Annotated in this window: 43 protein-coding genes and 13 pseudogenes (1 of these 56 running past the window's edge); 27 read left to right on the forward strand and 29 right to left on the reverse strand. The window is 61.6% G+C overall.

Annotation, left to right across the window (positions count from 1 at the left end; all coding sequences use genetic code 11):
• Together AC0L3L_RS29495 and AC0L3L_RS29500 are read left to right on the forward strand one after the other, a co-directional pair.
• Positions 1 to 234 (forward strand): ABC transporter ATP-binding protein C-terminal domain-containing protein (locus AC0L3L_RS29495; protein ID WP_473640552.1); only part of this gene is annotated, 234 nt, incomplete at its 5' end.
• Positions 221 to 514: pseudogene (locus tag AC0L3L_RS29500) on the forward strand (ABC transporter permease subunit); the annotation flags it as partial. The gene AC0L3L_RS29495 and the pseudogene AC0L3L_RS29500, both read left to right, overlap by 14 nt.
• Before the next feature lie 453 nt (positions 515 to 967).
• Here AC0L3L_RS29500 and AC0L3L_RS29505 read toward each other — a convergent pair.
• Complete coding sequence (locus AC0L3L_RS29505) at positions 968 to 1,303, reverse strand: helix-turn-helix domain-containing protein (RefSeq protein WP_473640554.1); 336 nt, start codon at positions 1,301 to 1,303, stop codon at positions 968 to 970.
• Positions 1,304 to 1,953: 650 nt separating this feature from the next.
• Here AC0L3L_RS29505 and AC0L3L_RS29510 point away from each other — a divergent pair.
• Together AC0L3L_RS29510 and AC0L3L_RS29515 are read left to right on the forward strand one after the other, a co-directional pair.
• Positions 1,954 to 4,113 (forward strand): S46 family peptidase, encoded by a 2,160-nt coding sequence (locus AC0L3L_RS29510; protein WP_473489851.1) that lies wholly within the window; start codon positions 1,954 to 1,956, stop codon positions 4,111 to 4,113.
• A 461-nt stretch (positions 4,114 to 4,574) separates the two neighbouring features.
• A pseudogene (locus AC0L3L_RS29515) lies at positions 4,575 to 4,917 on the forward strand (type 2 periplasmic-binding domain-containing protein); the annotation flags it as partial.
• A 14-nt stretch (positions 4,918 to 4,931) separates the two neighbouring features.
• On the opposite strand, the gene AC0L3L_RS29520 reads toward AC0L3L_RS29515, so the two are convergent.
• From AC0L3L_RS29520 to AC0L3L_RS29550, 7 genes and pseudogenes are all read right to left on the reverse strand, one after another.
• Positions 4,932 to 5,744, reverse strand: a complete 813-nt coding sequence (locus AC0L3L_RS29520) for a TIM barrel protein (protein WP_473640556.1) — start codon at positions 5,742 to 5,744, stop codon at positions 4,932 to 4,934.
• A 430-nt stretch (positions 5,745 to 6,174) separates the two neighbouring features.
• Positions 6,175 to 6,719, reverse strand: a pseudogene (locus tag AC0L3L_RS29525) (transposase); the annotation flags it as partial.
• Positions 6,704 to 6,847: pseudogene (locus tag AC0L3L_RS29530) on the reverse strand (IS6 family transposase); the annotation flags it as partial. The pseudogenes AC0L3L_RS29525 and AC0L3L_RS29530, both read right to left, overlap by 16 nt.
• Positions 6,848 to 7,633: 786 nt before the next feature.
• Positions 7,634 to 8,530, reverse strand: coding sequence for an alpha/beta hydrolase family protein (locus tag AC0L3L_RS29535; RefSeq protein WP_473640558.1), 897 nt, complete (start codon positions 8,528 to 8,530; stop codon positions 7,634 to 7,636).
• Positions 8,531 to 8,634: 104 nt separating this feature from the next.
• Positions 8,635 to 9,033 carry a tautomerase family protein gene (locus AC0L3L_RS29540; RefSeq protein ID WP_473640560.1) on the reverse strand — a complete coding sequence of 133 codons (399 nt, stop codon included), beginning with the start codon at positions 9,031 to 9,033 and terminating at the stop codon, positions 8,635 to 8,637.
• Positions 9,034 to 9,092: 59 nt separating this feature from the next.
• Complete coding sequence (locus tag AC0L3L_RS29545; RefSeq protein ID WP_473482632.1) at positions 9,093 to 10,448, reverse strand: MFS transporter; 1,356 nt, start codon at positions 10,446 to 10,448, stop codon at positions 9,093 to 9,095.
• A gap of 60 nt (positions 10,449 to 10,508) precedes the next feature.
• Entirely contained in the window at positions 10,509 to 11,495 is a 987-nt protein-coding gene (locus AC0L3L_RS29550) for an NAD(P)H-dependent flavin oxidoreductase (protein WP_473640562.1), read from the reverse strand.
• 116 nt (positions 11,496 to 11,611) lie between these two features.
• Between AC0L3L_RS29550 and AC0L3L_RS29555 the strand changes: the two genes are divergently transcribed.
• From AC0L3L_RS29555 to glmM, 8 genes and pseudogenes are all read left to right on the forward strand, one after another.
• A complete protein-coding gene (locus AC0L3L_RS29555) occupies positions 11,612 to 12,538 on the forward strand; it encodes a LysR family transcriptional regulator (protein ID WP_473640563.1) in 927 nt (308 codons plus the stop codon).
• 788 nt (positions 12,539 to 13,326) lie between these two features.
• Positions 13,327 to 13,568, forward strand: a pseudogene (locus AC0L3L_RS29560) (Tn3 family transposase); the annotation flags it as partial.
• A gap of 132 nt (positions 13,569 to 13,700) precedes the next feature.
• Positions 13,701 to 13,811 (forward strand): annotated as a pseudogene (locus AC0L3L_RS29565) (phenazine biosynthesis protein PhzF); the annotation flags it as partial.
• 882 nt (positions 13,812 to 14,693) lie between these two features.
• A complete protein-coding gene (locus AC0L3L_RS29570) occupies positions 14,694 to 16,553 on the forward strand; it encodes an ABC transporter ATP-binding protein (RefSeq protein WP_473640565.1) in 1,860 nt (619 codons plus the stop codon).
• Between the two features lie 1,129 nt (positions 16,554 to 17,682).
• Positions 17,683 to 18,483 (forward strand): YggS family pyridoxal phosphate-dependent enzyme, encoded by an 801-nt coding sequence (locus AC0L3L_RS29575; RefSeq protein WP_473640567.1) that lies wholly within the window; start codon positions 17,683 to 17,685, stop codon positions 18,481 to 18,483.
• Positions 18,484 to 18,498: 15 nt separating this feature from the next.
• Positions 18,499 to 18,627, forward strand: a pseudogene (locus tag AC0L3L_RS29580) (dihydrodipicolinate synthase family protein); the annotation flags it as partial.
• A 70-nt stretch (positions 18,628 to 18,697) separates the two neighbouring features.
• Positions 18,698 to 18,853, forward strand: a pseudogene (locus AC0L3L_RS29585) (hypothetical protein); the annotation flags it as partial.
• A gap of 213 nt (positions 18,854 to 19,066) precedes the next feature.
• Positions 19,067 to 20,419, forward strand: coding sequence for a phosphoglucosamine mutase (gene glmM, locus AC0L3L_RS29590; protein WP_473640605.1), 1,353 nt, complete (start codon positions 19,067 to 19,069; stop codon positions 20,417 to 20,419).
• Between the two features lie 4 nt (positions 20,420 to 20,423).
• Here the strand turns inward: glmM and AC0L3L_RS29595 are convergent.
• Positions 20,424 to 20,964, reverse strand: a pseudogene (locus AC0L3L_RS29595) (IS6 family transposase); the annotation flags it as partial.
• 792 nt (positions 20,965 to 21,756) lie between these two features.
• On the opposite strand from AC0L3L_RS29595, the gene AC0L3L_RS29600 reads away from it, so the two are divergent.
• Positions 21,757 to 22,083 carry an ATP dependent DNA ligase gene (locus tag AC0L3L_RS29600; RefSeq protein ID WP_473640607.1) on the forward strand — a complete coding sequence of 109 codons (327 nt, stop codon included), beginning with the start codon at positions 21,757 to 21,759 and terminating at the stop codon, positions 22,081 to 22,083.
• Positions 22,084 to 22,123: 40 nt separating this feature from the next.
• Here AC0L3L_RS29600 and AC0L3L_RS29605 read toward each other — a convergent pair.
• Positions 22,124 to 22,213: pseudogene (locus tag AC0L3L_RS29605) on the reverse strand (SOS response-associated peptidase); the annotation flags it as partial.
• Between the two features lie 248 nt (positions 22,214 to 22,461).
• Between AC0L3L_RS29605 and AC0L3L_RS29610 the strand changes: the two are divergent.
• Positions 22,462 to 23,108 (forward strand): annotated as a pseudogene (locus tag AC0L3L_RS29610) (IS256 family transposase); the annotation flags it as partial.
• A 261-nt stretch (positions 23,109 to 23,369) separates the two neighbouring features.
• Here the strand turns inward: AC0L3L_RS29610 and AC0L3L_RS29615 are convergent.
• The 4 genes from AC0L3L_RS29615 to AC0L3L_RS29630 all read right to left on the reverse strand — a co-directional run bounded on the left by AC0L3L_RS29615 (position 23,370) and on the right by AC0L3L_RS29630 (position 26,740).
• Positions 23,370 to 23,576 carry a hypothetical protein gene (locus AC0L3L_RS29615; protein ID WP_473640568.1) on the reverse strand — a complete coding sequence of 69 codons (207 nt, stop codon included), beginning with the start codon at positions 23,574 to 23,576 and terminating at the stop codon, positions 23,370 to 23,372.
• Between the two features lie 37 nt (positions 23,577 to 23,613).
• On the reverse strand, positions 23,614 to 24,486 hold the full coding sequence (locus tag AC0L3L_RS29620; RefSeq protein ID WP_473458544.1) for a phosphonopyruvate hydrolase: 873 nt from the start codon (positions 24,484 to 24,486) through the stop codon (positions 23,614 to 23,616).
• On the reverse strand, positions 24,483 to 25,700 hold the full coding sequence (locus AC0L3L_RS29625; protein WP_473640570.1) for a pyridoxal phosphate-dependent aminotransferase: 1,218 nt from the start codon (positions 25,698 to 25,700) through the stop codon (positions 24,483 to 24,485). The genes AC0L3L_RS29620 and AC0L3L_RS29625 overlap by 4 nt, the downstream gene beginning before the upstream one ends.
• 125 nt (positions 25,701 to 25,825) lie before the next feature.
• Positions 25,826 to 26,740 (reverse strand): LysR family transcriptional regulator, encoded by a 915-nt coding sequence (locus tag AC0L3L_RS29630; RefSeq protein WP_473458540.1) that lies wholly within the window; start codon positions 26,738 to 26,740, stop codon positions 25,826 to 25,828.
• A 210-nt stretch (positions 26,741 to 26,950) separates the two neighbouring features.
• Here AC0L3L_RS29630 and AC0L3L_RS29635 point away from each other — a divergent pair, with 210 nt between their 5' ends.
• From AC0L3L_RS29635 to AC0L3L_RS29665, 7 genes are all read left to right on the forward strand, one after another.
• Positions 26,951 to 27,634, forward strand: coding sequence for an ABC transporter substrate-binding protein (locus tag AC0L3L_RS29635; protein ID WP_473640572.1), 684 nt, complete (start codon positions 26,951 to 26,953; stop codon positions 27,632 to 27,634).
• Complete coding sequence (locus AC0L3L_RS29640) at positions 27,559 to 28,515, forward strand: ABC transporter substrate-binding protein (protein WP_473640609.1); 957 nt, start codon at positions 27,559 to 27,561, stop codon at positions 28,513 to 28,515. Before AC0L3L_RS29635 ends, AC0L3L_RS29640 begins: the two co-directional genes overlap by 76 nt.
• Before the next feature lie 23 nt (positions 28,516 to 28,538).
• The gene (locus AC0L3L_RS29645) at positions 28,539 to 29,588 is read left to right on the forward strand and encodes an ABC transporter ATP-binding protein (protein WP_473640574.1); all 1,050 of its coding nucleotides are present in this window, start codon (positions 28,539 to 28,541) and stop codon (positions 29,586 to 29,588) included.
• Positions 29,585 to 30,574: an oligopeptide/dipeptide ABC transporter ATP-binding protein gene (locus AC0L3L_RS29650; protein WP_473640576.1), complete on the forward strand. Its 990-nt coding sequence runs from the start codon at positions 29,585 to 29,587 to the stop codon at positions 30,572 to 30,574. The genes AC0L3L_RS29645 and AC0L3L_RS29650 overlap by 4 nt, the downstream gene beginning before the upstream one ends.
• Positions 30,574 to 31,509 carry an ABC transporter permease gene (locus AC0L3L_RS29655; RefSeq protein ID WP_473640611.1) on the forward strand — a complete coding sequence of 312 codons (936 nt, stop codon included), beginning with the start codon at positions 30,574 to 30,576 and terminating at the stop codon, positions 31,507 to 31,509. The genes AC0L3L_RS29650 and AC0L3L_RS29655 overlap by 1 nt, the downstream gene beginning before the upstream one ends.
• Positions 31,510 to 31,521: 12 nt before the next feature.
• Positions 31,522 to 32,382, forward strand: coding sequence for an ABC transporter permease (locus AC0L3L_RS29660; RefSeq protein WP_065012176.1), 861 nt, complete (start codon positions 31,522 to 31,524; stop codon positions 32,380 to 32,382).
• Between the two features lie 493 nt (positions 32,383 to 32,875).
• Complete coding sequence (locus tag AC0L3L_RS29665) at positions 32,876 to 34,348, forward strand: alkaline phosphatase family protein (protein ID WP_473640578.1); 1,473 nt, start codon at positions 32,876 to 32,878, stop codon at positions 34,346 to 34,348.
• A 251-nt stretch (positions 34,349 to 34,599) separates the two neighbouring features.
• Here the strand turns inward: AC0L3L_RS29665 and AC0L3L_RS29670 are convergent, their stop codons facing one another.
• The 5 genes and pseudogenes from AC0L3L_RS29670 to aepX form a co-directional block, all read right to left on the reverse strand.
• A complete protein-coding gene (locus AC0L3L_RS29670) occupies positions 34,600 to 35,700 on the reverse strand; it encodes a pyridoxal phosphate-dependent aminotransferase (protein WP_473640580.1) in 1,101 nt (366 codons plus the stop codon).
• Between the two features lie 617 nt (positions 35,701 to 36,317).
• Entirely contained in the window at positions 36,318 to 36,932 is a 615-nt protein-coding gene (locus AC0L3L_RS29675) for a CDP-alcohol phosphatidyltransferase family protein (protein WP_473458528.1), read from the reverse strand.
• Positions 36,929 to 37,751, reverse strand: a pseudogene (locus AC0L3L_RS29680) (phosphocholine cytidylyltransferase family protein). The gene AC0L3L_RS29675 and the pseudogene AC0L3L_RS29680 overlap by 4 nt, the downstream one beginning before the upstream one ends.
• A 4-nt stretch (positions 37,752 to 37,755) precedes the next feature.
• A complete protein-coding gene (locus AC0L3L_RS29685; protein ID WP_473518163.1) occupies positions 37,756 to 38,982 on the reverse strand; it encodes an aminotransferase class I/II-fold pyridoxal phosphate-dependent enzyme in 1,227 nt (408 codons plus the stop codon).
• Entirely contained in the window at positions 38,954 to 39,853 is a 900-nt protein-coding gene (gene aepX / locus AC0L3L_RS29690) for a phosphoenolpyruvate mutase (protein ID WP_473640613.1), read from the reverse strand. The genes AC0L3L_RS29685 and aepX overlap by 29 nt, the downstream gene beginning before the upstream one ends.
• Before the next feature lie 1,016 nt (positions 39,854 to 40,869).
• Between aepX and AC0L3L_RS29695 the strand changes: the two genes are divergently transcribed.
• From AC0L3L_RS29695 to AC0L3L_RS29720, 6 genes are read left to right on the forward strand one after another with little or no spacing between them, the layout of a single operon-like run.
• Entirely contained in the window at positions 40,870 to 42,174 is a 1,305-nt protein-coding gene (locus AC0L3L_RS29695; RefSeq protein ID WP_473640582.1) for a Wadjet anti-phage system protein JetA family protein, read from the forward strand.
• Positions 42,162 to 42,476 carry a hypothetical protein gene (locus tag AC0L3L_RS29700; RefSeq protein ID WP_473640584.1) on the forward strand — a complete coding sequence of 105 codons (315 nt, stop codon included), beginning with the start codon at positions 42,162 to 42,164 and terminating at the stop codon, positions 42,474 to 42,476. The genes AC0L3L_RS29695 and AC0L3L_RS29700 overlap by 13 nt, the downstream gene beginning before the upstream one ends.
• Positions 42,466 to 43,113, forward strand: a complete 648-nt coding sequence (locus tag AC0L3L_RS29705) for a DUF4194 domain-containing protein (protein ID WP_065010983.1) — start codon at positions 42,466 to 42,468, stop codon at positions 43,111 to 43,113. Before AC0L3L_RS29700 ends, AC0L3L_RS29705 begins: the two co-directional genes overlap by 11 nt.
• Positions 43,110 to 44,315: an ATP-binding protein gene (locus AC0L3L_RS29710; protein WP_473640585.1), complete on the forward strand. Its 1,206-nt coding sequence runs from the start codon at positions 43,110 to 43,112 to the stop codon at positions 44,313 to 44,315. The genes AC0L3L_RS29705 and AC0L3L_RS29710 overlap by 4 nt, the downstream gene beginning before the upstream one ends.
• Positions 44,254 to 46,542: an SbcC/MukB-like Walker B domain-containing protein gene (locus AC0L3L_RS29715; protein ID WP_473640587.1), complete on the forward strand. Its 2,289-nt coding sequence runs from the start codon at positions 44,254 to 44,256 to the stop codon at positions 46,540 to 46,542. Before AC0L3L_RS29710 ends, AC0L3L_RS29715 begins: the two co-directional genes overlap by 62 nt.
• Entirely contained in the window at positions 46,539 to 47,765 is a 1,227-nt protein-coding gene (locus AC0L3L_RS29720) for a Wadjet anti-phage system protein JetD domain-containing protein (RefSeq protein WP_473640589.1), read from the forward strand. Before AC0L3L_RS29715 ends, AC0L3L_RS29720 begins: the two co-directional genes overlap by 4 nt.
• A 305-nt stretch (positions 47,766 to 48,070) precedes the next feature.
• Here the strand turns inward: AC0L3L_RS29720 and AC0L3L_RS29725 are convergent, their stop codons facing one another.
• From AC0L3L_RS29725 to AC0L3L_RS29770, 10 genes and pseudogenes are all read right to left on the reverse strand, one after another.
• Positions 48,071 to 48,826: a hypothetical protein gene (locus AC0L3L_RS29725; protein WP_473640591.1), complete on the reverse strand. Its 756-nt coding sequence runs from the start codon at positions 48,824 to 48,826 to the stop codon at positions 48,071 to 48,073.
• The gene (locus AC0L3L_RS29730) at positions 48,820 to 49,836 is read right to left on the reverse strand and encodes a hypothetical protein (protein WP_473640593.1); all 1,017 of its coding nucleotides are present in this window, start codon (positions 49,834 to 49,836) and stop codon (positions 48,820 to 48,822) included. The genes AC0L3L_RS29725 and AC0L3L_RS29730 overlap by 7 nt, the downstream gene beginning before the upstream one ends.
• Positions 49,837 to 50,128: 292 nt before the next feature.
• On the reverse strand, positions 50,129 to 51,175 hold the full coding sequence (gene fni, locus AC0L3L_RS29735) for a type 2 isopentenyl-diphosphate Delta-isomerase (RefSeq protein WP_473482514.1): 1,047 nt from the start codon (positions 51,173 to 51,175) through the stop codon (positions 50,129 to 50,131).
• Between the two features lie 84 nt (positions 51,176 to 51,259).
• Positions 51,260 to 52,161, reverse strand: a pseudogene (locus AC0L3L_RS29740) (terpene synthase family protein).
• Positions 52,158 to 53,708, reverse strand: a complete 1,551-nt coding sequence (locus AC0L3L_RS29745) for a hypothetical protein (RefSeq protein ID WP_473640595.1) — start codon at positions 53,706 to 53,708, stop codon at positions 52,158 to 52,160. Before AC0L3L_RS29745 ends, AC0L3L_RS29740 begins: the two are co-directional and overlap by 4 nt.
• A 283-nt stretch (positions 53,709 to 53,991) precedes the next feature.
• Positions 53,992 to 54,990, reverse strand: a complete 999-nt coding sequence (locus AC0L3L_RS29750) for a polyprenyl synthetase family protein (RefSeq protein WP_473482528.1) — start codon at positions 54,988 to 54,990, stop codon at positions 53,992 to 53,994.
• A gap of 148 nt (positions 54,991 to 55,138) precedes the next feature.
• Positions 55,139 to 56,482, reverse strand: coding sequence for a cytochrome P450 (locus tag AC0L3L_RS29755; protein ID WP_473482510.1), 1,344 nt, complete (start codon positions 56,480 to 56,482; stop codon positions 55,139 to 55,141).
• Positions 56,482 to 57,327: an SDR family oxidoreductase gene (locus AC0L3L_RS29760; RefSeq protein WP_065010993.1), complete on the reverse strand. Its 846-nt coding sequence runs from the start codon at positions 57,325 to 57,327 to the stop codon at positions 56,482 to 56,484. Before AC0L3L_RS29760 ends, AC0L3L_RS29755 begins: the two co-directional genes overlap by 1 nt.
• Positions 57,314 to 57,622 carry a ferredoxin gene (locus tag AC0L3L_RS29765; protein ID WP_473482508.1) on the reverse strand — a complete coding sequence of 103 codons (309 nt, stop codon included), beginning with the start codon at positions 57,620 to 57,622 and terminating at the stop codon, positions 57,314 to 57,316. Before AC0L3L_RS29765 ends, AC0L3L_RS29760 begins: the two co-directional genes overlap by 14 nt.
• 1 nt (position 57,623) lies before the next feature.
• Positions 57,624 to 57,671, reverse strand: the 3' portion of a protein-coding gene (locus AC0L3L_RS29770; protein ID WP_473640597.1) for a cytochrome P450. 1,242 nt of this gene lie beyond the right edge of the window; the window shows 48 of its 1,290 coding nt (coding positions 1,243-1,290); its start codon lies off the right edge, out of view; its stop codon occupies positions 57,624 to 57,626.

Here is a 57,671-nt window from a genome sequence, read left to right on the forward strand (position 1 = left end):
GAGATGGCCGGGTTTGTGCGCGCCGCGCGCGACCGACACGGCGTCACCATCATCCTGATCGAGCACGATATCGGCGTGGTCATGGGACTCTCCGACCGGGTCGCGGTGCTCGACTACGGCCGCAAGATCGCAGACGGGACGCCGGCCGAGGTCAGTACCGATCCGGCAGTGATCCGGCCTATATCGGCACCGCCGATGGCGGGAATGGCGAGGACAACTGATGAGCTACTATGATTTCCTCTTCGTCATCGAGGTGCTGGTCGGCGGCCTGCTCTCAGGCGTCATGTATTCGCTTGTCGCCATCGGTTTCGTGCTGATCTACAAGACGTCGGGCGTGCTGAACTTCGCGCAAGGGTCGATGGTGCTGTTCGCAGCGCTCACCTTTGTCAGCCTCGTCGAACGCGGCATCCCCTTCGCGCTTTCGCTGCTCATCACCTTCGCGGTCATGGTCGCGCTGGGCTTCACCATCGAGCGGACTGTGCTCAGGCCGCTGGTCAATCGCTCGCCGATGACGGACCGCGGAAAGCTTTTTGCGAAGAGTGATAAATTGAACAAATAGATTGTTTGGATCGATGCATCCAAATGATGGATACAACTGCTCCCTGCCTGATAACCATTGGACCAGACATTCGCACGCAAAAAGGACGGGCCCCGGATCAAGCTCATTCGATTGCGACCCCAGCGACCGTCATCTCGTTTCGAGATTGACAGCGGCACCTCGCCGGGCATCAGTTCGGGAGCGATTTGAGAGTTTCGACGTAGCGTTCGGAGATGGCGGCGTTCATCGGCGCGTTGATGATCAACGGTGCGACAAGACCGTGGCATCGCAGCCCAGCGATGAAGGTCTGCGTCTGCCATTGGCCGAATGGCGGCGCATGCGTCCTGAAGCGCTCGCCCTTCGCTACCCAGCCGGTGTCTTTGGTCAGCTTGGTATTGGTCGACGTCTCATCGAGGAAGATCAGGCGTGCTAAAACCTTGTTGGCGAAGGCAGCGTCTCCTTGCTGACCGCCAGCTGATGCCGTTCGATCAGCTTCTCGCGGGCAAGCGTCGGACCGAAGTCGATGTGGTGTTCGCGGATCAGCTCTAGCACGAAGTCGCGAACACCATCGACAATGCGATTGTTGGAACGCCGGCCACGCGCCTTGTGCCGGAGAGCCCCAGCGCCATCCGCCTGGAACGTCTTCAACAGCCGCTGGATCTGACGAACTGAAACGCCGAGCAAACTTGTCGCCGCAACGCTCGTCATTCGCCGCTCAACAATCTTCGACAAAACCTCGATACGCCGCAGCTCGCGTTCGCTCATCAGAACCAGTCCCAATCTGCAATCTCCCGCGCTCTCGAATGCGGGCAGATTGGCAAGGCAGGAGCGACATTCCTACTTTGCCAGATCCGGACATTTTAACTTAGCTGCTACAGGTCAAAGTCGCATAATTGGCACAGCGGAACGGGAGCTGAGCAGTTCCTGAACCGCCCGGCGCCTCAAGCGGCGATAATAATTCAGATGTTCGCAGATGGGTCGCTCCACTTCCCGACCGGCGAACACCAGCAAGGATATGCCCAGGATACCGCATGGTCTTCGGCGTATACGGCTAGGTGAAGAAACGCACTCTCACAATTAATGGCCAGCGACGGCCGTTCGGCAGCGGGCTTCGTCGCTGGCGAGGACGAGGGTGTCGGGTCTACGACGAAATGTCGGAGGTCGGACATGGAAGGCAGCTTACCATTTGGGTCGTTGAAAGCTTTATTCATTTGGCACGATTAGTGCAACGGATAATCCGCAAACGTTGCACGGAACCGATACGATGTGAGGGAAGCGTCATTCAGATGTTTGCGTTGACCGTCCCCTTAGTCTTCACCCAGTGGCAGCCGCGCAGGCGCTGGCGTCGCCGGCCAGCCCGATAGCTCATCGATCCAGTCGGCGGAGACAGTAGATAGAGTGGGAGAGACACCAGTATGAACTGCGAATGTGATAGGGTTGCTTGGGTAAGTGCCATCGCCTTGCTGTGGACGGCCACTGCTGCATCGGCGAACGAAGGCATGTGGATGCCGGCCCAGAGTGCAGAAGTCGGCGCGGCCATGCGCGCGGATGGGCTCCAGATCGATCCCGCGCAGCTGAGCCGTCTGGACGCTGCTCCGCTTAACGCGATCGTTTCACTGGGCGGATGCTCCGCCTCATTCGTCAGTCCGCAAGGACTGGTCGCCACCAACCATCACTGCGTGCTGGAATCCATCCAGTACAACAGCAAGGAGAGCCAAGACTATCTCACCAACGGGTTTCTGGCGAAGAGCCTGGGTGAAGAATTGCCTGCGGCGCCCGGCAGCCGCATCTATGTGATCGAGGATATGCGGGATGTGACCGCTGACATGCTCAAGGGCGTCTCGGACAAGCTGAACGGCTTTGCCCGCTATGAGCGGCTCGAAGCGAACCGCAAGGCGCTGATCGCCGCGTGTGAAGAACAGCCCAATCGCCGCTGCGACGTGATGCCCTATTATGGCGGCGCCTCCTACCATCTCCAGCAGAAGCTCGAAATTGAGGACGTGCGCCTCGTCTACGCGCCCGCGCCCGGCATCAGTAACTTCGGCGGCGAAACGGACAATTGGATGTGGCCGCGCCACACAGGCGATTTCGGCTTCTATCGCGCCTATGTCGCTCCTGATGGTTCCTCCCGGCCCTATGCGCGTGACAATGTGCCTTACCGGCCAAAGAGTTGGCTGCCCATAGCCCGTGAAGGCGTCCAAGAAGGCGATTTCGTGATGGTCGCCGGCTTTCCCGGCGCAACCCAGCGGTTCCTCACCGCCGATGAAGTCCGGTTCAACTTCGCCGACTACGAACCACTGTCCCAGCGTTTGCTCTCGGATTATGCCGCTCAGATCAACCAAGCCACGGCAGGCAATCGCGAAGCGCAGATCCGCTACGCCTCCATCCTACAAGGCGTGGAAAACTACAAGAAGAAGCTGGCGGGCGATCTAGCCGGCGCCGACGCGATCGGCCTCGACGCGCGCAAGGCTACCGAGGAGGAAGCTTTTCGCGCCTGGGTCGCTGAGTATCCCGTGCGGCAGACGCGCTTTGACGCAGCAATCCGCGAACTGGACGCGATGGTGGGCGAGAATAGCCGGGCTTCGCTGGCGAGGCTGCGCCAGGCGTTGCTCAATCGCGCGCAACTACTGTCATCGGCACGCACTCTCTATCGCTGGACAAAGGAGCACGAGAAGCCCGATGAAGACCGTGAAAGCGGCTTTCAGGATCGTGACCGTAAAGAAATTTCGGATCAGCTGACGCAGATCGAACGCCGCTATTTGCCAGACATCGATCGAAAGCTTTTCGAGGCCGCACTCGACGAATATCGCCGGCTGGACGCAAAGGATCGCGATACTGCTTTCGAAAGCGCTTTGGGCCAAATTGGCCTTGACCGACTCTATGCAGACACCAAACTCGCAGACACGGCAATGCGGCTCGGCTGGCTTGACAAGCCCGCTGCTGCCTTCGAGGCGTCGGAGGACCCTTTCATTAAGCTGGCGCTCGCTCTTTACCCCGGCGACTTAGCTGCGGAGCACGCTGCGAAGGACCGCGCTGGACGCAGCCAGGCGGCTCGCGCCATCTACATGCACGGCCAGCGTGCCTATCGGCAGGCAATCGGCCGGCCGATGTATCCCGACGCGAATGGCTCGCTGCGCACCACTTGGGGCAAGGTGGCGGGGCGAACACGCGACGGGCAGATCTGGATGCCCTTTACCACGGCGGAGGGACTTCTGGCCAAAGAAACGGGCAAGGGTGAGTTCGATGCTCCAGATGCGGCTATCGCAGCGATCCGAGCCAAGGATTATGGCCCCTATGTCGCGCCGGCGCTGGGCACGCTTCCAGTCGACTTCCTGTCCACCGCCGACATCACCAACGGCAATAGCGGCTCGGCCACGCTGAATGGGCGCGGCGAGTTCGTCGGCCTCGCCTTCGATGGCACGCTTGATGGAGTGATCTCCGATTGGGCATATGCCGCAGACCGCAATCGCAGCATCCATGTCGACAGTCGCTTCATGCTCTGGATCATGGACAAGATTGACGGCGCTGGCCGGTTGCTCAAGGAGATGGGAGTGCTGCCGGCGTCGCGCTCCTGAGCGGGGTAGTCTGGTGGTAGGGAAATGCAATTCGGGGACATTGACGTGAGCTTGCCACAGCGATCGTTGATCGTGCTCGAATCGGCCGGCGCTCCAATGCATGCGCAACATTCAAGGTTCGCCAGCGCCTGAGCCGTTGCCCAATACCGTTTCCCCCTTGGCATAACTTCAAATGACTTAATCTGTGCAGTCGCACCGATGCGCTGAACATCGCACTTTCATCTTTTTTGCGTGTTTCGCAAACTCTGGACAGGGCTGAATTGCGGACGGCTGTTTCGCTAAGTCCACGCACAGCTTGCCGGCGTCTGTCCTCGGGAGAGCTGGCTTGATTTGTCTGAACAGTTTGGCGAGGACCGCGAAATGAAGGCAGCATAGGGAATGGAAGCGCCACGGGCGACGACTCGATAGAAGCGGTTCACCCGTTCGACCATCGAAGTGACGTTCGTTAATCGCACTACTCAGGGTCCGAGCTGAAGCCCTCCATCGAGGAGCGGTTTTTCTTGAGCATGGCCTCAAGAGACGTGTCGAGGTTATCGTGCAGGCGTTTAGCACGATCCGCCGATGGTCTCAGGCACAGATCGTATAGCGACCATGCCCTTCCGGCTGGTTGAGCATTTCAAGACAACCTTCCCGCTGCGGATCATCGAACTTCCGCTGCCGCTTCCCGCATTCACCGAGGCCCTCCAATGGCCCGCCCTTCACAACAGTGATGCGGCAAGCGTCTGGATGCGAGAGATATTGTTACAGGAGGCGTCTCGAATGACTCCTCCGCGGGACGCCAAAAGCCGTCTCAGACACCCCTAATTTACTCCCGCGTCTCACGCCGCCATTCGCGTCAATAGCCCTTGTTGGACTAGATCGATGCTCGCGGCAAGTGCGCCTGCGAGATCGTCCAGCGGGTGGGCTGCGTCGACAAACGGTGCGAATGAGAAGGGGCCCGTATAACCGCCTTCAAGCAGCGCCCGGATCTGGCTGCCATTGTCGGAACCGAATAGGACGCGATCCGGGTAAATCCAGTGGATTGGATCGTTCACTCTTGAAATGTGCACCAGACCGGTCAGTTCGCAGGAGAAGAACGGCTCCCCGGCGAGCGTGTGATGAAACGTGTCGTGCACGAGCCGGAAGACGGACTGGCCATCAATGGCGGCAATGGCCTTAGCCGCTTCGTTCTTCGATCGAAGCGAGCAGGTCTGGAAGCCCAGCGGCTCGATGAGACCGATCAGGCCGCGCGACTGGAGGACCGGCTTGAGCGCCTTCAAGGCGACGCGGAGATCGCCCCGGCGCTCGCCATTGGCAGGCCAGGAGCCATCGTTGACCGGCACCAGCATGAGCGTCTTGGCTCCGCAGGCCGCCGCATAATCGGCGAGCCTGCTCGCCTCGGCCCTGCGGGCAGGAGTCCACTCATTGAAGCGCTGCAAGGCATTGATGGAAATAATCCCAACGCCTGCTTCGGCGGCGGCAGACCGGACGTCCGCCGCCGGCATGCCGCGTGCAATAGCATTGCTGCGCTGTTGGCTGCGGATCTGGACATCGGTCAGGCCCTGGTCACGGGCAAAAGCGAAAAGTGCCCTGACGTCGAGTCCGGACGTCGCCATGTGGTCGAGTGCAAAGCGGGGCGCTGCTTGGCGCATGGCTTGGCTTTCCTTCAATGTTCCGGGAAATCTTTCTTTGACGCTATTGCGACACTTGACTTAAGACAAACGATTAGATCAGATGTTTTTCATCTGAAAAGGAGATGGCTGATGAACAGCGCCGACCTCCGGTTTTTCCAGGCGGTTGTGAGAGCAAACAGCACGGATTGGAGCACAATGGCTGGCCAGGGTGCTCCGCTTGCGCGTGCCATGCGGCCAAACTCATTTCGAGGTCAGCACTGCTGCTCTTAAGACCGAGGTTCAACAATCAAATCGAGATCAGTAAGTGTGACTGTCGTCGAAGGTGACCCGCAGCAGCCGAGTGCCCCATCTGTGGGATGCCTCTCGTTTTGCCAAAACTTGGAGAGTCACACGATCTTCGCATGATGGGGTCGGAACAAGAACTGCTCAAAATCGTACGAGGCATTTATCAACCAAAGGCAGCTACGGTTGATTTGATGATGATTCCTCCACCCAGGCTTCGGCGCATCTGACGCCCCGTGGCGACGCGAAAAACGCTCAGTAGCTGCAGCGCCGGCGGCACGCGCGACCAGATGGTCCTCAAGACTTCTAGACCATGCCGGGTTTTCCGAACGGCGCTCCCGGATACCACGCGCTGTGACCATCGAAGCCAACCTCGTGGAAAGGTCGGCATGCTGCTGGCTGATATGATGAAAGACGCCGGCGATGGTACGGCGGACGCGGGAGTTGAAGCCCTCTACCGAATTGACGTGGGCGGCATCGCGAACATACTCACCACTGGAATGCTTCACGGTCTCCTGCTTGGCAAAGCTTCTCACCAATGGCCATGAATGCTTTCCACTCGTCGCATCAAATGAGCTCTCGACTCGATCTGCGCTTTAATGACGCGTCGCTTGCTCGCGCTGAGAGACCGGTCACGACCGCGGCACGCGCGTCACCGGCCGGAGCGCCGGTCGTGACGTCGGTCGGTCGCTGCACCATGGCCATAACCGGCGCCTATCGATACTGATGCCGCGCTCGGCCATCATTTCCTTCAAATCGCGAAGGCTCAAGCCGTAGGCCAGATACCAGCGAACGCAAAGCAGAATGACGGACTGGTCGAAATGGCGGCCCTTGAACATCTGAACTCTCCGGCGAAACTACCAGAGGCCGTGCCATGCGCCTGGTTACCGAAGACTTTGCAACACAGCCTCGCGCACATCTTCTGCTGAAAACCCGCACGCAGACCCTCGATGGCTCCCTGCGGTCGACCTTCCGGCAAATGGTATCCCGGCATGGCGAACGACAATCACGAGAACGGCGAAATGGTCCGCGCGGCTTGACCGCCCCACAAATCCTGATGCTCCTCTCGTACGGGCGTGAAGCATCTCGAGCATCGCAGGCCCGGCGCGCTCGACGATGGCGACGCCGGCCAGCAATCCTGCGCGCAGTTACGGGGCAGGAGCGGGTTAGCCGCGGAAGGAAGCGGCTTCCATTGCGCATGGGGATATGGAACCAGTCGAGGACATGCTCGCTCGCCTGCGATCATTTCCGCGTGCGACGGGACTTCTTCCCAACTGCCGGTACGAAAGGTAATATCCTGATTGGGTGCTTCTTGGTCGAGAGTACGCCGTTGCAGTTCGCGATCATAGCCGCGCCGTCTTCAGCCAGCGAGCGGCCTACGATCAGCTCGAATTTTTCTTCCGGTCGTCACGGGGCGGATGTACTCGGGAACCACTGCATGAAAATCCAGGCGGCGTCCGGGCTCTTCGAGTATTTCGATACCGCGAGCGAAGAGCCGCGGGCAGGTTCACGCGGGCAGGCATCCTGCATGAAGGATAACTGACAGGCGAGCGTTACCGCTTTCGCTAAGACGCCGCCAATTCCGGCGGCATTGGCGGCCGAGCGAGCGCCGTTCGACGCGCAAATTATTCGCCATTGGACTTTAGAAAGGCGACCGTCGCTAAGATCAGCTTGTCCACGGTCTTGGCACTCTGTTCAACGCCGAAACCATGATCAACGGGTTCAGCCCACAGTTCTTCCGGACCGTCGTGATAAGCCAGCAACGACTTGGCGAGAACGGGTTGGGGAAAGACGATGCTGTCGCGCGTGCCGACCGCGAGGAACAGCGGCCCCTTGTAGCGCGAGATTTCGCCGGCAGGCTGCACCGCGTATAGGCTCTCGAAGAAGCGGCCTTTCAAGGGAATTTCCTTCCCATCTCCGACGCGCTTGGCCGGATAGACTTTATCGCCCGCTGTCACAGCTTCCGCCATCTGCTTCTCGCCAAAAATGGAGATGAACGCTGCCGGAAGATTGATGCCGGGGTTCCAGAGCACGACAGACTTTAAAGGCGTTTTCGTCCGGCCGGCAACTGCTGTCGTGACCGCACCGCCCAGGCTCATTCCCATCAACGAAATACGTTTGCCGTCGACGCTGTCATTCGTCGATAGGAAGTCGAGCGCCGCTTGTGCGTCCGTTATCTCGGTTTCGACGGTCATGTCTTCGAATTTGCCGTCGCTCGCGCCGCTGCCGCGAAAATCGATCCGAAGCGAAGCGATGCCATTCTTTGCGAGCACCGGCGCGGCACGCCCGAACAGGCCTTCCTTCACCGCCTCCGAACTCCATTCGTTGCGGCTGCCGGTGAAACCGTGAAGCATCAGGATGACGGGAGGATTCGCGACATCATCCGGCGTGACCATCGTGCCTACGATTGTCTGGCCTTCGACTTGGAACTTGATGGTGGCCTCCTTGGCTTGCGCCGAAACTAAAAAAGTTGTCATCAGCATTCCCAGTGACGCTGCAACGGTTCGGTGTAGCTGTTTCATAGCTGCTCTCTCCTTGTTGTTTGAATTTGCGCGGCCGGTCAAAGCTGATGGCGCGGCCGTATCGGACTGGCATTAGACATTGACGTGTCTCACCGCCGCGATGCCTAATTTCCGCGAAGTTCGCCGGTTATGAATTGAGCTCGACCAAGGCCGAAGGACCAATCCGCGTCACCATTTTCTACGATACTGACCACAACATCTGCAGGGTCGATCGCACACACATCCAAAAGCCCTGTTGCAACGAAACGATAGAAGGCCTGTTTGTCGTCAGTTGACCGCGCTCGCGAGACCACCTCGATAATGATCAGCCTGTCGCTGCGAAAAAGACCAAGACCGGTATCCTCCGCGCGCACATGCGATCTCTCGTGTTGGATCAGGATTTGATAGCGATCGGCTGGCGGTACATGGAAAGCCCTGACCACCGCCTCATGGATGCAGTCGAGGATCTTGTCCTGCTCCCCAGGCGATCGGCCCTTCAGAAGGTTAATTTTTATCAGCGGCATGGGTCGTCCTCGGAAATAGGAAGAGGGCGGGGACGCGCACTCGGCGTCCCGGTGAAGATTCAGATTGTCCTCGCAGGTAGGCCGGTTGGGGCAGCCTCGGGCTCCCCAGCCAGCGCGCAGGGGAACCAGAGAACATTTACGACTGCGCTCATGATCGCGATCGCAATGGGATAGGCCAGGCCCGCATAGATGTTGCCCGTGTAGGCAACCAGCGACAGGTTGATGAGGGGAACAAAGCCGCCAAACACGCCTGTTCCGATGTGATAGGGCAGCGAGAGCGAGGTGTAGCGCAATTTCGCCGGGAAGAGCTCGACGAGGAAAGCTGCCATAGGGCCATAGACCAATCCGACGAAAACGAGTTGGGCGACGATCAGCGCTGTTACCAAAACGAAGTTCTGGGCAGCGACGGCGGCGGCGATGCCCTGATAGATTGGAACATAGAACACGGCTGCCAGAATGAAACCGGTGACAATCAACTTGCGACGGCCGATCCGGTCGGACAAGGCGCCGAAGAAAACGATGAGGGGCGTTCCGATCACCAAAGCAGCAGCAAGGCAAATGTTCGCTGTCAGGAAGTCAAGCTTCAGCACGCTTTGCAAGAAATACAGTGCGTAGAACTGGCCTGTATACCAAACGCACCCCAGGCCGGCGGTCGCCCCGAACAGTGCAAAGGCTGCATAACGCACGCCATCACCGGTGGCGAAACTCTCACGGATTGGGCTCTTTGCGGTCTTCCCGCCTTTGCGAAGCTCCTCGAAGACCGGGGATTCGCTCAGCTTGAGGCGCAGATAAAGGGACAGCACGATCAAAACCGATGATAGCAGGAACGGAATTCTCCAACCCCATTGCTTGAAGAGTTCTTCGCCGAGCGACAGCCGACACGTAAGCACGACGACAATCGCCAGAAAAAAGCCGACGGTTGCCGTTGTCTGGATAAAGCTCGTGAAGAACCCGCGCCGGTTCGCCGGTGCGTGTTCTGCAACGTAAACGGCGGCGCCGCCGTATTCGCCGCCTATCGCCAATCCCTGGATCAGCCGAAGGACCACAAGAGCGATCGGTGCGAAATATCCCGCGGTCTCAAAGGTTGGCAAGACGCCGACGAGCGCGGTCGCAATGCCCATCAGAAGGAGCGTCATCAAGAACGTGCTCTTGCGTCCGACGCGGTCGCCGATGCTGCCGAACAGCAGGGCTCCCAATGGGCGCACGAGGAAGCCTGTGGCAAAGGTTGCGACGCTGATCAGAACAGCTGCCGTCGGTTCATTGGCAGGGTAGAAGAGCGTTGAGAAGAAAATCGCCAGACTTCCGTAAAGATAGAAGTCGTACCATTCGATGACCGTGCCGGCGCTTGATGCAAGGACGACGGTCCAGATACCTGGTTTGCGGACGGAGTCGCCCCTTTCCTGTAGCTGTTGCATGCTGCAGTTCCCCTTTTATGTTTTGAAAGCAGTCGGCCCTCTCTTCAGGGCCGTGGTAAGTCAGCTCGCGATGCGCTGATCGAATGCGTAGACCCCAAGTCTTTCGCCTGCCTCGCGCACCGTTCGGCGAACGATGTCCTTCGCCGACGGCAGATCGTTGATGAGGCCCACCGCCTCACCGACAGTCACGTTGGCCGTGTCATAGTCGCCGGAGGCCCATGCCGCCTCGACCTTCGACAATTCTTCGGAATGCAGCGTGCGCAGCTCTTCTTCCCGCCCGTGCCACTTGTCGATGAAGCCGTTTTTGAGCAGTCGGCCGGTATAGCCAGCGGGCCAGGCCTTCTGACGGACGATATCGTAGACGGAAGTCCGGATTGTCTCGTCGCCAGAGGCCGCGACTACCTTGTCCTTGGCTGCCGGATGGATGAGCGACTCGCGCGTAGCCCAGAACCTGGTTCCCATCAGGACCCCGTCTGCTCCGAGCATCAGCGAAGCGGCCAGGCCCCTACCGTCGGCAATGCCGCCTGCCGCCACGACAATGACAGAAGGCGAAATCTTTGCCACCAGATCCACGACTGCGGGAACGAAGGGCATGGTTGACCGCGCGACCAGGCCATGGCCGCCGGCCTCGGTCCCCTGAACAATAAGAACGTCGGCGCCAACGTCGATTGCGCGCCGGGCATGTTCGAGTGTGTGGATCATGCAAATCAGCGGAACACCCGCCTGCTTGACCCGTGCCGCGAGCTTCGCCGGATCCGAAAACGAAAGCATCATCGCGGACGGACGCTCCGCAAGTGCGCGGTCAAACAGATCAAGGTCGGCTTCGACTGCCCAGGCGATGAACCCGCAGCCAACGCGTTCATTGGTAATCAGCGACGACTCTGTTTCGTACCATTGACGATCAGCATATCCCCCACCCAACAGGCCCAGACCGCCGGCGTCGGCGACGGCGGACGCAAGCGCGCCACCCGCGGCCGGGGTCATCGGGGCAAGGATGATGGGATGCTCGATTTCGAAAAATTCTGTCAGACGCGTTCGTATCGTCATCAATACTTCTCCCAGCTTGAGGAAGTTCCCGGAAATTTTTCTTTGACGCTATTGCGACACTTGACTTAAGACAAACGATTAGATCAGATGTTTTTCATCTGAAAAGGAGATGGCCGATGAACAGCGCCGACCTCAGGTTTTTCCAGGCGGTGGTGAGAGCAAACAGTATCGGAGGGGCTGCCGGTGTGCTCAACACGGTGCAATCCAACGTCACCGCGAGAATAAAATCGCTTGAGGAGGAAATCGGTGCTCCGCTTTTTCATCGCTCCAGGCGAGGGGTTACACTGACAGCCACTGGCATTCAGCTCGTTCCCTATGCCGAGCGCGTCGGAGAGCTTCTGGACGAAGCCAAGCGCGTCGTCACAGACCGCGGTACGCCGTGCGGTTTACTCAGGATCGGCTCCATGGAGACCACTGCAGCGCTTCGCCTTCCGCCGATCCTGATCCGCTATGCTGCAGAATATCCAGAGGTCGACGTACTGGTGGAGGCTGCCCCGACGGAACAGCTCGTCAGCGAGGTCGTCGGACGCAAACTGGATGGCGCGTTCGTCTCCGGCCCCATCGCTCATCCCGAACTGAAGAGCCTATCGATCGTCGAAGAGGAGCTCGTTGTGATCTCCTCGCCGCGGTTTCGCGAGCTTTCGGATCTGAAGGCCTTGGCCGCATCGCCGGCTCTGAAAGTCCTCGCTTTTCGATCGGGCTGTTCCTATCGCCGGCGCATGGACATGTTCCTGGCGGTGTGTGGGGTAACGCATGTCCGCTGGATGGAACTCGGAACAATGGACGGGATCATCGGCTGCGTCGCCGCCGGGGTAGGGATGGCCATGCTACCTCGGGGGGTCGTTCAGGATGCGGCAGCCGACGGACAGGTCATCATACACCAGCTACCTGACAATCTGCGGTCGGCGCCGACTGTTTTTGTGACGCGGAGAGACGAGTATCTCTCCGCGGCACTTCAGGCTTTCATGGCAGTGGCGTCTGAGGTGCATTCATGGCCCCAGCCGGCAGGACCAGAGCCGGTCCGACAACTGCAGCGGGCTTAAGAAAGGTGGAGCAAAAACAAGGGGTCAGTCAGATCTATCTGACGCATCACCAGCATCTTTGCGATATCGCCCGGCGGGTTTGCCCCGATGCGCGCATACACGAGCTCGCCGTGCCGCTCGAGCCGGAACGCCGAGCTGCGTGACACGTCGAAGCCCAGAGCTGCCCTATCAAGGCCGGCCGGGCCGGCGACTAGCACCCGGCAGCCGGGCAGCGCGCCAAAAGGACCCCGCCCGTCATATGAACTGCATCCCTCATAGTGCGTCGCAACATTTTGATGCTGCACTGCGGAACTTTGCGGTAAAGCGGGAGTTCTCTGTGCTTCTAGCAAGCGAGGGCTCGATGAGGCGCTACAAGATTCTGCCGTCGGAACCAGGGCTGTGGTCTGTGATCGATAGCCTGACAGGGCTTCCCGCCGAGAGATACGGTCGGCCGCTCACCGGGCTGACCCGGTACGAAGCCGAAGAGGCTGCCTTTAACCTCAGCGAGAGCACTCCGCCATGGATGGCCTTGGTCAGACGTCGCAGACCTTAATCAAGGCTGCCGATTCCACGGATGGTCGAACGCGATGCGCCTCCCACTCCATCACACCCGTTCGCGTAACCTCTCACCTCTTCCTTCTGGATGCGTGCGTCATGGCAGGGGGCGCATGTGCTCCCCAGTTCGCCCCTGGCATAAGAGCCGGACCGTCGCGGTGCGCCACCAGATGGTTGGCGACCGTGGCCGGAACCGTCGCCCGTTCTCTTGCCGATGAAGTGCGGCGTGCCCGACACCGAAATGGCGCGCGAGCCTTCTGCCGATCTTGACACGGGCGATCGACTGGAACCTCATCGAGCAGCAGTATGACGAGTTGATCAAATATGCGGCGGCCCTGCAGCACCGCACGGCCGATGCGAAATCGATCCTGCGCCGCTTTGCGCGGGCGAGCGTGCAGCGCCCAAGCTACAGGGCGCTGGCCCAACTCGGCAAGGCAATCAAGACCATTTTTCTCACCGCTATCTCGGCTCGGAAGCCTTCCGGCGCGAAATCCACGAAGTGTCGCTTGGCAGTTAATAGTGAGAACGCAGTCGTTCAGTCAGGTTTGGCAGTTTATTGCGAGAATGGCGTAGCTCGGATTCTTCATTTTAACTGCAATCGCATCAGTGCAGTGGTGCTGAACTCCCTGGCGAGGCGACCGGCATCTTCGTGCTGGAGGAGAATATCGGACCGGTGCGTTGCGCGGTGAGCAAGCACGACGGCCCGACCTTCGACGAGTTCGATCTGGCGAAACTGCCGCTCTTTCGCAACGTGGTCGATCTTCAGCGACAGCCTAGCGACCCCGGCTTCTAAACGCCGTCATGGAGTAGCTCCTGCAATCGTTCGACCGAAATGTCCGATGCAAAGATCAGGTCGTGAGGGAATGTCCCTTCCCCGCAGATGATCGGCAGTCGCTCGATCGCGCGACGCGCGGGATCGGCTTCTTCCGTGAACCCGCAGGTCGATATCAGAAAAAGGTTGCGGCGGTTACCGCGAAACCATGGCTGGCGCGGCAAGCGCTCTTTTCAGCAAGCGCCCTGGTCGGGAGCCGGTGAGGATGAAATTCGGCTCGGGTGCGACGATTACATGCTCGAGGTTCCATTCGGTCTTCCCGAGCGTGTCCGAAACTGAACAAGAATGTCGGAGCCCCACCCGCTGGCCGTTACAGCCAGGCACCGGCTGGCGAGCAAGCGGTGGAACGAAACGGAGCGCGAATCCGGCACGCAAATTGCTTTGATCTCGTAAGTGAGACGTCGGCAGGGCGTCGTGGAGGACCGAGAAATCGACCAGGAGCGTGCTCGATGCCCGCAATTAGACGGCCAGAACAGGACGATGAAACCCAGCCACAACTGTGAGCTGGACCGCTCTAGCCAGCCGCGGCGCCTCCTCGTAGATCGCGCCTCCTTCAGCCAAGCCGTCCACCAGCACTACCAGGGCGACCCTATGCAGCTCTCGAACGTGGCCACAGCGCGCATGTACATTCAAATGCGCCCCTTAGCCTTGCGTGGTCCGCTCGAAGCGCGCCAGGAACGCATTGTGTGTGGACGAGGAACGCGCGCTTGGCCGTTCAGGTGGCGCGAGCGCGGTCGCACTCCTCCGATGCGCCGCACCCATTCTTCCGATCAGCCGGTTTGACCCGTCATGTCGCCTTTGCATTGCATCTATCGCTACTTTGAGACGCTTATCCGCCCGCTGGATATCCCCTACGCGCCGTTGCCGGCAACAGGTCCGTTTGCGCTGCTTTTGCATTTCGCACGCATGTTCCGCGGCGTGCTGGGGGCCATCGCCGTCTTCATGATGGCGGTCGAGGGAATCAACCTCGCGGTAATCTGGGGCATGTCTATCATTGTGGACGGGGTGAGCACGAACGGTGCGGCGGTTTTCCTTGAGGAAGCTTGGCCTACGCTTACGTGCCTCGGGCTGCTAACGTTCCCCGTGCAACCGCTGCTGAGGTTCTTCGCCAAAACGTTGGATTCCCAGGCAGTGTCCGTATGCATGCCCGCGGCTATGCAATGGCAGGGCTACAAGGCGGTCGAACGTCAGGACCTTGCTTTCTTCCACGATCTCTTCGCCGGCCAGGTGGCGTCGCGCATTTCGCAACTCGCCTCCGCGGTGCAGCAGCAGATCGTCGTAGCGTCTTACAGCATACCGTATTTTCTCGTGCAGTTTCTCGGTTCGCTTTCGCTGCTTGCCATGCTGTCCTGGCCGCTGGCGCTTCCGGTTCTGTTTTGGATCGTGGCGAACGTCGCTGTCGCGGTTGCGGCAGTGCCTCATTTTTCCCTCCGGTCCCGCCACTCTGCCCGCGCGCACAGCCTCGTCATCGGCGCCCGGACCGACCTCTATAGCAACATCCATCTGGTCAAGCTGTTTGCGGCCGAAGACAGCGAGGCGGGCGCAATGCGCACCATCATGGGAGATGCCATTGAGACGCAGCACCTTGAACGGCGCATTCACCTAACAACCGACACCAGCGTCTTCTTGCTGAACGTTGTTCTTTCGCTCACCAACATCGCCGTGGGTCTGTGGGGACTCGTGGGCGGTTTTGTCACCACCGGCCAGTTTGTTGCTTCAATAGCAATCATTCAGCGGCTCAGCGCCAACTCCCTGGCCTTTCTCCAGCTAGGGCAGCAGATATTCCAGGCTGTGGGCACGATACGCGACGCGATGCCGGTCATCACCACGCCTCCAACGGTAATCGACGCCCCCGGAGCCAGGCCGCTGGCCGTGGTCGGCGGCACGGTCGAGTTCAGGGATGTCAGGTTCGAATACCGGCAAGGAAAAGGGGTAATCGAGAATCTATCGCTCAGGGTCCGCGCCGGCGAGAAGGTCGGGCTCGTCGGCATGTCGGGGTCCGGCAAGTCAACGCTTGTCAGCCTGCTTCTGCGGTTCTTCGACGTAAACGATGGCGCAATCGTCGTCGACGGCCAGGATATCCGTTCCGTAACGCAGGCAAGCCTGCGTGAGAATATCGGGGTCGTTGCCCAGGATGTCTCGTTGCTCCATCGCTCTGTCGGGGACAATATCCGTTACGGCCGGCCGGATGCCTCGCCGGAGGAGGTCGAACGCGCCGCAATGCTGGCCGATGCGGACGGCTTCGTGGCAGATCTCAAGGACAGCGAAAACCGCACCGGCTACGATGCTTTCGTCGGCGACCGCGGGGTGAAGCTTTCCGGCGGCCAGCGTCAGCGGGTCGCCATCGCTCGGGTCCTGCTTAAGGACGCGCCAATCCTCCTTCTGGACGAGGCGACTTCCGCCCTGGACAGTGAAGCCGAGGCGGCGGTCCAAGGAAAACTCGAGCTTCTCATGGAGGGCAAGACGGTGATCGCGATTGCCCACCGCCTGTCGACGATTGCCAGCATGGACAGGATTGTCGTGCTCGACAAAGGGCGCATCGTCGAGGAGGGCTCCCCCTCGGAGCTACTCAAAAGCGACGGCCTTTATGCCCGCCTGTGGCGGCGGCAGGCCGGCGGCCACATTGCCGACACTTCCGAGGAGAGATAAGCCGACTGGAAGGTCGTTCGTCACGGCTCCGCGCTGCTCGCAATGCTTGGCTGTTGTCGTAGAGAGCGGGCATGTTCGCGTGTAGACAAATCTCGGCTTTCGCCGCCTCCGTCGCGAATGTGTGGGAATGGGCGACGAGATGCCACAAGAGCTCTTCGGTTCTATCGCGAGAAGCTGACCGTCCGCCGCCGTGCCGATGCTGGTGCCGCCGAGTCTTAAGCAGTGGTGATCGCTCGACTTCGTCTCCGACGTTCCACATCCTCACTGTCGTCGACGATTGGACGCGGGACACAAAGCGCGCTGCTGAGGCGGTGCCCGAACGTGCAAGGACACAGAAGCTTACGATACGAGGGGTGAGCCGAGTCGAAAAACGCATTGCAAACTCCGTCTGGTGCAATCCGGACCGGGTCACAAGGCGTGGTACAAGAGTTGGGTGGCGCAACACCGCTGGTTAATTGCGCCGGTGCTATCGCGGCCTCTGGTCCGAAACGGCGCAGGCAACACGCCGAGGAGCAAGGGCGCGTGGCAGATTGCCCCAGCCGGCTCGACGTCGCCATGCTCGACGAGCTTCGGGAATTGGGGTCAGCGAACGCATGACCGGCAGGGCCGGGGGGTGGCTCGTTTGCCGACGTCACTGCAATTGGCCCCGCAACGGGGTCGCGAGCCGGAATTCAACCAGGCCGTTCGCCCTAAAACTGATCCAGCTCAAGGCATCCCACCGCTACCCATGTAGAACGGGCAACGAGCGCGGTGCGCACCAGACAAAGGGCAACGACCAAAGCCGTCCTCGACATCGCATCGGATTTCAACGTCTTTGCACCAATGCCCAGGAATGGTCGACGCGACAAACAACTCCCCGCGTACAGGCGCTGAGAGCCGCCGACGTTTAACGGAAAATCACAAACGGGCTATCCCGATCCCTGGGGGGCCAAGGAGGCCGCCCCATGAATCGCTGCACATCATCAGTTGCAATTCTTGCTTTCGCCACCGTCTACACATTGTCTGCCGTCGCTACGGCGGCGGATCGGACCATCTATGCAGCGCCCGACAAGAGCCTCGTGTTTCTTAGTGGCGTCGGCTACACGTGGCTCAAGGCCAACGAGCTTGTCTACGACAGGGGCAGATCACAATGGGCACGAACAATCCGGCGCTTTCGCCCGAGGACGTCGAACGCTTCGGGCCTGATCCCCTTACCAGCTTCCGCACCAATCTGGCGTCGGTTGAAGAGCGCATCACGCTTGCTTGCGCGCGGGCCGGGCGCGACCGTGCCTCCGTGCGGTTGCTGCCGATCACCAAGACGGTGCCGGCCCATATCCTGCGATATGCCTTCGACGTCGGCATCAGCACCTTCGGCGAGAACAAGATCCAGGAGGCAATGACAAAGAGCGAGGCGCTTCACGATCTCGCCATCGACTGGAGCATCGTCGGACATCTGCAGACCAACAAGGCCAAATATCTGACCCGCTTCGCGCGTGAGTTTCATGCGCTCGACAGCCTGCGGCTCGCCGACCTTCTGAACACGAGGCTGGACCGCGAAGATCGCTTCCTCGACTTCTATGTGCAGGTCAACACGTCTGGCGAGGACAGCAAGTTCGGCCTCCATCCGAACGCACTGCTGCCCTTCGTGGAGACCCTCGATCAGTTTCCCCGTCTCCGGCCATGCGGGTTGATGACACTTGCGCTGTTTTCCTCCGACATGGCCAGGGTGCGGCCTTGCTTCATTCTGCTGCGCCGACTGCGGGACAAAGCCGTGAAGCACAACGCCGCGCTCACCGGGCTCTCCATGGGTATGACCGGAGACTTCGAGGAAGCCATCGAGGAAGGCGCCACTGTCGTGCGCGTCGGTCAGGCCATCTTTGGCAAGCGGCCGACGCCTGACGGCCACTACTGGCCGGGTTTCGCCCCCACCGATCGAGGAATTGAACCATGATTTTTCGCGAACGGCCTGTCTGCTTTTCCGATCACCCCCGCCGATCGTTCCGGCCGAGTCGACGTTGACGCGCTACGGAAACTGGTCAGCCGGCTGATCGCGGCTGAGGTCGATTCCATCAGCCTGCTCGGCAGCACCGGCATATGTTGCAGAGATGGGCGCAGCGGCGAAGCTGCCAATCTCCCTCCTTGAGGGGGAGATGGCCGGCAGGCCAGGGCGAAACATTCCAGATACGCTGTTGAAGCATATCTCGCCGCTGAGTTGGGAACATATCAACCTGACAGGCATCTACACCTGGGACACCGAGCATCAGATGCCCGAAGGCTTTCGAACCTTTAGGCTACCGACCCCAACCCGGCGAGCCGCATGAGTTTCACGATCCGTTCGGGCTTAGCGCAAGATTTTGTACAGCTCTTGTCCTCACCCCAGATTGTGAGCTAAGGACACCTTTCGTCCTGACGATCATGGTATTCTGCAAAGAAGATGCGGAGTGGCAAGCGGCCAGTCACTCGGACACTGGCTGCCTGTGGGAATGTCCACGAGGCGACACTTGGGTGAATCATATATGGGCACGTCGAGTAAGATGACGAGACGATATTTCGGAACGGACGGGATCCGGGGAGGGGCCAACAAATTTCCGATGACCGCCGAGGTTGCGATGAAGGTCGGCATGGCTGCCGGCCTGTCGTTCCAGCGCGGCCACCATCGCCATCGCGTCGTGCTCGGCAAGGATACGCGGCTGTCGGGCTATATGATCGAGAACGCGCTGGTCGCGGGCTTCTGTGCCGCCGGCATGGATGTGTTCCTGCTGGGGCCGATTCCGACGCCGGCGGTCGCCATGCTGGCGCGGTCGCTGCGCGCCGATATCGGCGTGGTGATCTCGGCCTCGCACAACCCCTATTACGATAACGGTATCAAGCTGTTCGGCCCCGACGGCTACAAGCTGTCGGACGAGATCGAGATGCGCATCGAGGCGCTGCTCGACCAGGATGTCGACATTTCGCTGGCCGACGCGGATGGGCTCGGGCGCGCCAAGCGCGTGGACGGCGTGCACGACCGCTATATCGAATTCGCCAAGCGCACTCTGCCGCGGTCCATGTCGCTGGCGGGCCTGCGCATCGTGGTCGATTGCGCCAACGGCGCCGCCTACAAGGTGGCGCCGGCAGCGCTTTGGGAACTCGGCGCCGAGGTCATCACCATCAACAACGAGCCGAACGGCTTCAACATCAACGAGGAATGCGGTTCGACGCACCCGGTGGGCCTCTCCAAGAAGGTTCATGAAGTGCGCGCCGACATCGGCATAGCGCTCGATGGCGACGCCGACCGCGTGGTCATCGTCGACGAGAACGGCGCTGTCGTCGACGGCGACCAGATCATGGCGCTGATCGCCGAATCCTGGCATCAGAGCGGCCGCCTGGCAGGCGGCGGCGTCGTCGCCACCGTCATGTCCAATCTTGGCCTCGAACGCTTCCTCGGTGAAGCCGGCCTGCAACTTCACCGAACCCAGGTCGGCGACCGTTACGTGGTCGAGCACATGCGCGCGCATGGGCTGAATGTCGGCGGCGAGCAGTCCGGCCATATCGTGCTGTCTGATTTCTCCACCACCGGCGATGGGCTGGTCTCGGCGCTGCAGGTGCTGGCCTGCATCAAGCGCCAGAACAAGCCGGTCAGCGAGATCTGCAAAAAGTTCGAGCCGGTGCCGCAGCTCCTGAAGAATGTGCGCTTTTCCAGCGGCGAGCCCCTGGAGACGGCACCCGTCAAGGCCGCGATCGAGGATGCCCGCAACCGGCTCGGCAAGTCCGGCCGCCTAGTGATCCGGCCTTCCGGCACCGAGCCCCTGATTCGGGTTATGGCCGAGGGCGACGACCAGAAGCTGGTCGAGACGGTGGTGAACGACATCGTCGGCGTCATGGCCGAGATCAAGACCGCTGCCTAGACGAGCGGCGATTGATGCGCCGATGGTCCTGCTCGATCCAATTGTTGAGGTACTTGCTCTTGCGGATGCGGATCGGCTTCAGCGCTCGTCGCGATCGATTCCGCAGACGGTGTTCGGCGTCGCAGGAAATGATCGCCTCATGATTGGTCGGGCTGCCGTCGATGACGATGCGATCCGGTCTGCCGTGGCGCTCCAGGGCCTTCCGGAAGAAGCGCTTGGCTGCCGGCAGGTCGCGGTGTTCGCTGAAGAAGAACTCGACCGTGTCGCCGACGCCGTCGACGGCACGATAGATACATCCATTGGCCGGGTATCTTGATGTATGTCTCGTCCATGTGCCACTTGCCGGTGACGGCGCGCTTGCCCGTTGAAGCGCTCCAGAAGCTGGGGCGAGAAGTGGACGACCCAGCGGTGCACAGTCGAATGGTCGACGTTCAGGCCGCGTTCGGCCATCATCTCCTCCGGACGCGCAGGCCGAGATTGTAGGCCAGATACCAGCGCAGGCACAGCAAGATCACTGATCGGTCGAAATGACAGCCTTTGAACATACAAGCGCGCTCCCCGAAAAAGAGAGGGCTTCGTGCCAGATATGGCTGCCATTCCGTTTGCGACAGAATCACCGAGCCTCCATCATTAAGTTCCGCCAGTTCAGCGGAAGGCCGACGCTTTCGCGCTCGCCGGAGCGCCTCGTTGAGAGCGATGCGGGTGAGCCAGGTAATTGAGCATGTTTTATCCTAGCGTTCAGAAACAAGCTAGTTCAGGCGCTATAGATCCCAGTAGGTCAGCCAACTCAGGTTCGTCGACCAGGAGTTCTGCTTGATGGGGCTTAAGCCAGCCCCGTCTTCGATACTTCCACTCCTTCCATTCATCCAGCTCTTGCTGCACATAAAGCGGGTATACTTCAACAGTTGCCGGGACAAACGTGTCCTTCAATCGCTTCCAATAATGGAAGCTGCCAACGGATTGCTCATGCAAAGTACCACTACGCCGGCTTCCTCACCCGCCTCTTGAGCTGCAGCCGCGCAGTCTTGTCGACCCTTCATCGGCCACCCCTTGGGCAAGATAAAGCGGCCTGTTTGCCGAGACGTTAGCAGCAAGGCGCGACTGGAAGGCCTGTTTTCGACCGACATGCCCGGCCTGCGCTTCAGCGATCACGTGATCGGCGACGGGCCTGTGTTCCGCAAGCACGCCTGCAGGCTTGCACTCGAGGGCGCTATCTCAAAGCGCATCGACAGCGCCTATGCATCCGGCAACGCGGCCTATGGGTCAAGTCAAAGTGTCTCAACAGAGAGGAATTCATCGTCGTCGGCTGGACCGATCCGACTGGAAGCCGGCCGCATATCGGCTCGCTGCTTCTCGGCTACTACACCGATGATGGTCGTCTGTTGTATGCGGGCCGCGCCGGCACGGGCATCACGGTTGCAGAGCTCAAGCGATTGGCTCGCCGGCTTGCGCCACTTCAGACAGCTCGAATGCCCCTCGACGTTCCGCCGCCGCGCGAGAGCCGGTTCGGCTCGCCGCTTGAGCTGTCGCGCGTGCATTGGTCAGGCCTGAAGTGGTGGTCGAGGTCACCTATCTCACCTGGACAGAAGACAATCTCCTGCGCCAGGTCTCGTACCAAGGCGAGCGTCAGGACAAGCCAGCCCGGCAGGTGGTGCGCTTCCTGACCCATCCCTTGATCGACATCCAGCGCCGATTCGTTTCAAGTCACCCGACTTGCCCTACCTGCAGTGTGCCGGGGGGAAGGGCCTTGATCAGCGACTTCGCCGACACCGAATGGTCGAGCCAGTCCGCCCACGCGGATAGTGTCCTAAGGTTCTGCAAAAGCTTTGGAGAGAGAACAGCCCTTGCTCTGAGGCGAGGGGCGGCCATGGCACGCTGGTGACGTTCGATCACCGATTCCCGTAGTAGGGGAGTGCCATGACCAAGCGAGAAGTTAGACTGAGCAGAGGCGAGCTGAAAGCGTTGCTGTTGTCGGATGAGGACGGCTTCCGCAGCGTTTGCAGACTGTGGTGCAGGAGGCTTTGGAAGCCGAGATGACGGAGGCGATCGGGGTCGACTGGGAGGGCCGGCGCCAGGTGCTCGGTGTCGAGCTGGCCAACCGTGAAAGCCATTCGAGCTGGCGCGCGTTCGTGGCAGGGCTCAAGCAGCGCGGGCTCGCCGGCGTCGAGTTCGTCGTCTCCGACGACCATCCGGCGCTCAGGGCAGCGATCCGCGAAGTCCTGCCTGAGGCATGTCTGGCAGCGCTGTTACGTGCACTTCCTCAGAAACGCGCTCGATTATGTGCCGCGCAAGGTCGACGACGATTGTCTGATGGAACCTCAGATGGTTCTATGACCGGCGCGACCTAGCCGAGGTCAAGCGCGACCTGGCGCAGTGGATCGCCAAATGGCAGGCCAAATACCTGGTGGATTGGGTGGAGAACAACATCGAGGAGACGCTGAGCTTCTATCGGCTGCCGCTGGCGCATCACAAGCACATGAAGTCGACGAACATGCTGGAGCGGCTGAACCAGGAGATCAAGCGGCGCACCCTGGTCGTCCGCATCTTCCCCAACCCGCAGAGCTGTCTGCGGCTGGTTCGGGCACTGGCGGTGGAGATCCACGAGAACTGGCTCGAGGCGACCCGCTACCTCAACATGGATCATCTGCGCGAGCACAAGAAGGAGAACCTGAGGGCACTGGCCGCCTGAGACGCGGCCGCCATGTCCGCCGCTCCGCTAAACACGGGGGCTGCGCGGCGGACACGCCAACGTCACCGCTGAATGCCACGCCATTTTTGCAGAACTCGACACACACAACTCGTTGAAACGGCATCCACCGACTAAGTGCAACGGGACATTCTAGAGCCAAGGCATTCCGCGCTTCCGGTCTCAATCCCGTCGTCAGCGCCATCGTTCATTGGAACACCGTCTATCTTGACCAAGCAGCGACGCGCCTGCGCACTGGTGTTCCTAAGGAAGCGACGAAACTGCCACAAGTACGTGGCCAGCCAGCCTTTCCGCCACATCCAATGTCTCTCGTGTCATCGGCACGTTCCCACCTCGCCGGATGCGTTCCACCTCGACAGCGATCAGCCGTGCGGCCTCATCGCGCCAATGTCGGCTTGGACGACTTCCGGCAGCCGGCAAATTTCTCGCTTCGTCATCGCGATAGCTCATCCACTGGTCAGAGTCAGATACAATGTTCGGTCGGCCGTTACTCCAGAAAGCGTTCCTCGTCGACTTTGACCTGATCCATCCTTTGCAAACGGAACACCTCCTCGACGGAAACGATGTCTCGGTTGACGTTGTGGATGCCGCGATCCTTGAGGATGCGCGCGAAGACATCCTTCATCGCCGTGACCGAAGCGCGGATCGCGTGGTTGCCATAGATCACGATCGCGATCCTGCCGAGCGCGTTGATACGTTCCTCGTTCATCTCCGGATACGCCGTCGGCACGATCACGATTGGCGCCTTGCCGCTCCAGGCACGCACGAAGCTTTCAACTTCGTCCGGCGCCTTCTGTTTCGAGTGGATGAGGATCATGTCGGCGCCGGCCGCTTCATAGGCTGCTGCGCGCTTCAGGGCCTCCTCTTCGCCGAGACCGGCGATCAGCGCTTCTGTCCGGGCGATGACGAGGAAGTTAGGGTCGGTGCGGGTGCTGATGGCGGCCTCGATCTTGCCCTGAAACTCCTCGACCCGAAGTAGTTGCTGGCGGCCGCCGGCGGCGAGGCTGGTGACCTTCGGGAAGGTCTTGTCCTCGATGACAACCGCCGAGGCGCCGGCGCGTTCATATTCGGAGATTGCATGGATGACATTGATCGCATTGCCGTAGCCGGTGTCGATATCGGCGACAATCGGCAGCGACGACCGGCCAGCGATCGCCCGCAGCATGTCAAGGTGCTGCGTCATCGAGATGAGGCTCATGTCCGGCAGACCGTAAAGGGCGGAGAGCTCGAAGCCTGAGGCCCAGATCCCGTCGAAACCGGCTTCCTCGGCCAGGACGGCCGAAAGCGGGCTATGGGCGGCCATGATCCGGACGAGGCCGCGTTCGGCCATGCGGTCACGCAGTTGCTTCGCTTTGCTCATACGTCTTCTCGCTTAGTGGACAGGGCGGTGCAGGCGGCGAGAATGCGGCCGCAGGCGCGCTTCAACTCGTCCTCTGATGCGGCATAGGAAATGCGAATATAGGGTGAGGCCATGAAGCCGCTGCCGGGCACCACGGCGACACCGAACTGCCCCAGCAGATACATGGCGAAGTCCATGTCGCTCTCGATCACCTTGCCCGTGGCGGTCACCTTGCCAATGACGCCGGCGCAGGAGACGAAAACATAGAAGGCGCCGTCGGGCACGCGGCAGCTCAGGCCCTCGGCCAGATTGATCTGCTCGAGGACGAGATCGCGACGCTTTCGGAAGGCGGACACGAACTCGGCGATGTGATCCTGGTTGCCGGCAATTGCCTCAATCGCGGCATATTGCGAGATGGAACTTGTATGCGACGAGGTCTGGCCCTCGATCATGTTCATCGCCTTGATGAGGTCTTTCGGACCAGCCCCGTAGCCAAGGCGCCAGCCGGTCATGGCGCTGGACTTCGATACGCCGTTGACCGTCAGCACCCTTTCAATGAGGTCCGGCGCGGCCTCGGCCATCGTCACGAAGGGCACGTCATAGACGAGCTTTTCATAGATATCGTCCGAAAGGACGTGGACATGGCTGTGTCGGCGTAGGACCTCGGCCAGGGCGGCCAGATCGGCCCTGGAGTAGACCGCGCCGGTCGGATTGTTCGGCGAGTTCAGCATCAACCATTTGGTGCGCGGCGTGACCGTCGCCTCCAGATCCTCCGGCTTCAGCTTGAAACCCGACTCCTCAGGGCAGGGGACGAGCACCGGTTTGCCGCCGGCAAGCAGCACCATGTCCGGATAGGAGACCCAGCAGGGTGTGGGGATGACGACCTCATCCCCCGCGTCGAGGCTGGCGAAGAGACCGTTGAAAACGATCTGCTTGGCGCCACACCCGACGGTGATCTGATCGATCTCGTAATCGGACCCGTTGTCGCGTAAGAGCTTCTCTCGGATCGCCTCGCGCAGAGGCTTGACGCCGGCAACCGGGGTATATCGCGTCTTGCCATTGCGAATGGCGGCAATGCCGGCTTGCTGGACGGCCTCTGGCGTGTCGAAGTCCGGTTCGCCCTGGCTCAGCGTGACGATATCGACACCTTGTTCGCGCAAGTCACTCGCCTTGGCAGTCATGGCCTTTGTCTGGGATGGGCGGACGGCCTGCAGTCTTTTGGCGAGTAAGGGCAATGGACTTTCCTCAAAGCAGGGAGTTATGCCCAGAGCTAGATGGGGCGCCCTTAGCTCGCTAGTTGTGGCATCGCGAAACGCGGCCAAAAGGATCGCGTTCTGCGATGCATCATCGCGGCCAGCATTTATTTCCCGGTGCTCTCCTCTTCGGTCTTTTTCCGGCAGAGCCTAGTGAGCCAGCGGCAGAAGGCTCGGGCGAGATCCGGATTGCCGCTGCGATCGACCGCATAGGCCCGATATTGCATGCCGCTCGGTGCCCGCGAGCCGGGAAGCACGTCCAGAAGGCACTGCCTGATCAGGTCCGCTACGATGATATAGGGTGTTACCAGCAGGGTCTGGCCGGTCGTTACCGCCGGGAGGGCCAGATAGTGGTGGTCGTAGCGCGCCCCCGAAAGAATATCCGACGTCTTCAGGTCCATGCCGCGAAGCCAGATCGGTAGGATGTCCGGCCGCGAGGTGACTGCAATCACCGGTGTGGTGCGCAGCGCTTCGAGCCCGCGGCCGGCGACACAGTTTGGCGATCCGACGCAGACGAGGTGCTCGTCATAGAAATCCCAGCGATCCGCCGGTTCGCTTACTGTCAGGTCCCGGGTCAGGAGCACGTCGAAACTGTCGTCCGAGGCAGGGGCCGACAGGGTGCTGATGACGTCGACCGTGACGCCGCCCATTTCCTTCGAGAAGTCGCTCAAGTTCGGAATGAGCAGCGTATAGGCGAAGGTCGAGAGCGAGGTTCTGATGACGAGCCGGTTGGCATCCTTCCTGTCACCGCGGCGGCGCATCCGCCTTGCCGTGAAGAGGATCGTCTCGAGAGGTTCGGCGACGGCATCGGCGAACAGCCGCCCGAAATCCGTGAGCTGGCTTTGACGCCCGCGCCGTTCGAGCAGCTTGGCGCCGAAATACTCCTCCAGCACCGCGATGTGGCGGCTCACCGAGCTCTGGGTGATGCCAAGCGTCTTCGAGGCCCGGGTGACGGTCTTGTCGCGTGCGACCTGCACGAAAGCCCGAACAGCGTTGAGCGAAAGATCTTTATCGTCTGCCATGACCGATTGTAGCCGCCTCCTGAATTCATCCAAAAGCGCGGGTTTGTTATCGCATTATTCGATGATTGTCATGCTGTTGTAGCACATGAGGTGAGTAATCCCGCTTGTTCTCGCCTGGCACCGAGAAGTGCTCATGGACGTAGAAAAGAAATCCCCCAGCCCGAAGCGATGTCGTTGCTTCGCGAAGCTACACAGGAGCCAAGTACGCACATGTTTTCGATAACGCGACGTAATCTATTGGTAGCCGGGGCGGCCAGCAGTCTTCTGGGAATGACCGGGGTACCTTCAGCGAAGGCCCAGGGCGCCGCTCGCCGCACCCTTAGAATCGGCATGTCCGGCTTCCCGCCCGCCGTCGAGCCTGTTTTGTATGCTCACACCGCGACGCGGCGCATAGCACCGCAGATGTTCGACACACTGCTCGCCTTCGACCAGACGCCCGCTATGAGGTTACGTCCGGCCCTTGCGGAGCGTTGGGAACGTGTGAACGCCAAGTCAGTTCGTCTTTTCCTGCGAAAGGGTGTGAAGTTCCATGATGACGGTGAGTTCACCGCAGAGGATGTCGCCTTCACTTTGAGTCCTGAGCACCTGCTTGGCCCAGACATGGCAGGAAAGGTCACTGCCATGGAGACTCTGGACACCATCGACAAGGTCGACATCGTCGACAGCCACACCGTCATCGTTCATGCCAAAGGCGATGATGCATTGCTCGAGAAACGGCTGGCCTCGTGGGGCTCGGAAATCGTCAGCAAGCGTGCTTCGGAGCGGCAGGTTCCTGGGATGCCTGGACGGCTGCGCCGGTCGGAACAGGACCGTATCGGATCGTCAGCCAATCTCTCGATGTCGAAGTCGTTCTGGCCGCGCACGATGCCTACTGGGGTGGGCTGCCGCCCTTAGAAGGGATTCATTTCAGGATCATCCCGGAACTGGCTTCACGGGCGAACGCGCTCATGGCTGGCGAAGTGGACTTAATCACGGATCTCTCTCCCGACATGTTCTCGGAAATCGAGAAGCACCCCGAGCTCGAAGTTTCCGGCGGCCCCGTTCAGAATATCCGGGCGCTGAATATCGATACGACCGGTCCGATCCTCGGCAAGGAAGGCGTGCGCCGCGCCCTCAGCCTCGCGATCGACCGAGAGGCCATCGTCCGGGCGCTCTGGCATGATATGCTACTCATTCCCAACGGCTACCAACTCCCCAGCTTCGGCGATGCGTATATCGAGGACTTCCCCGGTCTCGCACACGACCCCGATTTGGCGCGTCAACTCCTACGCGAGAGCGGCTACAATGGTGAAACAATCACCTACCGATTGCTCAACAACTATTATCCCAACCAGGTCTCTGGCGCGCAGATAATGGTCGAGATGTGGCGAGCGGTCGGCATCAATGTCGAGCTTCAGATGATGGAGAACTTCGCCCAGATCGAAAGCAAGCCGATCAACGCGATCTACGACAGTTCGAACACCGCCACCTTCCCCGACCCGCTCGGCCACGCTTGGCGCGTCTTCGGACCATCTGGGGCGAACGTCAAAGAGGGTATCTGGAGCAACGAAGAATATTTCGGACTTGGCGAAAAGCTGAAGGAAACCGCCGATCCGCAGGCACGCCGGTCGATCATCCGCCGGATGCTCGACATCGTCGACCGGGAAGATCCTCCTTGCGTGATCCTCCACGGTTCCGGTCAGTTCTATGGCAAGCGAAAGGATATCGCCTGGGTCCCGGGGCAGACACTTGACCTGAACTTCGGTCCGTTCAACGCCGCCTATACGCAAAACTGATGACCACGCGAGGAGGGACGGCGATGGGAAATCTCGCCGGCACTGCACCAGCATCCGCTTTGCCGGCGGCTTCGTCGTCGCAACCGTTGCTCACGATCGAAGGCCTCTCCGTCGACTTCAGCGGCGTCCAGGTAATTAGGGGAGTCGATCTCACGGTCGCACGGGGCGAGTCAATCGGTATTGTAGGCGAGTCAGGTAGCGGCAAGTCGGTTACCTGGCTTGCTGCGCTCGGGTTGCTGCCTCGCACGGCTACCGTGTCGGGAAGCATTCGGCTGGAAGGGGAAGAACTACGTGGCGCATCAGCGATGCGGCTCGACCGGATCAGGGGCGGACGCGTGGCGATGATCTTCCAGGACCCGTCCAGCGCGCTCAATCCTGTCATCCGAATTGGTCGGCAGGTTGGCGAAGTTCTCGCGCGACATCAGGGGGTGTCGGGCTCGAACATCCGGGGCGAGACAAAACGTCTTTTCGAGCTCGTTGGCCTGCCGGACGCGGGACGTCGCTTCGACGCTTTTCCCCATGAACTGTCCGGCGGTCAGAACCAGCGGGTCATGATCGCCACGGCGCTCGCCGGAAAGCCGGACGTCCTGGTTGCCGACGAGCCGACCACCGCGCTCGACGCGACAATCCAGGCCCAGATAGTGGACCTCTTGACCACCATTCGGCGCGAGACGGGCATGGCTCTTGTTCTCATCAGCCACGATCTCGGCGTCGTTTCCGAAACCTGCGAGCGCATCATAGTGATGTATGGCGGCCGCGTCGTCGAGACAGCGCCGTCAGACTCGATCTTTGCTAGTCCGCGGCATCCCTATACGCAGGGACTCCTTGCGGCCTTGCCGCCTTTCGGAGGCGCGTTGCGACGGCTCATTTCCATCGAGGGGCAGGTGCCGGAGCAGGCAAACATGCCTCCAGGGTGCCCGTTTGCGCCCCGCTGTCCGCAACGCATGCCGGTTTGTGAAGCGACCATTCCGCCACTCAAGCAAACCGAAGTCGGCCGCTTCTCCGCCTGCATAGCAGGGCCCGCCACGGAGGCCCAGCAGCCCTTAAAACTAAAGGCAAGCGTGCTGGCATGACTGCAACCATTCTTGACCTGCACGGCATTTCGCGCAGCTATTCGACGCGGCAGGGGCTCTTCGGAACAAAGGTGCCTGTCCACGCTGTTGAAGAAGTCTCACTGTCTCTAAAAGAGGGGCAGACGCTGGCTCTCGTTGGCGAATCCGGATCGGGAAAATCAACCACAGGACGAATCGCGCTCGGCCTTGAACGGCCGAACAGCGGGTATGTGCTCTTCCGAGGGAATGAACTGCCGCCCGCCGATACACCAGCGTGGCGCCGCATGCGCACCCATATGCAAATGATCTACCAGGATCCACTCGCCGCGCTGGACCGCCGACTGTCGATCCTCGATCAGGTCCGGGAGCCACTGGACATCCATGACATCGGCGCTGCATCGAAGCGGAACAACGAAGCGCTGACTATGCTCGATGCGGTTGGCCTGAATGCGAGTCATGCCTCGAGCCTGCCCTATCAACTGTCGGGTGGGCAGCGTCAGCGTGCTGTTCTTGCTCGGGCGCTGATCATGCAACCGGCGTTGTTGGTCTGCGACGAGCCGGTCTCGGCTCTCGACGTATCGATCCAGGCCCAGGTCGTCAACCTACTGATGGACCTTCAAAAGGACCTACGTCTTACTCTCCTCTTCATCAGTCATGATTTGAAAGTGGTTCGCCAAGTCAGTCAGCATACGGCTGTGATGTATCTCGGTCGTATCGTTGAATATGGCGAGACAAATCTTTGCTCTCGAGCCCCACCCACCCCTATACCAAGGCGCTTCTCAGCGGTACCTGTTGTAGGCCGGCGCACGCGCGAGCGCATCATACTCAAGGGCGAACCACCCAACCCTGCAGCCCGTCCGACCGGCTGCGCGTTTCACCCTCGCTGTTCCATCGCGCGGCCGCAGTGCGTGAGCGTCTCCCCCACATTCTCGACTCTGCCGGACGGACGATCCGTTGCTTGTCATGCCGTCCATACCAACCCGCCGACCAAGAAGGTTGGAACCTGATGTTTCGGTTCTTTGCTATCCGTGTCTTGCGTGCCGTTCTGACAATCGCGCTGGTGGTCACGTTCGCCTTCATCGTCCTGAGGCTCTCGGGAGATCCGGCCCGCAGCATCATGGGGGACGACGCCTCGCCCGAGGCCATGGCCGCCTTTCGCCGGGAGTGGGGTCTGGATCTGCCACTCTGGATGCAATATCTCCATTACTTCGCAGCGATCTTTCAGGGCGAGCTCGGCCGGTCGATGCGTGGAGGCGGGCCTGCGCTTGACCTTGTTCTGGGACGTATCCCGGCAACGCTTATGCTGACCCTTCCTGCGCTTTTGATGAAACTGGCCATCGGTATTCCAGCCGGTCTCTATGCCGCTTTGCATCGGGACAGCGCCATTGACCGTGCCGTCATGGTCACGGCGGTCGCAGGATATACGGTGCCGAGCTTTGTCCTCGGTCTCGTATTGGTTCAAGTCCTTGCAATCTGGTTTGCGTGGCTGCCGACCGGCGGCACGGGCGATCTGCAGCATCTAATCCTGCCGATCATCACTCTCGGCGTTGGTGGCGCTGCCGTGCTCGCACGGTTCATTCGAAGCGCAATGCTGGAGGTACTGGGGCAGCCGTACATTCGCACTGCCAGTGCCAAGGGTATCCCCTGGGCCGCGGTTGTGCGTGGTCACGCCCTGCCGAACGCCGCAATTCCTGCCGTTACCATTGTCGGCTTCATGGTCGGCAATCTGATCGCTGGTTCGGTTGTGGTCGAGAGCGTGTTCTCCTGGCCGGGTGTCGGCAATCTGCTGGTGGTGTCGGTGACAGCCCGCGATCTGGCGGTTGTGCAGTGTATTCTCCTGCTGGTGGCCGCCACAATGGTGGTCTCCAACCTCATCGTGGACTTCCTCTACGGCATCCTCGATCCGCGCCTGGCCAACGCGAACTCGACCGGGGGGCGCTGAGCAATGAACATGATGGGAAAAGTAACCGAAACGGCGACTGGCACGCGAGAGACCACGAAACACCGCCGAATTCCTTTCTCCGTCATCGCCAGCGTGCTCTGGATCGTTTTTATCGTCATAATGGCGCTGCTTGCTGATGGAATCGCCCCGTACCAATACACCGCGCTTGATCTGCCTAACCGGCTGGCCTCGCCCTACCATCCGCACCATGTGCTTGGAACAGACGAACTCGGACGCGATATTCTATCGCGACTGATCGTATCTGTTCGTATCTCAATTCTGGTCGCCCTTGGGGCAACGCTGATTTCGGCGTGCGTTGGCACCACCATGGGCTTTGCTGCGGCCCACTTTCGTGGGCGCGTCGAGCAGTTCATCCTGATGCTCGCTGACTTTCAGGCAGCCATGCCTTTCCTCATCCTTTCCCTGTCGGTGCTTGCGTTTTTCGGAAACGCTTTGCCGCTGTTCATTGGACTGATGGGACTTTATGGCTGGGAACGCTACGCGCGTATCGCACGCGGGCTTGCGGTCGCCGCCAGCGCGCAAGGCTACGCCGGAGCTGTTCGTCAGTTGGGTGCGAGCCCAATGCAGGTATATCTGCGGCACATCCTACCGAATATCTCGTCGACGCTCATTGTTTCCATGACGCTGACCTTCCCGGAGATCATCCTCATGGAAAGCAGCCTGTCCTTTCTGGGCCTTGGCGTTCAGCCCCCGATGACGAGCCTCGGAAACATGCTCGGCTATGGCCGGGAGTATATGACACGTGCGCCCTGGATCATGTTTGCACCTGCTGTGCTGATCGTCGCGACGACGCTCTCCATAAGCTTGTTGGGCGACTGGCTGCGCGACCGGTTGGATAAAGGCCCGCGTTGACGCTCAAGCAGCCTGACTCGTTCCGCCCTCAGCCCCTTCAAATCGGAGCGCCGATGGTCTGACGTTTTCAATACCGCCATGTTGGACCGAGTGGTGCAGCTAGGCGTCGCCAGTAAATCATCTCTCGTACAGGAACATCTCATTGCTTTTTCCCGCCTACTTAACCGTCCTTGAAAAGGCAGGGCTGGACGGAATGATGCTGATCCAACCGGAGTCGATTATCTGCGGCACCGGACAAGGTTCAGGCAGCGCCGATTGCGCGCGCACGGCTGTCGTCGGTCGGCCATGCGCGGATCAGCAAGCAATCTATGGCGCTCTGCGGAACGCCTTCGAATCCGTTTTTGGCACGTCTCCGCCCCGGCGGGCCTTTCCATGCGTTGCCCTGATACATCCGCGGTCTCGTGGACGCTTGTTGGACGTTGTCAAGTGAACTGGCGATCTGCGACTGACGAACTGCACGTTCACCCATGTGGGCAACTAGAATTAAGATATCATGCGGTTTCTCATCATCAGCTTTGACGGCCTTCGTCCCGACCTCGTCTTGCCAGATCTGACGCCGAACCTCTGCCGCTTGCAGTACCTGGGTGTCACGCTGGCGAAGCATCGGACGATCTATCCCAGCGAAACCCGTGCGGCCTTCCCGAGCCTCGTGACAGGCGCCACTCCTGGTCGACACGGCATGGTGGGAAACCGATATGTCGACCGATCCGTTACGCCGCCGCGCTATATCGACACGTCAGATGCCGTGCTCCTGCGCAAGCTCGACCTCAAAAGCGGTGGAGGACTGATGTCGGTGCCCACGCTTGGCGAAATCCTCGCTGGGGCCGGGCGCAGCATGGCCGTGTTGGCCACGAATACACCCGGCACGACACGCTTCTTCCATCACAAAGCCGAGGACTTCGGCCACATTCGCCTCTCGGGCCATTTCCGGGAGGCCTGCACTCCCGATGATGTGCTAGCAGAGGCCCAACGTCGGATTGGCCCGCTGGAGCCGGCACCGCTAGAAGTCGAGCCCGACACGGCCGGGCAGGACTGGATAACCTCAGCGTTTCTCGACGTGGTCTGGCCGAAATACCGGCCGGACGTCACGATCCTTTCCTATGGCGAGCCCGACATCACCTCGCATTTCCATGGCACCGGCGCCGAGGCGACGCGCGGCATCATCACTCATTGCGACCGCCAGTTTGGACGTGTGCTCGACTGGTGGGAGGCGGAAGGGCGCGCCAAAGGCGTGCAGATTATCGCGATGTCGGATCACGGACACATCTCGGGTCATACGCGGGTTTCGGTGATTGACAATCTGCGCGAAGCCGGTTTTCGTGCCGGTACGGCACCCGCGCCGGATGTCGATGTCGTTGTCGTGCCTGGGCAGGTCGGAGCTCTCTATCTCGCCGACCCAAGTGACCAGAAGATCGCCCGGCTGGTGGCGACGATTACCAGCCAGCCGTGGTGTGGTCCGGTATTCACACGCGCAAAGAATGAAACTGAGGGCATCGCCCCCGGAAGCCTTGGCAGTCGTCTGGTCTTTGCTGATCATCCTCGTGCACCAGACGTGTCCTTTTCCTTCCGAGCAGATGATGGCGTCGATTCATTTGGCCTCATCGGGGGGACGTCCTATGACAATGACCGCCGCACGGGGCTTGGCGTCCATGGCGGATTGCATCCGAAAGAACTCGCTGCCCTCGGCATTGTCGCTGGCTCGGCATTCCCCGCGCAAGGCTCAGTCTCCAAGGCCCCCTCCGGCATCTGCGATTTTGCTCCGACCTTTCTGCACCTTCTCGGGATCGCCGTGCCGAACACGGTTACAGGCCGCGTCCTGCATGAGGTCTTTGGACATGCATCGCAGGCGATCCCGGACATTCGGAGCGAGGCCTTCGAAGCAAGGCTCGGCAGCTTCCGGCAGGTTCTGCGGCGCATTCACGTTGGAGAGGCGATCCATATCGAAAGCGGCACGGCGGAAGGCTGAGCGAGCATCAAAAACTCGAGCAGCGGCTACGCCGACAGGATTGCCCATGAAAGCTGCGTTCCCCGGGGGAAAATATGCGGGGCCTGCGGCCCGCATAATTTAATTCCGACGCAGGCAGGATAGGCGCAAAGACGATCGCGGCCCAAATGTTCATTCCGCTAACACCGGAACGGCTGGAGCAATGCGTAACGGCCGCCTAACCCGACCGTTGGTCCCGTTGATTTGCCATCTTTCTCCGTTTCGTACCGACACTATGTTTCGGCGACCTCCTGAAGGCGCTCTACAAGAAGTCTGTTTTCGTCGAATGTCCGCGCAGCAATACGCAGGTACCGAGTTCCCTTGCTGAGCGTTTTAGCCCCACTGTGGCGAATCAGGACTCTATGGTGCGCAAGGAGCTTTTCCGCGAGCGTGGCTCCATCTGGCCAATCATCTGGAAGGCGGCAGAAGACGAAGTTTGCATCGGGCCGAAGTACATGCATATCAGGGATCTTCGCGAGTTCTGAATAGAGCTGATCGCGATCCCGGCGCACCTGAGTCCAGCTTTCCTCTGCTTCGCGCTGGTAGCTCGGCAGAGCGTGGAGGAAAAACTCTCCTAAAGTATTTACATTCCAAGCCGGCAAATTTCTTCGCACGGACGATATCAGCTTGTGATCGCTTGCGAGCATGTAGCCGAGACGTAGCCCGCAAACGCCGAATATCTTCCCGAGGCTTTTGAATATCACTAGGTTTGGATATTCTTGTATTCTGCCCTCGATACTTCCGGAAGCACCCTCTGAGGTGAATTCGACGAACGATTCATCGACGATTAGTCGAATGTTTCGTTCTAAAAGTATTTTTGTGAGATGGAGAAGCTCCTGCGGTAGCACTCCCCTAGAGGTTGGATTGTTGGGCGAAATGACAACCACCGCGTCGGCGTTGTGCGCTATCGCATGCCAAGCGAACTTCTCGATATCGAGCTCGAAGTCTGGAGCAGGTAAAGGAAACCGCGCCAGTCGTTCGGGCGACACTACCTGCTCGTATGGATTGAAGGACGGTGTCGGAACGGCTAAGCGCCAGTTTAGCGCTTGGATGCTCGCATGAATCAGTTCCGCAACGCCATTGCCAACAGCGAGGTTCTGCGGATTTTGGGAAATCAAGCTGCCCAACTGCTCAGCAAGATGTGGCTGCGGTGACGGATAGCAACTGATGAGCTCGGGAAGCCGCTCGCCAAGCGCGGTATAGAAACCATGGGGCGGAAAGTATAGATTCACCAGCAGAACATGATCGGTGACACCATAACGCCAATATCCGCCGGGAAAATCGTGAACGAGTGAACGACTAAGCGGCTCGCTAGGCATTGGTTTAGGTTGCATGATCTAGGCCCCTCGGTCAGATTGACCGAACCGTCCATGCAAGAGTGTGATGAGTGTTATGCCCTCGGTTTTCCCAGTTACGCGATTGGCAATCAGGTTTAAGGTCTCGCCCAGCATTCGGAGCCGATTTGGCTCGGGACATTGTGGTAGGATCTCAAGATGTCCGAGTAGGTGGCTGCCTGCCAAACAATTTGTAGATGTTTTTTTGAACCCGTTGAAGACCCGAGTCGCGCCTCTCAATCTCCGCTCCGATTTCTTTCATCAAGAAGTCATCGGGGTCGTTGAGGTTCCAGATCGCCATGATCCTCCGCTGAACCCGACCGTCCATTCGAACCGTTCGACGGGCGGTCCGAAGGGTCGCTGATCCGACTTTCCCTCGCTCGGTTCGATTGCGTAGGCCAACATGCCGGTGAGCTCGCCGGTTTCCGCCCCGACATCTGCAATTACTGCGCCCAGTCGTCTTGCCAGGATGAAAGAGGAGAGCATCGAGCGCTACCGCTGCATAAAGAGGGCGGTTAACATGGTGTTCGGCGACAGCGCCTAGATCGCCCATTTGATCGGACCATTCATTTGCGGATTCCTTTTCCGAAGATGAGAGACGGACTGGCTTCGGCTGGCTATCCCGCCGAAAACCCGCGATAAGCTAGGAATATTGACGCCACGACCGCGAAGACGGTGACCACTGCATACATTGCGCGATTCATACTTGGCACGGCGATGGGCAGCACGTGCAGAACAGCGAGCAACAAGAAGAGTCCGCATGTAGCATTGTTCCACAGTGGGACAGGAATCCACGCTGCGATAAGCAGAAGAACTGCCATGAGCGGAACGTCGTAGGAAAGCGGAACGCCGGTGAAATACCCTTTTGTGGACATCCCGAAATTGCTGAAATAACTTAATCGCAAAGCACCAGCGAGTATTAGAGCGAGCCCCGTTACAAACGGCAAGACACCGCCTGTTCCGATTTGCATGAGTACCGCAGCCGGAATGACGGCGCCGTACAGGAGATCAGCAAATCCATCCAGACTCTTCCCCATACTGGCCGTCTCTGCTGACCGGTTTTTCGTTCGCTTCGCGACCACTCCGTCGAAATGGTCTGCTAAGACCGCCCAGAGCGCTGCTGCGATTGCAAGCTCCGGTTTGCCCGATTGCGCAAAATAGAGCGCGGTTCCTGATGCCAGGAGGCCAAGCATCGTGATCTGGTTTGCGCGGTCTGAAAGATAGATAATCATTGGAAGCCGTCCGATCCTATCTCGACGCGATTTGATGCCGGAGAAGGCGATCCGCATAAGGGTGAGAATATGTTCTCCGCAGTCCTTAGATCGGCCTCGCTGTCTATCTCGTACCATCGCAGCTCATCGCAGCGGGCAGCCGCAAGCCGGAGGCCGCGGCTTTCGATAAGATGAGCAAGAAACTCCTCCATGTAAGCCTTGATCGCACCGGAACCGATGAGATCATCAAGGGCAGGCACGATTATCGTGCGCAGTGTCGCGTCGGAGAAGCGCATGAGATTCGCTGTCTTGAAGAGAGCCGGGCCGCCGGAAACCAGGTCCGCAGCTGTTTGTTTAAGCCGAAACTCGGAAATAAATCCGCCTTCGGACAAAATTACTGCAGAGCCCTCCATCGACGGATGGAAAGGCGCTACTGCGGCTGAATTCGCCGCGTCATCTATCGTCAAGCGCCGAAGCGCGTCTTCCTCAAAGAAGACGTCGCCCCTCAAGAAGATAGCAGTCTCCCGAGAGTAACGCGTCGCGTGCCAGCCAGAGTGAATAGGCGCTGCCCGTGCGGTCGAAGACCGTCGACTCGACATAATTGATATCGAGCCTACCGAAGCGTCGGCCGCAGGAATATTGGATCGCGTCTTTGCGATAGCCGACAACGATCGTCACCTCCCTTACGCCGACTGCCTCGAGGTTCTGCAAGGCGTTGTGAAGGATCGGCGTGCCGTTGACTTCGACCAGCGGCTTCGGCCGCAGATCGGTGAGCGGACGCAGGCGCGAGCCAAACCCGGCGGCAAGAATCACCGCCTCTCTCGGACCAATTGCAGTCATGGGTCTAAGCCCTTCTATTTTGCTTGCTGCGACGATTCTTTCGGTTCCAGCCGTTAAGGACGCCGACCACACGCTCGAGGCCCACCTCGAGTTGCTTCGGCGGAACGCCATAGGAGAGCCTGAGCCCCATGGGATCGCCGAAGGCAGTGCCTGACACGCCGGCCACGCCGGCTTGGGCGAGCAGCGCGGCCACGATGTCGTCGGCTGTCCTGGCGTCATCATTGGCGAGCGTCGGCCGCAACAGGCCGGACAGATCGAGATAGAAATAGAACCCGCCCTGTGCTTCAGGTATCGGAACGCGCTGCAGCTCGGAGAGGGCAGTAAGCCCAGCCTGCCGCGCCGCCGTCAATCGACACTTGAGCCGGGCCTCAAAGGCGCCATCTCCCTCACGGAGGTGGTGCAGCACTGCATGCTGGGCAACGACATTCGGGTTCGATGTCGTGTGCGACTGAAGCGCCTTGACAGCCGAGATCAGTTCTTTCGGCGCAGCGAGATAGCCAACGCGCCAGCCGGTGAGGGCCAGGCTTTTGGAGAAGGCATTGACGATCACCGTCCGGGCCCGGACCTCGGGGGTCAGTGACACAACCGGATGATGCCGATGGCCATCATGGGTGAAAGGGCCGTAACATTCATCGAAGATGATCCAGAGGTTTTTATCCATCGCCAGCTGGGCGATGCCCGAAAGAGTCTCCGCGTCGTAGACGGCGCCGCTGGGGTTGGCGGGCGTGTTGACGACGATGGCCCGGGTCAGCGGCGTGATGACGCGTTGGATGTCGTCGATCCGTGGAACGTAGCCGTTTCCTCGCGTGTCGATATGGACTGGGGTGCCGCCGGCGATCTGGATCTGCGCTGGGAATGTTGTCCAGTAGGGCGCGGGAATGATGACCTGGTCGCCGGGATTGATCAGCGTCATCGCCACGTTGAAAAGAGCCTGCTTGGCGCCGTTCGTCACGGCGAGCTCGTCGGCCCGCCAAAGCTGCCCCGTCTCGACCGATACCTTCCGTGCCAGCGCCTCGCGCAACTCCATCGAGCCGATGGTGTCAGTGTAGCGGTTCAGGCCTTGTCGAATCGCCTCGATCGCTCCGTCCCGGATCGTCGGTGCCAGATCGCTCCAGATCTCGCCGGCCGTGAGATCAACAATCTCCATCCCGGCATCGGCGGCAGCCTTCGCCGCGGCGCGGGCGGCCGCGGTCCCCGACGATTTAAACAAGTTTGTCCGTTGCGCCAACATGCGCGTCTCCATCCATTCTTTTCGAAGGAACCTCTCGCTGCGGTCCTTGGCCGTCCACTGCCCGCGGAAGGTATTTCTCTTTTGCCGCTGAGAGCTCGCCGTAGTTCATCAGTTCGAACAGCTCGTCGAGCGTCGCGACTTCACCTTCGACACCGGCAATGCTCTCCTCCTGGATGATGCGGTCGCACACCTGACGCATCGCCGAAATCGCGGCGCGCAGGTTGTGGTTGGCCCAGATGACCGTGGAAATACCGGCCGCGCGATAATCAGCAACGGGCGTACGGTGGTATTTTGTCGGTACGATCACGACGGGCAGTCGGTTCTGCCAGGCTCGCGTGAAGGTGAAGATCTCCTCCGCATCGGACTTGCAGGAGTGAATCAGGATCGCATCGGCGCCAGCGTCCGCATAGGCGTGCGCTCGTGCAAGCGCCTCCTGCTGACCGTATCCGGCGATCAGCGCCTCGATACGAGCGACGAGAACGAACTCCGGATCCGGAACCTGATCCTTGACCGCCTTCAGGCGACCGCAGAACTCGCCGATCTCCGCCAGCGGATGGCGGTCGCTGACGAAGGAGTTCATCTTCGGGAACGCCTTGTCTTCGAGGCAAACGCCGCTCGCGCCGTGCTGCCGCAGCTTGCGAGCGACCAGACGGGCATTGTTGAAATTGCCGAATCCGCTATCTCCGTCGACAAGGATTGGAATTTCCGCTGCGTCCGCCATCCGTTCCACGACGTCGACCACCTGGGTCCAAGAGGCCTCGTTCGCATCGCGGTAGCCGAGGCTGGAGGAGATCGAGAGGCCGGACGCCCAAAGCGCCTTGAAACCGGACCGCTGCGCGATCGCCGCGGAGAGCGCGTCATGGGCTTCCATAAGGAATGACGGTCCGTCACCAGTGCAAATGAGGTCATGAAGCGTAGATTCGCTTGTTTTGCCGCCCGGGTTCCGCAGGTCACGTCCTTTTTGCGATAGTGAACACACCCGACGCAGATGTGGCATGCTGCTTTCCTCCCTTCGTTCCACCGATCGCGATATCACCACGACGTCACATCGGTCGGCAGCTCTGCCGCCATCTAGAAGGAAGCATCAAAAGTCGTGCCAACTGAGCAGGAAAGCCTCAGAAAAAGTGTTCTCGATACTATTCAATAACTTGAATGATGGTGAGAGCAGGAGCCAAGCCGAACAACCTGTGTCGCTCACTCGACAACCCGGCAGTAGTGTCGGTTGCCCACCGCCTTCCCAGTTCCCAGGCCCTGATGCCTGCCTTTTTTGCTGCCGGCTCGTTTCCTCGGCGGCATCCAGAATGGCCCGGGTCCGGCGCGGCACCGCTTGGCCAAGGGCTGGCACTTCAGGGGCTGCGCATCTCGGCGACCTCGCGCATTTCCGACAGATCGAATGACGGAGCGTCTTTCGACCTCCTAGCCCTCGCATGGAAAATATTGATCTTTTTTCGGTCCCTGTTACTCAGTTTGTTACACAGCAACACAAGCTCCGTTTCCAAGTAATCTATTCAGAGCAACGCTCCTATCGGCGGTCCCAGTAGCCGGCGCAATCGCGCCGATAACCTCGACAATTGGGGCATGTAAGGGTATTCCGTTGAGCCCGAAATCGCTGTCATAGTTCACGCGCACATGCTCAAAATCCCGCAGACGGATCTCCTTGAAAAAGGCTCTACTGCTTCGCGCGAGCGCCTCGAGCTACCAGCCAAACTCTCTAGACCGCGTTGATGCCCCGAAAAGAGCAGAGGGAAGCGGGTAGATGGCCGCTTTACGCAGCATTCTGGCGCCAACGCTGATATCCAATATCCGAAAAACGTCCGTTTTGTTCATCATTGCCCGAAGCGGTGAACCATTTTCCTTGCCTTACCGGCAGGCATCATCTTTAAGCACTTGACCTTCAGACGGGCTCCCGTCAACTTCCTGATCGGGGTGGGAATCTTGGCAAGTTCCGCAGTATCTTCAGTATCGGATGCGTCGCGTCCGCAACTTTTCGGTCAACTTGGCCCAGACATCTTCACGGTGTTTTCTGGCGGGAACCGGCTGCTATATGAGCGTGCGATCCTCGCCGTCTACGACGACTTCTACCGGTCCGACCTCCTGTTCCCGACCGAGGCAGAGGTAGTCGGCGTGATCTACAACTGCATCACGAGGGAGCCTAGCCTCTGGGCCGAGGACGAAGCCGCCGTCGATCTCGACCGCCTCGTGACGCGGACCGGTCGGCGGGTCAGGCGTCGACGCGTCCTAGGCGTGGACAATCAAGCCACCGGGACCGCGATCAGCCAGTCCCGGCACATCTACAACCGGATGCTGCAGACGGGATGGCTGGACGAGGCGAGCTATGGCCTCAAGACAACCGTAGAGATGCCGTCCGGAGCGATGCGTCTCGCCGAATTCCTGTGCTCCTTGAAGGAGGGCGGCGCCGAGCAACTCGGCGGCCTTGTGGTGGAGGTGAGGAATGCGATCCGTGCGGTGCGGGAGAAACCGGCGGAGAACGCTCTCGGCCTCAACAAGGCCGCCCATGACTCGGCACGTTTCGGACGCTACATGAGAAGCGTGCTCGCGGCCCTGCGGGAGGTTGATCGGCAGGTGCTCTCCTCGGACACGCTTGCCGAGCGGCTGCGACACTACTTCGAGGACTTCGTCGAGCGGGTGCTCCTGCGAGATTACACGTCCATCTCGACCACGGCGCATCCCTATCGGCATCGGCGGACCATTCTCGCCTCGCTCGACGAGTTGGAGGATTCCGAGATTGACTTGGCCGCCGTAGCCGACGCGTATCTAGAATCCCGGCTCGTTCCCGATGGGCAAGCGGCGCGCGACCTCGTGCAGGAGGACCTGTTCCGGATTCGCCGCGTGTTCGAACGGATCGAGGAATCCTTCGAGGCGATCCAGCAGCACCGGTCCAGGCTCGAGACGCGGCTGCGTAACGTGGTCAGGTACGCAGGGCGCCGGACCAACTTCCTCCAACGCAGCGAGCATGTGATCCAGGGGCTCGACGATGCTCTCTCGCGGGGCATGGACGATCTTGCGGTACGAGGATTGATTGAGCCCCGGATGACCGTGGTTGCGCCCGAGCTCCTCGCGAAGCCGCGCGGCTCGCGGCCGGAGATCGCCGACGCCGACCTTGCCCTTCCGCCGCCAGATCCGATACGCGAATTCAGCGTCAGCTCGAGCGGGAATACTTGGATCGCCTGACCATCTCGCCGGCAAAGGTTAGCCGTTTCCTCGAAAGACGGGTACGGCCCTTTAGCGAGACCACGGCGGCTTATTTGAGAATCGAGACCGTCGATGATTTCCTGGCCTTCGAAGCCATCCGAGTGATGGTCGCCGGCGGCCTCGGTGCCGACGCCGACTCGCGGCTCGCGAAGACGCTTAAGGACCGGTTCGAGTTCGTGGTGTCCGACGACGCAGTGTCAAACGAGTGGCTGGACTGCGGCGGCTTTCATGTGAAGCGCCTCGACGACAGCATCACTCTCGAGGTCGGGCATGCTGCTTGAGTTCAACGCCCTCGAAAACTCGAACCCGCGCGGTTTCCTAAAGGTCACGCAACTCATCGCACATCTGATGCGAAACCAGTTCGTCCACGTGGAAGACCGTGGGGCCGCGACGCTGCTGGAAACGCTGCACCGGTCGGAACTCGCAAAGCTTGTCGAGGCTTACTTTGATGTTGGCGGCTACCGTCTCGTCCACCGGGAGACCGAAGGCTGGGCGGGGATCTTGCCCGATCCGGAGCGCACGGCGCTGCCGCGGCTGCGCATTGATGAGACGATCGCGTTACTCATCATGCGACGGCTCTGGGAAGAGGCACTCCAACTCGGCGAAATCTACACCAACGGAACCACCCGCACGACACTCAACGAGGCGTATGCGGCCTATCAGGGGATAGTCGCCGGCAGCCGGCGCGCGGCGCTTGCGCCAAACGAGTTCCGCGACGTGCTCCGGATGCTCGAACGCAAGGCGATCGTTCGCCTCGGTGAGTTCGACGCGGACGCGCAGAATATGGATCTCGACATTCGCGCGCTCGTCACTAGCGTCGCCGGCGACGACTTCGTCGCGTCGCTCGAGCAGATCTTGTCGCGTCCAGTCGCCACCACGCCCGACGCAGACGATCAGGTCGTGGGAGGCGAGGCATGATGGAACTGCGGCGCATCGTCCTAGTGAACTGGCACATGATGGTACGGGCCGACCTCGATCTGGCCGGCGATGCGGCCATCCTCGGCCAGAACCGATCCGGCAAGTCCACAATAATCGATCTGATACAGGCGATCATGGCCGGCGGTTCGTCGCGTCTGTACCGGTTCAACCGGTCCGCTGGCGAGAGCAGCGGCCGTTCGGACCGCACGCTCGGGGGCTACTGTCTCGGGCAACTCAACCAGGACATTTTCCTCAGGAACCAGGCTAGAAGCCACATCGCGCTTGTCTTCGAGGACACGGAAAGGCGGCGGATGCCTGTGAGTCTCGGGCTGTCCATTGAGGCCGCCCGCGGACAACAGACAGAGGTACTGGGACGGTTCGTCGCCGAGGGTATTAGCGTCGACACCTCGATGCTGCTGGATATCAGCGAAGACGCGTCCCGGCCGACCGTGTGGCCTGTCGTCCGCCGTCGGCTCGACCAGGCCTGCAGTGAAATGGGCGGTCAGCTTCTCACGCCGGACGACGCCAAGACGTTCATTCGCGAGTACATGCGCGCGCTGTTCACAGGGCGCCGCGCGTCGGATCCCGAGCGGTTTGTCCGCACTTTCGTGGCCGCGCTTTCCTTCACGGACATCTCGTCTGTCGAGCAGTTCGTGCACCGCTACCTGCTCGAGCCCAAGCCGATCGACATCGCCGAGCTACGCGATTCTATCCGCCGCTACCGCGAGATCCAGAAGACCATTGCCGACCTCAATCGAAGATTGGAGGCGCTTCGCGCAATCCGCGCCCAGATAGAGGAATTCGACCGGCTTCTCGCCGAGGAACTTACCTGCCGCGCGATTGGGAGGACCGCCCTGCTGGTCGAAGGATTCGCCAGGCTGTTGACGAATATCGGTGAAAAAAGGTCGAAGGCGCACGAGATTCACGTGGTCATGGAGGATTTTGCGCGGATAGAGGAAGAAATGGAACATCAGACCGAGGCGCTCGCATCCGTCCAGCGACAGCTCGCTGCGACCGGCGCGCAGGGACAACGCGCCATCGTTGAGCAGGAGATTAGAGGGCTGGAGCGGGACCATGCGGGCGTCATGGAGCGCCTCCTGACTCGGCACCTCAGCGCCGCGCGCGATCCAACTCCTGGATTTGCGCGACAAGCTGAGCGTCATAAACCCAGGCGAATTGTTCCGTGCGCTCGAGCGCGTTGAAGAGGCCAGCCGTGGGATCGCGCCGCCCGGTTGGCCACGCGATCCGGCGAAGATGGACCAACTGCTGGGTGCAGTCTCAGAAGCCGCGAGCGCCCGGATGGAAAAGGCGACCGACCAACGAGACGAGGCCATCGTCTGGGTCAAGCAACTTGAGGCTGAGGCAGCCGAGGATAGCAAGCAGCTTGCCAACGCCAGACGGGGACAGATCACCCTTAATGCCGCAACTTCGAGACTTATGGAGGCCCTGCGATGCGAAGGCATGACGCCACGCACACTCTGTGAAGTCGCTGACATCGTCGACGAACGGTGGCGCAATGCGCTAGAGGCGCTGCTCACCCGCGACCGCGAGGCCATTATTGTTGATCCAGAGCACGCGTACCGTGCGACCGAGATCCTGCGGCATGGACGCGACGCTTATCCGGGATGCCGCGTAGCCAACACCCGCAAGCTCCAGTCGAGATCCACCGTGCCCGAGGGCGGTACGCTAGCTTCGATGATCCGCAGCGACGATAAGCTGGCCATGGCGTTCGTAGTCTTCAGGATAGGCAACGTTCGGCTTGCGGAGAACCAGGATGAGCTTCTATGCAGCGGCCGCGCAGTAATGGCCGATGGTGCGTATTACGACGGCCTGATCACCGAAATGCGCCGGCCGGACGGCCTTAAGATTGGGCGGGCTGCGGCACCACTGATGGAGACCACGCTCCGGGAGCGGATCGAACAGCGTTCGCAGTTTTTGAGGATTCATCTTGAGAAGAAACGCTTCTTCGAGGACGCGATGCGGCGGCTCGAGGATTGCAGCAGACCGGTCGATGAAAAAGACAAGTTGGAAGCGCTCACATTGGCGCTGGGGGATCTGGCAGACAGGCGTGCCGACGCGCGGCGCCGACTCGATCGGATATCGGCCCAGGTCGACCCTGAACTACTCGACGCGGAGAAGCGGTTGCAGGCCTTATTGAACAGCCTCAAGACAGATCGCGATGAACTGATCGATAGTCGCGCGTCGCTCAGAACGAAGATTGAGGAGGTCAAGGAGAGGCTGGGCGCGGGCGAGCAGAGCGTCGGCTCTTACCTGTGCCTCGCCCATCGCCGTCGACAGTTCCGCAGTGTCGTGACCTCCGCGGCACAAATGCGATCGCTCCGACAGCGATATAGGGGGCATCCCGCTAGAAATCCGGCCAGGATTGCTTCCGACATGGAGAAGGCTGCGGACGATGCGAAGCAGGGGTATCGAGAGCTCAGTCACGACATCAGGGCGGCCCTTGGGAGGTATGCCATCGACTTCCCCGACGCACTCGAGGGCTATGCGGACGTGCCGATCATCGGCACGGTGAAACCGTGGGTGTCAGACGGCATTGCGATGCTGGAAGACAACGAACTCATCCGGTACCGCGAGCAAGCGGACGAGGCGGCAGATCGGGTTTCACGTCTCTTCAAGACGACCTTCATTCATGAGCTGAACAGCCGCTTCGGGCAGCTTCATTCGGAGATGGAGAAGCTTTCGGCGGCGCTCCGCACACGCCCCCTTCACGGTGAGATCTATCGTCTGGCGGAGCTCGTCAAACCGGAGTTCGACGACCTCTATCATCTCGCCAAGGACAGTGAGGCCGACGAGCGCGTGCTGGATGCTCTGTTCGGCCGGGCCGAGCCTCGCGACGAGCGGCACGCGCGGGCGCTCAGGCAGATAGAACAGCTTCTCGCCGACGAGTCCTTCGACTTTACCATCTTTCAGGACTACCGCAGCTATTTCACGTACGATCTCAGGATGCGCGACGTCGCCACCGGGCGGACGACGAGCTTCGACCGCCGACGCGGCGTGGCCAGCGGTGCCGAACGCCAGGTGCCGTTCTACGTCGTCATCGGAGCGGCCCTCGCCAGCGCCTACCACGGCGTCCGCCAGGCAACCGCTCCAAGCGATCTTGGAATAGGGCTTGCGGTGTTCGACGAGGCCTTCAGCAAGATGGATGGTCCCAACCAGCGGACGCTGCTCGAATTCTACCGGGCGATCGGCCTTCAGGTCGTCATCGCCGCGCCGACCGAGAAACGCGCGGTCGTCTACGAGAACCTGGACTACATCATCGACGTATTCCGCAGCGGCGACGTTTCCCTCGCCGAATCCATCCGGGTCAAGGACCGCGTCCGCGAGGAGATGCGCGCCATCAACCCCCAGCACGCGACGGATGACGAACTCGCGGAGCGGCTTGGTCTCGAGGCGAAGGCGGCCGAATGAGACGGCGCGGGTTTTCGACCGTCATTTCACTCATCGACGATCTGCTCACGTGGCATGAACGCAACCCCGCCGTGCGAAACCTGATCGCCTTGATTGACAATGACGGCTTCGCCAACATGGACCTGCGGGACGCCTTCGATGAGGAACTCGCAGCGTTAGAGCGAGCAGGCGGGATCGAGCTGGTCCAAACCGGCCCGAAGACGGAGCGTCGGGTGACCGGTGCAAGGCTGAAGGATGCCGGGGTGCTCTACCGCAAGGTCGAACGACGGCCGGCTGGCGAACTGGCATACCGAGCCGTCTCAGAACTGCGGTCGCAGCCGGGGCTGCCGGCCGGCGCCGCCAGTTTGATCGATGACGCCGTCGCGGCCTGGACGCGGGGCGTTTCCCACATCGGAATTCGGAATGGAGACGGGCGAACGCTTGCAAACGTGATCGGCCTCGCCATCGCAGCACGCGGTCGCATGTCGGGCGATCCGCAGGGGGAGCAGGACTTCCGGACGTTCTCGCGGTTGACGGTCGGCGACAGTAAAGCGCTGGAGAAGAATGTTCGGCAAGTCGCCGCAGCAATGGCGAAGATCTTCGTGGGCATGGAGGAGCAGACTCGCCTCGATCCGGAGGAACTGCTTGCCAGCGCCGGTATCAGGCGGTTGCCGCAACCAATCCTGCTGCACGGTGACGTATCGCTGGACGGGCGGTCCTTTCCGGCGATGCCCTATGTCGGAATACCTACCGACTGCGCCGGCGGGATCAGTCTCCTGACGAAGCCCGACTACGTCCTGACGATCGAGAACTTCGCGTCATTCGTCCGGCACATTCGGGAGGTCGCACGGTCCGAACGGGCCCTCGTCATCTATTCCGGTGGCTTCCCTTCGCGACCGACGCTCGCGACGGTCACAAGGCTGGCGGCCCAAGCGCAGGTGCCGACGTTTCACTGGGGAGATATGGACGCCGGAGGGGTCCGAATCTTCCGGCACCTCGAAAGACATCTTGCCGGTGTCGACATTCCGCTGCGCGCCCATATGATGAACGTCGAACTGCTCCGCCGCTTCGGGAGACCCGCACCGGGTGTGGCCGGTCCTGTCGGCGACATGCTCGCAAGCGCGATCGCGGGCTTGGCGGACCTCCTCACCACGAGTGGTCTCGTGCACGAGCAGGAGGAGTTCGATCCCATAAGGCCGATCACGGAGACTCTTGCTACCGCGGAGCTCGGAAAAAGCTTCTAACGCTTGGGTGAGGAGGTGACGGCTGGGGCCGAACGACGGCGCTTCTGCTAAAGTGCCCGACAAATCTCAGGTGGCAGAATGGACGATCTCTCATGGCAAGATCTGCGCCACCTACTAGATAGCCAATTCAGCGGTAGGACTGGAAAATTGGCTGAATTTCTCATTCGCGACATGGTGAAGTTGTTCCGGGATGATCAGTCGCTACGGGAGCATCTAAGGGCTGCAATCTACGATCCAGATACATTCGCTAACATCCGGGATTTTCTAGCTCTGAAGAGATAGACGGAGATGACCGCGGGATGCCATCAGAGCTGGTAGGCGGCACGGATCCGGTCTGCAACATCCTCTCGCGTCATATTCACCTTAAACTGCTCGGGGTTATAATCGACCTCCGCTGTCGCCAGCTCGACGAACGCCCGCATGTCTTTTGCAACGGTCTCGGGCAGCGGATAGCTGGCTTCGGGGCTTAAGACTTGCAGCAGCCGTGCCACGTCGTTGCGATGTTTTTTGATGTTCTTTTCGTCAACCTTGCCGCCCGCATCGCGCTCCCAGCTAAGGTCGAGCCACGCGCGGGCCTTGAACGGGATGATCGCTGCCTCGTTGAGCACCGGGATGCCGCCGGCATCGCGCACCATCGACTTGAGAAAGGCGTAATAGTCCTCGTCGAGCAGGATCGCCGACAGACTCGCGGCCGCTTCGTCGATAGGAAGCGGCGTAAGATGCGAGTCCTCGGCAAGCGTCAGCCCTTCGGGCGACCGCGAGAACAGCTCGAGCATGGCAGGGAAATCTTCGGTCTTCGGCTTCTGGAAGCGGTAGAGGACTTTCTCCCCCTGGCTTCGCTCTCTGATCTCGTACCCACCGTGCTCGACAAAGGCCCAGAAGCGCTCCGCGAAGGCAGCGTCCAGCGCCTCGACGATCAGCACGATGTCGAGATCCTTGGTGGCGCGGAAGTCCAGGCCGACCTCGTTCATGATAAGCTCGCAGGCGGCACCACCGATCAGCATATATTGATGTCCATGGCCCGCGAAATGAGCGCGGAAGCGGTCCACCCCGATCACCATTCAAACCTCTCCAATAGTTCTACCGCCGCTTGCGCGACGCGTTCGTCCGTGCTCCCCCGAACACTGAGATACAGCGAGAGCCGATCTATGACAGCATCCCGCGCGAGGATCTGCGGGTCGTAGGTCCAGGTCTGAATCTCTAACCGGTCGTCATCGAACGCCGTGGCTGGGCTGAGTGCGAGCCTCTCCTTGAGGCGCTTCCAACGCATCGACAGAATGGCGCGCGTCTGGACCCTTGGCGCCGCCAACATGGTGTAGCGGGCAAGCGCGCTCTCGCCAGCGAGCGGTGCGATTTGGTTTTCGACCCGGCCACTAACAAGGCGAACCTTGCGCACTGGGGATTGCAACCGCTCTTGGATTGCCTCCCATAGTTCGTGACCACCCAGAAGCATGTGCAGACGGCGTTGTCGGCCGACATGGCGAGCCTTTGCAAGTTGGAGTGCCTCAAGCTCATCAAGTGTTCGGCTTATGCTCATGATCGACACATGGAGTCGCTCGGCAAGGTCGGTGAGGTGTTCCTCCTCAAGGGCGATACCCTGCAGGACCGCGAGGAGCACCAATTGCGTAGTAGGGCTGATCTGGTCTGCGGGGGCGATCGCGGTCGTCCGCGCTCGCTCGCGCAGGTCGAGCAATGCTTCCGGGACATAAAGCTGCGCACCCGGCGCGATGAAGCCGATCTGCCGCTCCACCATCTGGCGCCGGACGGCGTTCGGCACATGGTCAAGCAGCAGCAGAATGAGATCGACGCCAAGTTGGCGACGGACAAGATCACGATGCTTGAGGTAATCCGTTGTGGCGCCTTGCCGGGGTTCGCAAATCGCCATGACAACCAGAGTGCGACCGTCCAGCAACCCTTCCCACAACATGTAGTGGTCAAGCACGAAGTGTGGGACGTTTGTAGGCGCTATCGGCGTGAGTTCGAGCCGCCGCCCGAAGGCGTGCTGGACATACGCTTCCGCCGCCTGAGCGAGCGCTTCTAACCGCGCGGCAGGAATTCTTTCTAACACCATGCCCCTATTTAACAGCGCTTCTGTTAAATGTACATGCACTGTTAGGTATGGGTCGCTTTCTACGACACCGGCTCAAGAGAGAATAGGATTTCGACAAATCAGCCGGATCGGGCGCAGTGGATGATCGGCTGGAACGAAATCCTCCAACCGCTTCATCGTGAACAGCTGCTCCATGAACACATCGCTCCCGCGCATCGAACCGCTTCGCCAAGGTGGATCAGTAGTCTATGTTTGGCGTAGGTATTTCAGCAGCGTGCTAGGCGCCCGCCGCCACGTGCGGGCGACGCCGGCATCAACCGGCGGGCAGATGCGCCGAGGGCAACAATCGCGCCTGACGCAGCGCCGCCAGATCAGCCGAGCCGGTGCAGAAGCAGGCGACGGCCAACTGGCGGATGACGATCTCGAAATGTGCGACAACCGCCTCGGTGGACACCGTCGCCGCGCGCAGCACGCCGGCCGCCTGCCCGGCGATGTCCGCGCCCAGGTGGATGGCCTTGGCCACGTCGACGCCGTCGCGGATCCCGCCCGACGCGATCAGCTTCACCGTTGGCAGCGCCCGACGTACCGCCTGCACGCTGGCCGGGGTCGGAATCCCCCAATCGGCGAACGCCATCGCCACTGCACGGTCGGCGGCATCGCGGGCGCGCTCGCCCTCCACCGCGGCCCAACTGGTGCCGCCGGCGCCGGCGACATCGATCACCGCCACGCCCGCCTCGACGAGCGCACAGGCCACCGAGGCGGACAGGCCCGCCCCCACTTCCTTGGCCACGATCGGCACGCCCACGCTGCGCGCGGCGCGAGCGATCTGCGCCAGGACGCCGCGCCAGTCGCGGTCGCCCTCCGGCTGTACCGCTTCCTGCAGCGGATTGAGATGGACGATGAGTCCATCGGCCTCCAGCGCATCCACCGCCCGGCGCGCCAGGTCCAGGCCGTCGGCCTCGCGCAGTTGCGCGGCGCCGATATTGGCCAGCAAGGGAATGTCTGGGGCCAGGCGGCGCAGCGCGCGCGTCAGCCCCTGGAAGTTGCGGGATTGCAGGCTCACGCGCTGCGAACCGACGCACATGGCGATCCCCAAGGCTTGCGCTGCTTCGCTCAGATGCCGGTTGACGGCCTCGGCGCGTGGCATGCCGCCGGTCATGGAGCTGATCAGCAGCGGCGCGCGCATGGTCTTGCCCAGCAGCGAGGCGCGCAGGTCGATCTGCGTCAAGTCCAACTCGGGCAATGCGCAGTGTTCGAAACGGATGTACTCCCAGCCGGCGACCGTGGCCGGCGCCGTTCGCCGATCCAGCACGATGTCCAGATGGTCGTCCTTGCGCCGGCTCAGGGCGGTGTCGCTCATGCTCGCTCCATCGTCCCATCGGGCGACGGCGTTGCGTCGGATCGGACCGACGGCAGCGCGCGCACGCCGCCGTCTCCCGCGCGTTCAGGCCGGCGCACGCTGGCCTCCCCCGCAGCGTCGCTGTGGTAGCGGCTGGTCGAGGTCTGGTAGTACTGCGCGCGGATGGCCGCCATGGCCTCAATCAACCGTCCCCACGGCGCGGGAAAGCGTTCTTGCGCCATCACCCGGTGCAGCATGCGCGTATGGCCGGCCAGCTCGTCGTTGAGGAACTCCACCACAGGCATAGCCGGATAGCGCTGCAGCAGCAGGATCGCCGCGTTGTCGGCCTCGCCGGCCGACCTGTCCTTGTCGCGTCCATGCAGATCGTTCTGCAGGCGCCCTATCGCGGAGATGAGCCGCAGGACCTGGCGAAACGCCGGACGCGCGCGCAAGGTCGCCATGTCCAGCCCCCACAGCAACGACAGGCAACAGAACACGTTCGCGTAGGCGATCGAATCGATGCCGTTGTGCAGGTACTCGGCGTAGGACCAGCGTTCCGCCCCTGCCGCCTGCGCGGGTCCGGCGTGCAGCGCCGCGCAGTAGCACTGGGTATCGTCGAGAAGCTGAGCATAGTCGCGACGATCGTAGGCGAGCGCGGCCAACGAAGCGCGCAGCACAGCGCAGCCCTCGAATCCGGGGAGCACGCACGGTACGCCCCGCCCCAGCGCCTGCTCCACCGCGGCGAGCTGCTCCGGCGCGATCAGGCCAAGGTCGTTGCAATCGTCGAGCCAGAACAGCAGCGCCAGTTCGCGATAGAACGCCACGATCAGCGTTTCGTCCTGCGGATCGCGGCCGGTGCGGGCGCTGGTGTCGCGCAGGCTCGGTTGGATACGCTGCAGGATGTACTGGCCGCCCCTGACCGCTTCCACGGCATGCTCGTCGGCGAACCCGGTCAGGGAACGCCCCCACTCCAGCACCTGCTGCAGCGCGCGTTCGGTCTGGATCATGGCGTCGCTCCTGGTCCCTCGGCCAGGACGCGCCGCCCCCAACGAAGCGCCAGCAACAACCCGGCAAGTTCGGCCACGCGCACGACCCGGGTGGGGCAATACAGTTCCTTGCCGATCCACAGCGGCGTCTGCGGCAGTGCATGCGCCGAATGGCGGGCGAGCATCCACTCCAGCGCACGCGCCACCGCCTGCGCGATGCGCCGGCGCCCTGTCGGCTCTTCGCTCCCGTCCATCACGTGCAACGCGAACAGCGCATAGGCGGTTTCCTCGAATGTGGACGCGCGACCGGTGCCCCAGCCGCCGCCGTCGCGTTGCGCCTGCAGCAGCGCCGCCAGCGCGCGCTCGTCGCGCCACTGGGGGTTGCCTTGCGCCAGCGCAGCGACCGCATGCGCGGTGGGATACAGCCACGAAACGTGCCATTTCTCGTTGTCCCATAGACCGTGCGGGTTGCGATTGGCCTCGACGTAGGCGCTGGTCCCGGCGGCGGGCTTTCCCAACAGTCGCAACGCATGCAGGGCATGGATGTTGGTCGACACCGAGGCATTGCGCTCGCCGGGGAAGGTGACGAACAGCTCGCCGATTTCGAAATGGCACAACGCATCGACCGCCGGGTCGCGGCCTGCAAGGCGCAGGACGCACAACGCAACGGCGGTGTCGTCCGCATCGGCCGCGAAGTGCAAGGCCGGGCCCAGACCGCGCACGCCCAGGCGGGCGTCGAGCTGCGCGACGATCACGCGCACCGCCTCGGCGAGCGCGGGATGCGCGAACAGCCCGGCCAGATGCAGGGTGTACAGCGACCAGCATGGCTCGAACACATTGATCGGCCAGACGTTGGGCACGACACCTTCGATGCCGCTGCGCGTCGCCCGCGATGCCGCCTGCAGATACGCGTCGGCGCGCCCGACCTGCGGCATGCTCCCCTGTGTCACGGCGTGCGCACGCCACGCGGCGGTGGCCGCCGGACTGATGCCGATGCTGCCGTCGTCATCCGGGCATGCGGTGGTCGGCGACGTCCCCCAGGCTTCCCAGGAGTGCAGCAACGGATGGCCGCTCGGCAACGTCGCCGCCGCCCCCAGCTTGACCAGGCACGCTTGCCGCAATGGCAACAGCGCCGGGTGGCGCGGAAACGCCGCGCCGCCCATGAAGGATGCGGCCTCACCGCACAACTGCGGCAGGATCAGCTCCGCGCCGATCGGCGCGTCTTCCGGCACCGCATGCGCGTAGGGATCGGGCTGGCGCTCGAGGAACCGGGTTGCAGCCTGGACTGCGTCGGCAGCGCCGGGAAGAGGATCGGCACGCTGCAATGCCAGCAACGCCGCCCACGTGGGCGCATGGCGGAACAGCGGGAAGTCCGCGCTTCCCCATCCGCCATCGGCCTGTTGCTGCGCGATGAGCCACGCGTATGCGTCCTGCCGACCGGTGACGTTGCCGTGGAACTGCAGAGCTCGCGCCGTGTCGTAGACGGACGGACCGACGCTGCCACCGTCGCTCATCTCGCTCAGCAGGTGGCGCAATTCGGAAAGGATCTGTTCGGACAGCGCGTTCAAGCGGGATGTTCCTTCTGCAGAAGGTTGGCGAGAACCAGGATCGGGCAGACGCCGGGCACGTCGCCGCAGGCCCGTCGCGGCCCGGCGCACGGGCAGTGCCGGACGGTCGCCCTGCTCCGGCGCGGCGACGCGCCCCGATGCTGGCGCCGGTCCGACGCGTGCGCCGCGGCCGTGCTGGGCAACCGCTGCGATCGGCGCCGCTGACTCGGACACAGTGCAGCATGCGCCGCTGCCGCCAGCCGATCGCAGCGGCACAGGGGCGGCTCCATGCGGACGCGCGCGCTCATGCGCAGGGCGCGTGCTTGAACAGATACGCGTTGCCCCGCTGCAGCATCTGCGCCAATCGTTCCGCTCGCGGCCCCAGCGGGGCGATGGCCTCCCCGGCGTCGCGCAACAGATCCAGCGCGAACTGGCGCGCTGCCTGCAGCCCCATGATCGACGCGCAGGTCGGCTTCTGCGCCGCCGCGTCCTTGCCGGGGGTCTTGCCCAGCGTCGCGGTATCCGCTGTCGCGTCGAGAATGTCGTCGACTACCTGCAACGCCAAGCCGAAACAGGCGCTGTAGCGATCGAGCGCACAGTATAGCGCAGCGTGCGCGGCATCCTCCGAGATGGCGCCTAGCGCGCCCATGCGAACGGACGCGCGCACTAGCGCTCCGCTCTTCATCCGGTGCATCGCCACGATCCTGTCCAGCTCGACGTGCTTTCCGACCAGCGACAGATCCATGGCCTGCCCGCCTGCGGCACCCTCGGCGGACACCGCCTGCGCCAGTTCGCGCACGAGCGCGATACGGTTGTGGCCCGGCGCATCCAGGCTCGCCAGGGTCAGGAAGGCGTGCGCCTGCAACGCATCGCCGACCAGGATCGCAGTGGCTTCGCCGAACTTGACGTGCACGGTCGGAAGGCCGCGGCGAAGCACGTCGTCGTCCATCGCGGGCAGGTCGTCGTGGACCAGAGTACAGGCGTGCATCATCTCGATGGCGGCGCCGACGTCGTCGAGCATGTGCGCCGGCGTGTCGGCCAGTGCGCCGGCAGCCAGACAGAGCAAGGCGCGGGTGCGCTTTCCGCCATGCAAGGTGGCATAGCGCATCGCCGTCATCAGCTCGGTCTCACCGTCGTCTTCGGCGCAGAGAAGACGCGCCAGCGCCTGATCGACCCGCTTTGCACCGTCCTGCATCCAGATCTCCGGCAGCAGCCTGCCGGACGCGCCGCGCGCCTGCGCGCCCAATCCGCCGAGCGCGGAAACGCCAGTTCGGTCGTCGTGTAGCGTGGAACCGGTCTGCATGTTGTTCATGTCCTTGTACCTGACACGGCCACGGCGAGCGCCGAGCCGCCGCGGTGTTGCCGGTGTCGCACCGAGCGCGCGCGCCGAGGCAGCAATGCCGGGCGTCGCCGGCGCCGCTGCCTCGCCACACGGGGCGTGCGATTCCAGCTCATGAGAATCCGATGCGGATTGTCATGGAAGGATGTGCGGTCGGGTAATAGCGCCGGCCCTTTTCGACGCCGCTCAGCAACCGCGGCCGCACCCCAGCCTTGTGCATGGTCAGCGCCAAGGCGACGGAGAACTGCACCAGTTCCAGCCATACCAGGTGGTAGCCGATGCAGACGTGTGGGCCGGTACCGAACTGCAGCATGTCCACCGGCCGGATCGGCTCCGTGCGTTGCAGCCACCGCGCCAGGCGGAACTGATCAGGCGCCTCGTGCAGCAGCGCCGAGGTCGAGAAATGCAGCAGCGGGATGCACAGATGGGTGCCCGCGGGAATGCGCCGTTGGCCGAGCTGCAATTCCTGCAGCGCGCGACGGGGCAGGACCGTGGTCGCCGGATGCACGCGTAGCGTTTCGCGGAACAGCGCCTCGGCGACCGGACACTGCGCCAGGTCCGCGTGCCGGGTCGGCACCGCGCCCACGCGTTGCGCCTCCTCGACCAGGGCGTCCCACAGCACAGGCTGCCGCGCCAGCTCGATCACCATCCAGGCCATCGTCGAGGCGGTGGTGTCGTGACCGCCAAGCAGCAGCAAGCGGATATTGGCGACCAGGACGTCATCGGAGAGCGCATCATCGCTGCGATCGAAGGCGCTCACCATGTCGTTGATCAACCCGGTTCGCGCGGCATGCGCGCGCGCGTCCCGGACGAACTGGCGCAACTGCGCGTCGATCCAGTCGCGGGCTGCGCGGCCGCGCCGCAAGGGCAGTCCGGGCAGGTCGATCGGGGGCGCGACGATCAACTGCAGCAGTTGCCGGTACTTGCGATGCCATCCCGGCAGGTCGTTCGCGGGGATTCCCATGAGGCTGAAGATGAGCTTGAGCGTCAGATCGCCGGTTTCGCGCAGGATGGTTACGTCGCCGCGGTCGCGCCACGCCTGCACCCGCGCCAGGATGATGGGCGCGAACAGGTCGCCGATGCCGGCCTGGGTCAGCCCCTTGGGCAGGAACGCCGCCTTGATCGCATCACGCGCCTGCCGGTGCGCGCCGCCGTCCTGGGCGACCAACGTTCCGCGAAGCAATTCGGGCGCGATCTCTTCCATCAGCGCCGAGGACACGTCCTTGTGCCGGAGCAGTGCGAACGCATCCAGATCCGTGCAGGTCATCAGGTGGCCGGCAGGGCCGAAATCCAGCCAGAAGTGGCTGCCCAGCGTCCGTTCCGCGCGCCGCAGCAGGCGCGGCAGGTCGCAGACGATGGCGGGAAGATGCCCGACGAGGGGGAAAGCGCCGGGCACGACCGGGATGTCGTACCGCAGCCGGTGCCGACGGTCCAGCGGGTTGAGCAGCATGTCCATCAGCAGCGCGGCGCCGCGGCCGCTTCGGCGATGTCGCCGGCAGGCCGCGCGGCGCGGCTGTTGCCACCGTCGGCGTATGTCGGCACATGCGCCAGCATGCCGCCGTCGATGCACACGACCTGGCCAGTGATGAACGCAGCATCGTCGGAGAGCAGGAAAGCCACCAGCGCGGCCACGTCCTCGGGGCGGCCGACGCGCGGCAGGAGCTGGTGCCGGCGCAGATGCCGTTGCATGCACTCGTCCAGCTTGGCGAGGAGACGCTCGGTCATGATGAGACCCGGCGCAACCGCGTTGCAGCGGATCTGCGCGTGACCGTACTGGGTGGCGAGCGAGGCCGACAGCATGTTCATCGCCGCCTTCGACGCGGCGTAGGACGTCTGCGCGGTGTCACCGCTGAGCCCCTGGCACGACGACATGTTGACGATGGCGCCACCGCCGCGGGCGATCATCCGTGGGATGGCCTGCCGGCAGCAGAGCAGCGTGCCGCGCAGATTGGTCGCCATGATCTGATCCCAGACCGCCAGGTCCAGGTCGAGGATCGCGTGGTCGCGCGGGGTCAGATGCATGGCGCTCGCGTTGTTCACCAGCAGGTCGACCCCACCGAAGTGCCGCTCCGCCGTCTCGAACAGCGCTGCCACCGCCTGCGCATCGGCAATGTCCATGGCCAGGGCCAGCGCGTGGCCGGCTTCGGCCGCGATCTGCGCGGTGCAGGCGATGGCCGCCGAGCCATCAATGTCGGCCACCACGACTCTGCCGCCCTCGCGCGCGAGGGCGAGGGCGCATGCCTTGCCGATGCCGGCGCCGGCGCCGGTCACCACGGCCACCTTGCCTTCAAACCGTCCCATCGTGTCCTCCTGGATCGCGTTGGTCTTTCGCGGCATGCCGATAGGCCTCCGCCGGAGAAGGCGCAGGGTTGGCGCTGGCGCGCTCGCCATCGCCAGAGTCGCTTTCGATGACCCGAATGGCGGCGACCGGGCACTGGCTGGCCGCGAGCCGCACGGCGGCGTGCAGCGCCTGCGGGACCGTCACCATGCACACTTCAGCCACGCCGTCCGGTTCGCGCTGGCGAAAGGTCCCCGGCAGCGTCAGCACGCACTGCCCGGTGGTTCCGCACAGATCCTGGTCGACCACGACGCGCATCTCAGCCCCCCTGCGCATGCAGCCGCACCGGCAGCGCGCGGAACGTCCT

The sequence above is a fragment of the Mesorhizobium sp. WSM4849 genome (genome assembly GCF_055811385.1).

Bases quoted from the DNA above. Each gene is read 5' to 3' on its own strand.
- aepX (WP_473640613.1), bottom strand. From the start codon at position 39,853: ATGGAAGCCCATGACGCGCTCTCCGCGGCGATCGCGCAGCGGTCCGGT.
- fni (WP_473482514.1), bottom strand. From the start codon at position 51,175: ATGAGCGACACCGCCCTGAGCCGGCGCAAGGACGACCATCTGGACATC.
- AC0L3L_RS29720 (WP_473640589.1), top strand. From the start codon at position 46,539: ATGAGACGGCGCGGGTTTTCGACCGTCATTTCACTCATCGACGATCTG.
- AC0L3L_RS29510 (WP_473489851.1), top strand. From the start codon at position 1,954: ATGAACTGCGAATGTGATAGGGTTGCTTGGGTAAGTGCCATCGCCTTG.
- AC0L3L_RS29645 (WP_473640574.1), top strand. From the start codon at position 28,539: ATGGGAAATCTCGCCGGCACTGCACCAGCATCCGCTTTGCCGGCGGCT.
- AC0L3L_RS29555 (WP_473640563.1), top strand. From the start codon at position 11,612: ATGAACAGCGCCGACCTCAGGTTTTTCCAGGCGGTGGTGAGAGCAAAC.
- AC0L3L_RS29675 (WP_473458528.1), bottom strand. From the start codon at position 36,932: ATGATTATCTATCTTTCAGACCGCGCAAACCAGATCACGATGCTTGGC.
- AC0L3L_RS29725 (WP_473640591.1), bottom strand. From the start codon at position 48,826: ATGGTGATCGGGGTGGACCGCTTCCGCGCTCATTTCGCGGGCCATGGA.
- AC0L3L_RS29620 (WP_473458544.1), bottom strand. From the start codon at position 24,486: ATGAGCAAAGCGAAGCAACTGCGTGACCGCATGGCCGAACGCGGCCTC.
- AC0L3L_RS29570 (WP_473640565.1), top strand. From the start codon at position 14,694: ATGTCGCCTTTGCATTGCATCTATCGCTACTTTGAGACGCTTATCCGC.
- AC0L3L_RS29550 (WP_473640562.1), bottom strand. From the start codon at position 11,495: ATGACGATACGAACGCGTCTGACAGAATTTTTCGAAATCGAGCATCCC.
- AC0L3L_RS29545 (WP_473482632.1), bottom strand. From the start codon at position 10,448: ATGCAACAGCTACAGGAAAGGGGCGACTCCGTCCGCAAACCAGGTATC.
- AC0L3L_RS29660 (WP_065012176.1), top strand. From the start codon at position 31,522: ATGGGAAAAGTAACCGAAACGGCGACTGGCACGCGAGAGACCACGAAA.
- AC0L3L_RS29755 (WP_473482510.1), bottom strand. From the start codon at position 56,482: ATGGACATGCTGCTCAACCCGCTGGACCGTCGGCACCGGCTGCGGTAC.
- AC0L3L_RS29670 (WP_473640580.1), bottom strand. From the start codon at position 35,700: ATGCAACCTAAACCAATGCCTAGCGAGCCGCTTAGTCGTTCACTCGTT.
- AC0L3L_RS29750 (WP_473482528.1), bottom strand. From the start codon at position 54,990: ATGCAGACCGGTTCCACGCTACACGACGACCGAACTGGCGTTTCCGCG.
- AC0L3L_RS29665 (WP_473640578.1), top strand. From the start codon at position 32,876: ATGCGGTTTCTCATCATCAGCTTTGACGGCCTTCGTCCCGACCTCGTC.
- AC0L3L_RS29505 (WP_473640554.1), bottom strand. From the start codon at position 1,303: ATGAGCGAACGCGAGCTGCGGCGTATCGAGGTTTTGTCGAAGATTGTT.
- glmM (WP_473640605.1), top strand. From the start codon at position 19,067: ATGACGAGACGATATTTCGGAACGGACGGGATCCGGGGAGGGGCCAAC.
- AC0L3L_RS29535 (WP_473640558.1), bottom strand. From the start codon at position 8,530: ATGAAACAGCTACACCGAACCGTTGCAGCGTCACTGGGAATGCTGATG.
- AC0L3L_RS29575 (WP_473640567.1), top strand. From the start codon at position 17,683: ATGGGCACGAACAATCCGGCGCTTTCGCCCGAGGACGTCGAACGCTTC.
- AC0L3L_RS29765 (WP_473482508.1), bottom strand. From the start codon at position 57,622: ATGCGCGTCGTGGTCGACCAGGATCTGTGCGGAACCACCGGGCAGTGC.
- AC0L3L_RS29630 (WP_473458540.1), bottom strand. From the start codon at position 26,740: ATGGCAGACGATAAAGATCTTTCGCTCAACGCTGTTCGGGCTTTCGTG.
- AC0L3L_RS29730 (WP_473640593.1), bottom strand. From the start codon at position 49,836: ATGGTGTTAGAAAGAATTCCTGCCGCGCGGTTAGAAGCGCTCGCTCAG.
- AC0L3L_RS29520 (WP_473640556.1), bottom strand. From the start codon at position 5,744: ATGCGCCAAGCAGCGCCCCGCTTTGCACTCGACCACATGGCGACGTCC.
- AC0L3L_RS29685 (WP_473518163.1), bottom strand. From the start codon at position 38,982: ATGTTGGCGCAACGGACAAACTTGTTTAAATCGTCGGGGACCGCGGCC.
- AC0L3L_RS29650 (WP_473640576.1), top strand. From the start codon at position 29,585: ATGACTGCAACCATTCTTGACCTGCACGGCATTTCGCGCAGCTATTCG.
- AC0L3L_RS29760 (WP_065010993.1), bottom strand. From the start codon at position 57,327: ATGGGACGGTTTGAAGGCAAGGTGGCCGTGGTGACCGGCGCCGGCGCC.
- AC0L3L_RS29655 (WP_473640611.1), top strand. From the start codon at position 30,574: ATGTTTCGGTTCTTTGCTATCCGTGTCTTGCGTGCCGTTCTGACAATC.
- AC0L3L_RS29710 (WP_473640585.1), top strand. From the start codon at position 43,110: ATGATGGAACTGCGGCGCATCGTCCTAGTGAACTGGCACATGATGGTA.
- AC0L3L_RS29540 (WP_473640560.1), bottom strand. From the start codon at position 9,033: ATGCCGCTGATAAAAATTAACCTTCTGAAGGGCCGATCGCCTGGGGAG.
- AC0L3L_RS29705 (WP_065010983.1), top strand. From the start codon at position 42,466: ATGCTGCTTGAGTTCAACGCCCTCGAAAACTCGAACCCGCGCGGTTTC.
- AC0L3L_RS29615 (WP_473640568.1), bottom strand. From the start codon at position 23,576: ATGAGCTATCGCGATGACGAAGCGAGAAATTTGCCGGCTGCCGGAAGT.
- AC0L3L_RS29635 (WP_473640572.1), top strand. From the start codon at position 26,951: ATGTTTTCGATAACGCGACGTAATCTATTGGTAGCCGGGGCGGCCAGC.